Origin of the sequence: Niabella drilacis (genome assembly GCF_900101395.1) — a bacterium.
In the GTDB taxonomy this organism is placed as follows: Bacteria; Bacteroidota; Bacteroidia; order Chitinophagales; family Chitinophagaceae; genus Niabella; species Niabella drilacis.
In genome coordinates, this window is the sequence record NZ_FMZO01000021.1 from 1 (window position 1) to 57,671 (window position 57,671).

Annotated in this window: 35 protein-coding genes (1 of these 35 running past the window's edge); 8 read left to right on the forward strand and 27 right to left on the reverse strand. The window is 49.3% G+C overall.

Annotation, left to right across the window (positions count from 1 at the left end; genetic code table 11):
- A partial coding sequence (locus BLS44_RS23165) for an SdrD B-like domain-containing protein (protein WP_143019899.1) occupies positions 1 to 1,999 on the reverse strand: 1,999 nt, incomplete at its 3' end.
- 469 nt (positions 2,000 to 2,468) lie between these two features.
- Here BLS44_RS23165 and BLS44_RS23170 point away from each other — a divergent pair.
- From BLS44_RS23170 to BLS44_RS23185, 5 genes are all read left to right on the forward strand, one after another.
- The gene (locus tag BLS44_RS23170; RefSeq protein ID WP_143019900.1) at positions 2,469 to 2,855 is read left to right on the forward strand and encodes a hypothetical protein; all 387 of its coding nucleotides are present in this window, start codon (positions 2,469 to 2,471) and stop codon (positions 2,853 to 2,855) included.
- A 23-nt stretch (positions 2,856 to 2,878) separates the two neighbouring features.
- Positions 2,879 to 3,376: a response regulator gene (locus tag BLS44_RS23175; protein WP_090392926.1), complete on the forward strand. Its 498-nt coding sequence runs from the start codon at positions 2,879 to 2,881 to the stop codon at positions 3,374 to 3,376.
- Between the two features lie 381 nt (positions 3,377 to 3,757).
- The gene (locus BLS44_RS23180; protein WP_090392928.1) at positions 3,758 to 4,387 is read left to right on the forward strand and encodes a hypothetical protein; all 630 of its coding nucleotides are present in this window, start codon (positions 3,758 to 3,760) and stop codon (positions 4,385 to 4,387) included.
- 220 nt (positions 4,388 to 4,607) lie between these two features.
- Positions 4,608 to 4,784: a hypothetical protein gene (locus BLS44_RS26710; RefSeq protein ID WP_176954528.1), complete on the forward strand. Its 177-nt coding sequence runs from the start codon at positions 4,608 to 4,610 to the stop codon at positions 4,782 to 4,784.
- A gap of 172 nt (positions 4,785 to 4,956) precedes the next feature.
- Positions 4,957 to 5,592 carry a response regulator transcription factor gene (locus BLS44_RS23185; protein WP_090392931.1) on the forward strand — a complete coding sequence of 212 codons (636 nt, stop codon included), beginning with the start codon at positions 4,957 to 4,959 and terminating at the stop codon, positions 5,590 to 5,592.
- A 178-nt stretch (positions 5,593 to 5,770) separates the two neighbouring features.
- On the opposite strand, the gene BLS44_RS23190 is transcribed toward BLS44_RS23185, so the two are convergent.
- The 16 genes from BLS44_RS23190 to BLS44_RS23265 all read right to left on the reverse strand — a co-directional run bounded on the left by BLS44_RS23190 (position 5,771) and on the right by BLS44_RS23265 (position 35,600).
- Positions 5,771 to 7,759 carry a tetratricopeptide repeat-containing sensor histidine kinase gene (locus tag BLS44_RS23190; RefSeq protein WP_090392933.1) on the reverse strand — a complete coding sequence of 663 codons (1,989 nt, stop codon included), beginning with the start codon at positions 7,757 to 7,759 and terminating at the stop codon, positions 5,771 to 5,773.
- Between the two features lie 420 nt (positions 7,760 to 8,179).
- Positions 8,180 to 8,371, reverse strand: coding sequence for a hypothetical protein (locus BLS44_RS23195; protein ID WP_090392935.1), 192 nt, complete (start codon positions 8,369 to 8,371; stop codon positions 8,180 to 8,182).
- A gap of 11 nt (positions 8,372 to 8,382) precedes the next feature.
- On the reverse strand, positions 8,383 to 10,035 hold the full coding sequence (locus BLS44_RS23200; RefSeq protein ID WP_090392937.1) for a sodium:solute symporter family protein: 1,653 nt from the start codon (positions 10,033 to 10,035) through the stop codon (positions 8,383 to 8,385).
- Between the two features lie 105 nt (positions 10,036 to 10,140).
- On the reverse strand, positions 10,141 to 11,028 hold the full coding sequence (locus BLS44_RS23205) for an SMP-30/gluconolactonase/LRE family protein (protein ID WP_090392939.1): 888 nt from the start codon (positions 11,026 to 11,028) through the stop codon (positions 10,141 to 10,143).
- 26 nt (positions 11,029 to 11,054) lie between these two features.
- Positions 11,055 to 11,828, reverse strand: coding sequence for an SDR family NAD(P)-dependent oxidoreductase (locus BLS44_RS23210; RefSeq protein WP_090392941.1), 774 nt, complete (start codon positions 11,826 to 11,828; stop codon positions 11,055 to 11,057).
- A 148-nt stretch (positions 11,829 to 11,976) separates the two neighbouring features.
- Positions 11,977 to 13,143 (reverse strand): mandelate racemase/muconate lactonizing enzyme family protein, encoded by a 1,167-nt coding sequence (locus BLS44_RS23215; protein WP_090392943.1) that lies wholly within the window; start codon positions 13,141 to 13,143, stop codon positions 11,977 to 11,979.
- 10 nt (positions 13,144 to 13,153) lie between these two features.
- Positions 13,154 to 16,066 (reverse strand): glycoside hydrolase family 2 protein, encoded by a 2,913-nt coding sequence (locus BLS44_RS23220; protein WP_090392946.1) that lies wholly within the window; start codon positions 16,064 to 16,066, stop codon positions 13,154 to 13,156.
- 67 nt (positions 16,067 to 16,133) lie between these two features.
- Positions 16,134 to 19,079 (reverse strand): glycoside hydrolase family 2 TIM barrel-domain containing protein, encoded by a 2,946-nt coding sequence (locus BLS44_RS23225; protein WP_090392948.1) that lies wholly within the window; start codon positions 19,077 to 19,079, stop codon positions 16,134 to 16,136.
- A 54-nt stretch (positions 19,080 to 19,133) separates the two neighbouring features.
- Positions 19,134 to 19,832 carry an RraA family protein gene (locus BLS44_RS23230; protein ID WP_090392950.1) on the reverse strand — a complete coding sequence of 233 codons (699 nt, stop codon included), beginning with the start codon at positions 19,830 to 19,832 and terminating at the stop codon, positions 19,134 to 19,136.
- A 41-nt stretch (positions 19,833 to 19,873) separates the two neighbouring features.
- Positions 19,874 to 22,819, reverse strand: a complete 2,946-nt coding sequence (locus BLS44_RS23235; protein WP_090392951.1) for a glycoside hydrolase family 2 TIM barrel-domain containing protein — start codon at positions 22,817 to 22,819, stop codon at positions 19,874 to 19,876.
- A gap of 135 nt (positions 22,820 to 22,954) precedes the next feature.
- The gene (locus BLS44_RS23240) at positions 22,955 to 24,091 is read right to left on the reverse strand and encodes a DUF4998 domain-containing protein (protein WP_090392953.1); all 1,137 of its coding nucleotides are present in this window, start codon (positions 24,089 to 24,091) and stop codon (positions 22,955 to 22,957) included.
- A 45-nt stretch (positions 24,092 to 24,136) separates the two neighbouring features.
- Positions 24,137 to 25,339 carry a DUF5000 domain-containing lipoprotein gene (locus BLS44_RS23245; protein WP_176954529.1) on the reverse strand — a complete coding sequence of 401 codons (1,203 nt, stop codon included), beginning with the start codon at positions 25,337 to 25,339 and terminating at the stop codon, positions 24,137 to 24,139.
- Positions 25,340 to 25,382: 43 nt separating this feature from the next.
- Entirely contained in the window at positions 25,383 to 27,284 is a 1,902-nt protein-coding gene (locus BLS44_RS23250; protein WP_090392957.1) for a RagB/SusD family nutrient uptake outer membrane protein, read from the reverse strand.
- 28 nt (positions 27,285 to 27,312) lie between these two features.
- A complete protein-coding gene (locus tag BLS44_RS23255) occupies positions 27,313 to 30,516 on the reverse strand; it encodes a SusC/RagA family TonB-linked outer membrane protein (RefSeq protein WP_090392959.1) in 3,204 nt (1,067 codons plus the stop codon).
- A gap of 282 nt (positions 30,517 to 30,798) precedes the next feature.
- Positions 30,799 to 32,487: a RagB/SusD family nutrient uptake outer membrane protein gene (locus tag BLS44_RS23260; protein ID WP_218127807.1), complete on the reverse strand. Its 1,689-nt coding sequence runs from the start codon at positions 32,485 to 32,487 to the stop codon at positions 30,799 to 30,801.
- Between the two features lie 50 nt (positions 32,488 to 32,537).
- Positions 32,538 to 35,600: a SusC/RagA family TonB-linked outer membrane protein gene (locus BLS44_RS23265; RefSeq protein ID WP_090392963.1), complete on the reverse strand. Its 3,063-nt coding sequence runs from the start codon at positions 35,598 to 35,600 to the stop codon at positions 32,538 to 32,540.
- A gap of 227 nt (positions 35,601 to 35,827) precedes the next feature.
- Between BLS44_RS23265 and BLS44_RS23270 the strand changes: the two genes are divergently transcribed.
- Positions 35,828 to 36,706, forward strand: coding sequence for an AraC family transcriptional regulator (locus tag BLS44_RS23270; RefSeq protein WP_090392965.1), 879 nt, complete (start codon positions 35,828 to 35,830; stop codon positions 36,704 to 36,706).
- A 152-nt stretch (positions 36,707 to 36,858) separates the two neighbouring features.
- Here BLS44_RS23270 and BLS44_RS23275 read toward each other — a convergent pair whose 3' ends face one another.
- The 3 genes from BLS44_RS23275 to BLS44_RS23285 all read right to left on the reverse strand — a co-directional run bounded on the left by BLS44_RS23275 (position 36,859) and on the right by BLS44_RS23285 (position 42,727).
- On the reverse strand, positions 36,859 to 38,643 hold the full coding sequence (locus BLS44_RS23275) for a DUF4091 domain-containing protein (RefSeq protein WP_090392966.1): 1,785 nt from the start codon (positions 38,641 to 38,643) through the stop codon (positions 36,859 to 36,861).
- 616 nt (positions 38,644 to 39,259) lie between these two features.
- Entirely contained in the window at positions 39,260 to 41,797 is a 2,538-nt protein-coding gene (mgtA, locus tag BLS44_RS23280) for a magnesium-translocating P-type ATPase (RefSeq protein ID WP_090392968.1), read from the reverse strand.
- 42 nt (positions 41,798 to 41,839) lie between these two features.
- Entirely contained in the window at positions 41,840 to 42,727 is an 888-nt protein-coding gene (locus tag BLS44_RS23285; RefSeq protein WP_176954530.1) for a universal stress protein, read from the reverse strand.
- 215 nt (positions 42,728 to 42,942) lie between these two features.
- Here BLS44_RS23285 and BLS44_RS23290 point away from each other — a divergent pair, with 215 nt between their 5' ends.
- Positions 42,943 to 44,121 carry an acetate/propionate family kinase gene (locus tag BLS44_RS23290; protein ID WP_090392972.1) on the forward strand — a complete coding sequence of 393 codons (1,179 nt, stop codon included), beginning with the start codon at positions 42,943 to 42,945 and terminating at the stop codon, positions 44,119 to 44,121.
- Between the two features lie 35 nt (positions 44,122 to 44,156).
- Positions 44,157 to 46,508 (forward strand): phosphoketolase family protein, encoded by a 2,352-nt coding sequence (locus tag BLS44_RS23295; protein ID WP_090392974.1) that lies wholly within the window; start codon positions 44,157 to 44,159, stop codon positions 46,506 to 46,508.
- Between the two features lie 33 nt (positions 46,509 to 46,541).
- On the opposite strand, the gene BLS44_RS23300 is transcribed toward BLS44_RS23295, so the two are convergent.
- The 7 genes from BLS44_RS23300 to BLS44_RS23340 form a co-directional block, all read right to left on the reverse strand.
- On the reverse strand, positions 46,542 to 47,852 hold the full coding sequence (locus BLS44_RS23300) for a L,D-transpeptidase family protein (RefSeq protein WP_176954531.1): 1,311 nt from the start codon (positions 47,850 to 47,852) through the stop codon (positions 46,542 to 46,544).
- 70 nt (positions 47,853 to 47,922) lie between these two features.
- Positions 47,923 to 48,402, reverse strand: a complete 480-nt coding sequence (locus tag BLS44_RS23305; RefSeq protein ID WP_090392978.1) for a pyridoxamine 5'-phosphate oxidase family protein — start codon at positions 48,400 to 48,402, stop codon at positions 47,923 to 47,925.
- A 175-nt stretch (positions 48,403 to 48,577) separates the two neighbouring features.
- A complete protein-coding gene (locus tag BLS44_RS23310; protein ID WP_143019903.1) occupies positions 48,578 to 48,784 on the reverse strand; it encodes a hypothetical protein in 207 nt (68 codons plus the stop codon).
- Between the two features lie 556 nt (positions 48,785 to 49,340).
- Positions 49,341 to 52,727, reverse strand: coding sequence for an endo-alpha-N-acetylgalactosaminidase family protein (locus tag BLS44_RS23320; RefSeq protein WP_090392984.1), 3,387 nt, complete (start codon positions 52,725 to 52,727; stop codon positions 49,341 to 49,343).
- A 35-nt stretch (positions 52,728 to 52,762) separates the two neighbouring features.
- Complete coding sequence (locus BLS44_RS23325; protein ID WP_090392986.1) at positions 52,763 to 55,084, reverse strand: glycosyl hydrolase family 95 catalytic domain-containing protein; 2,322 nt, start codon at positions 55,082 to 55,084, stop codon at positions 52,763 to 52,765.
- 75 nt (positions 55,085 to 55,159) lie between these two features.
- Entirely contained in the window at positions 55,160 to 56,581 is a 1,422-nt protein-coding gene (locus tag BLS44_RS23330) for an alpha-L-fucosidase (RefSeq protein WP_090392988.1), read from the reverse strand.
- Between the two features lie 390 nt (positions 56,582 to 56,971).
- A protein-coding gene (locus BLS44_RS23340; protein WP_090392992.1) for an alpha-amylase family protein crosses the window boundary here: on the reverse strand, positions 56,972 to 57,671 show its 3' portion. Its footprint extends 2,147 nt past the window's final position; the window shows 700 of its 2,847 coding nt (coding positions 2,148–2,847); its start codon lies beyond the right edge, outside the window — the gene reads right to left on this strand; it ends in the stop codon at positions 56,972 to 56,974.

Consider the following 57,671-nt stretch of genomic DNA (forward strand, 5'->3'; position numbering starts at 1 on the left):
CCGTAGCTGTTCCGCCGGACAGGGCCGTGCCTCCGATGCCGGTGATCGTTGTTGCATTGCCTTCCGGGTCCACATCATTGGCCTTTAAACCGGTGGCGGCAGTACGAACGATGGAAGCTCCCTGAACGGCGGTAGCATAGTCATCGCTGGCCGAAGTACTGTTGGCTGTTCCGGGAGCATTCACCGTTACTACCTGGTAGGAGCTGGTACATTTAGGCGTGGGAACAGACAGATCACATACCTGGTAGGGAATGGTGTCTTTACCCACAAAACCAGGATCGGGTGTATAGGTAATATTACCCAGTGCATCTTTGGTTACCGTACCATGGGCCGGCTGCGTGGGTGTAACACTGGCAGGATTGAGCGCCGGCGAAAGCGAGCCCGGCTGATCATTGGCCAGGGTATTGAGCGTTACTGCTGGTGGCGTACCCGAAGTGTAGCCCGTCATGGTGGCCAGGTCCGGATTGGCCACCGGCGGGTTGGTGGCGGAATTAGGCTCCGCCACGGTAATGGTAAGCCGGTTGGTGGTACAAACGGGCGGTGTACCACTGGTACAAACCGGCACATCAAAAGTGTATACACCAGGGTCGCTCCCTGTAAACGTATATTTGCCCGTGGCAGGATCAATGGTGGGAACTGAATTGCCGGGGTTGTTAACGCCTGATGGAATAGCAGGAGCACCATAAGTGCTGCCTGCAGGTACCTTATCATTGGTGTTTAAGTTACCGCTCATTTGCTGGTTTACATAGCCCGAGTTAAAATCGGGGTTGGCAGTAATATCCAGGCCAAAATCAACATCGTTTACACCCCCTGTTGCACCAAGCGTTATAGGAGTACGCCCATCGTAAGGGCTGACAGCATCGGTGCTGCTTACATTTTGAAAACCGGCAGGAGGAACTATGCCTATAGAATAATTACCGGCAGGTATAGCACTGCCATTGGTAAGGGTGCTAAAGCTATAATTGCCATTGGCATCGGTAGTGGTGGTGGCTATTATGTTTCCGTCATTATCATACAGGTTTACGGTAATACCCGAAAGGCCGGCACCGTTTACACCATCGGTCATGCCGTTTTTATCGTTTACCAGGCTGCCGTTGATGCGGGCCATGCTGATGGCTGCGCAAGGCGCATTTGATAAATCGCTATAGGATCCGGTGGTGCCAACGGCTGTGGCAGCCATAGTGGCCGTATTTAGCTCGTATATAGGATAGGAAGTGCCTGGGCTCCCTGAATTACTTGTGGACACATATACTTTGCCATTGGCAAATACCAAATCGGTAATAGTCACGCCGCCACCAATAGTTACTCCGGTAACCTGCCCCCTGTATATATATTTGGTAGTGCCTTTTTTTACCTGGAACAACCTTCCGGTATTGGCCGTAATAAAGTAATAATCGCCATTGGCATCAATGGTCATATTCATCTGTTCAGTGTGGAAAGTAACCCCACTCGGGAGGGCGGGGCTGCCGGTAGCCGCAGTGATCGTTTGATCCCATACGATGCTAACGGCTCCGGTAGCTGGAACATATTTCGTAAGCCGATAACCATGGTCGGTTATAAAATAGGCATTACCTTGCGGATCGGATGCGCCGCTGATATAATACTCATTGCTGAAATCAGCAAGTGGCAATGTGATTCCGGTATTGGCAGGCTGTGTACCGGCCGGAGCGGTGGTGGATAATCTGTAGATAGTGGCGGAGCCTGTAGTAACGGCTGCGTTCATCGTTGCCATATACACAAAACCATTGCCGGGCTGGGCTATGGAATACCAGCCGTATGCCCCCGTAGGACCGGTATAGGGGCCGCCCAGTTGGGCGAAGGCGTTGTCGGGGTCTAATTTGTACACACTACCTGTTGACGAACTGGAGCCGGTAGCCCAAATGGTCTTATCGCACTGGGCCTGTGCCCATAAGGAAAACAGGGTAAAAACGGGCAACAGGGCTATTTTTATCTGTTTCAGTTGCATTAGCCGTTGCCGGGGAAATGATAGATATTTCATACATAACTATTTATTGATTTCATTTTTTATTATTGGGATCCGGGTCCTGCCCGGGCTCATTACAGTGCTTTGGCTGCTATTCTGAGTGTTCAATTTTCTTTACAAAAATGTACAGCGTCTAAACACGAAAATTTGGATAGCGATTCTTTTTTCCTGTTCTTACTGGTGCAAAGATGACCCGCCCGGGGCTTAGGCCGATTACTACTTTTGTAGTAAATGATTTCTATACGTTGAAGCCTGGAAAGAGGACCCGGCATTGATATTTCAGCGGTCAGCCATCAGCCCTTGTTGTCAGCGTTGAGCCGGCAAATTTTTCGGTTAAACGTCTAAGGGAACGCCATTGATTCACCATTGTCCATTCACTAAAGCCCCGCATTTACTACAAAAGTAGTAAACCCCGCAGCGGAATTAAACAGAGTTTTGTGACCGGAACAACAGTGCAAAACAGCAATACGAATTATCCGGACCTGTGACGCCACTGCATTCCATAGCCTTTTCAAAACAACATAAATCGATCATCTTAAACCAGTGGTTTGTGCACAGAGGTCAGTTTTTAAAAGAAATGGTAAAAGAAAGCGGCCGATCGGTTACCTGGCTGACAAAGAAAATGCGCATCAGCCGCACGACCTATTACAATCATACCCGGGATGAAGACCTGCCGGCTCATCTGCTAACCGGTTACAGCCACGCCCTGGGAGTTGATTTTTCTCAACATATCCCTGAACTGAAAAAGCTGATGTTCTCCGTTAAAGACACTTCACCCCCTAAAGAAACACAAGATGCAATTAGCTACTGGAAACAAAAACATGATGCCCTGCTCGAAAAATGGGATACGCTACAAAAAAACGATCGTTAAACAAATAAGGTATATTATAAAAAATGTCCATCCGAATAGCAATACTGGAAGAGCATCCGATCCTGGTTGATGCATTGTGCAACAGCATTCGCCGGGATCCCGGTCTTCATATTACAGGCAGTTTTCTTGATGCCGGGAGCCTTTCCCGCGGACTCCTGACCGAAACCCCGGATCTGCTGATCCTTGATATCCAGATAAGAACGCTCCATGGTGCAGACTATATTGCCTCCCTGAAAGACGAATACCCTGATATCGGCATCCTCATCTGCTCCAATATGGACAATGAAGCCTATATCAGCACTTTGTTCAAGGCAGGCATAGCCGGTTATGTACTGAAAACAAGTTTACCGCTCGTGCTAACAGACGCGATTCACAAGGTGCATAAAGGGCAGCGCTTCATCGACCCGGAGCTCCCCGAAGCTTCATTAAAAAGGAGGCTCAGACGGCTCAGATCCTCCCCGGGAAGAGGGAGAAAACAGCCGGTGCAGGAGCCCGCCGGTATAGACATTATCCATAAATAAACGGTTACCAATAAACTTTCGGCTATAACCGTTGCATCTTAAATCCTAACAGGAAATTGCCCCCTGGCCATTTTATTCCACGGCGCCGGATCTACTCCGTTCATAGAACGTGGGCACTATCATTTAAAGGCTCCCGTAGAGACGGGAGCCGTATTGCATTTAACCTACCGGGGGCCATGCCTGGGCACCCCTCTTAACTACTAATACTACTTGTATTGCATTTCAAAATTAAGGGGGATTCTGTACGGATTTTTACTACAAAAGTAGTAGCCGGCGAATAAGATATCAGGGTATGTTTGCCGATAACAAAATGCAGCTAACTGTATCCAGGTATGCCGCAGCTATTTTCCCAACCCTATACCCCTTTGAGCCTTTAAGGACATGTATTCTGATTTATTTTTACAAAGCGACCGGTTACCGCAGCACCGTACCCGTCCGGCAATTAGTTGCGGGCGAATTAGCCTGATACCATTTCATTTCCTGTTCAAGCCCGAAAACAGCCGGCCTTCCCCCCATAAAAACACAGCAACTATCCTGGCGCTTTTATTGTCAGTCGGCGCTTTCGCCCAAACCGATATATCTGTTACAGCGTATAGGAAGGCGCAGCATGTCTATATAAAATGGAACAGCTCCTGCGAAAAAAACTGCAGGGAATATAAAATTGAAGGTTTCACAAACAGCAATTCCTGGGAAACGATCGGCACTGTAAACAGCAGAACATCCCATGGCAACTCGGATACCCCGCTCGGCTATGCCTTCAGTATGGCAGACACAGCTGTTGCCCTGGCGGGCATTGCCTTCCTCTTTTTGCTGTTGCTGATCCCGAATGCATCGGGCAGAAACGTCCGCTGGCTGCTTGGCATCGCCCTTACCGCAGGTTTTGCAACCTGCTCCGGAAAAATCGCAGACGCTATCAATACTGGCCGGCGCATTCAATACGTCCGGCTGCTGCAGTACAACACCGATGGTCGCATAACAGCTTCTAAAATGGTTCAGCTAACCCAGGAATAAAGACCATTACCTGTTTCCCAAGCCTCCCGCCCCCTTTTTTACTACAAAAGTAGTACCCGGCAAAATGAAAACAGGTGCACCTTTGTGCAGGAACAGCGCCTGTACTCAACGCCTGTATTGACCGTGCCGTTGCACTCCGTCGAAAGCCACCGTCCTGTCTCCGTTTATTTAGCATGCGGGCATTTTTGCCGGCTACTCATACTTTTTAAAATCTCAATACATGTATCTGTTAAGCATACTTTATGCCCGTCCCGTAGAAAATGGCATTTCTGCCGGCATCTTCCTGCTTTCTGCAGCCATTATAGCAGTTTTGCTTTTCCTGGTCAAAAGCCGCAGGAAAAAAAATAATATCGGGCTGCTTTTGCTAACCCTGCTGGTCCTTTACGCGTTCATTTAAATCCAGGCTTCCTGGTAAAACTATATAGAACATTAAAATAAAACGCGATACATACCGGTTTTAAGCGAAGAAAACGGCTATTTTAGCGAAAAGGTCATCCTGCAATTTGTATCTTCAGTATTTTTATGCAGATTAGGATCGATTATCCGGACTTCGAAATCAGCCTTTAACCATGATACGTGTAGCTATTGTTGAAGATAACAAAGATGTTTTAATATTACTGGAAAGTCTGCTGCAAACGGAACCAGACATCCTTCATATCGGAAGCATTACAACCGGTGATGCGGCATTAAAGTTTATAGCAGAAGAGCAACCCGATGTGGTATTGATGGACATTCATCTGGAAAGCCAGAGCGGCATTGACTGTGTACGGCAGTTAAAACCCATTTGCAAAAAAACTGAGTTTGTCATGTGCACCGCCTTCGATGAAGATGAACTGGTCTATGAATCGTTGCGTGTGGGGGCCAGTTCCTACCTGATGAAAAATAATACCCCCGAATTTATCCTGAATACGATTCGGGAAGTAAACGAAGGCAAAAGTCCTATGAGCAGTGATATCGCGCGGAAGATCGTCCGGCAAATGCAGCAGGTACAGGCACCGCCTGAATTTAATATCACCGCCCGGGAAACCGAAGTGCTGGAACAATTGTCAAAGGGCCGGACCTACCAGGAGATCTCCGATCAGCTCTATATAAGCATTAAAACACTCAAGAGTCATATCTACCGCATTTATGAAAAGCTGCAGGTAGATAACCGTGTGGAAGCCATCAACAAATTTTATAACATCCACAATCTGTACGGCCGGTAGGGTTCAAAGTTTCTGGTTTAAACACTGTCCCAGTTCTCACAGATCGCTGGCAGGTTTAGGGGGATGGGGTGAGCTGGAAGACGAGTAGCTACCCGACATTGCTCTACTCATTCAGCAGGATTCATTAAGGTTCTATGATGTTGACTATTGCCCATCAATGACTGAAAGCTGATCACGTCTAAGTAACCTTCGCTTTCCCCAACCCTTTCAATGGCACCTCGATCACAACTCTTGTATCGATACCCCGCTCCCAGCGTACATCCCCCCCCAACGCCGTTATATTACTGCGGATATTATCCAATCCATTCCCTTTAACCAACAATGCTTCATCGGGCATGCCGCTACCATTATCTTCGATGGTAAGCCTCAGTAACTCCGGAGTTGTTACCGCCGTGCATCTCAGTGCCGTTGCTCCGCTGTGCTTTACCGCATTATTGAAACACTCCTTGATACTCTGAAACAGATAACGCCGTTTATACCCCTCTACAGGCAGTTCCTTCATTGCTACTTGGAAACTGCTCGTATACATTATGCCCGCATCGGATAAAAACTGATCCATATACCGTTGCACATACGCCAGCAGGCTGCCCAGGGTATCGTTCCGATCATTGAGCGACCACACGATCTCATTGACCTGTGTTGTAAGTTTCTGACTATTCCGCTGCAGGATCTCAACCGGCCCGGCAATGGCCTCGATATTGAAGCCCCGAAGCGCCTGAGCTGCCATTCCAATGACAGTAAGAGCGCCACCCAGTTCATCATGAAATTCCCGCGCGATCCGCTTCCGCTCAGCCGTTTCTGCTTCCAGCAGCAACTCTTTTTTTTCAATCACTGAAGCCTGGTATAACCCTTTTAGCTTTTGAGCCTCCAGCCGCTTTTTATTCCGGAAAAAAATCACCAGGCCTACAGCAATGGCCAGCGATAGTAAAAAGATGACCAGGAAAAGGATCAGCCGGCTATTTGCTGCCTTTTTTTCCTGTTCGGCCACGGCCTTATCCATCTTCGTTTTTTCCAGGTTCCGGTCATACTGCAGCAACTTATCGTCATTCTTTTTCCGGTTCACCAGCGCATCAAACCGTTTCTGATCTTCCAGCGCCTTCATGGCCCCGGCATAATCGCCCGTTGCTTTCTTTACCTTGTAAAGCGTTTCATAATACCCGTACACGAACCAGTCGTTGGGCAGCGAACGGGCATCCATATCCATGGTACCGATATAATTTCCATAGGGAATCAGCAGACCATCGGCTTTTTTATATTCTTTTCTCTGCAACGCAATCTCTGCAAAATAAAGATTGGGCAGGAGCCGTGCACCACTGTCCGTATAATTGGCACGAACAATCGCCGCATACTTCCGGATCAGGGGCAGGGCGCTGTCCGGCCTCCCCATTTCGATATAACACTGTCCGAAATTGCTGTAAAAATATTCGATCTCTCCCAGCTTTTCAATCGAATCCGTACATAGCGCCAGCGCTTTTTTCCATTCCTTTATGGCCGCCAGCGTATCCTTAGTGGCCCGGTACCCGATACCCATAACATCATGAATAGCTATTTCCGCTTTAAAATCGCGCGGGGTCTGGTGTTCAGCTATATCCAGCGCGTGGAGGTAATACTTCCGGGCACTTGCATAATTCCCGCGCTGTGAATGAATATTTCCCATAGAACAAAGCGCCATAATTTTATCGGGAGGGAGCAGCTCATTTAACCGGGGCATCACCTTTTCCATATAGTGAGACGCCAGTGAGTCGTCCCGGCCGCTATACAAAACACTGTAATACAGATCCACCAGGGGCCCCATTTTTTTGCTGTCCGATTCCTTTGCCAGCATGCCGGCACTGTCGATCATGCGCTTCCCCTTATTCACATCCATCTGCGTACGCCCGATGAAATACCCCAGGCGGCAGTAAGATCTTATAAGCTCGTCTGTTAATCCGTAGCGTTTTGCCAGAATGCTTACCTGCTGCTGGATCACCAGGCCGCTATCGATGGGCACTTCAAAGGTTCTTTTCTTCAACGCCCCGATCTGGTCGGTAACCGTTACCGGGGCATTTATTTTATGCTGCGTACCCGGATGGCAGGAGTGCAAAACAAACAGGAGCGCAAATACATGGTTACACCGCCATAGACAGCGGGCGTTATGTATGATTTTCTTTATTTTCAGTTTTCTCACAGACTGGATTTCATTCGGCCCTGTTCCGGGATATAAAAATAAAGCTTTTCACCAATTTTCCGCCTGCCGGATCACAGGACCGGCGCATAAAGCGGGCGTTAAGATCGTATAGCAACTTTTCCGTTGGATGATGCAGCAGCAAGGATCTGCTCCGGTATGCATCCATTTATACCGCGGGTTGACAAATATGTTAATCTGCAGTCCTGTAGGTAACCGGGCATCTGCCGAAGGCAAGCTGTTCAGATAATGGATCCTATGTGATAATGGCTGAAGAAGCTGACGGATAAAAAAGCAGCTGCCCCACCGGTATACAATAAAGCCGGTATTCCACTGGTGTTTAATGTATTTCAGAAGTTGGTTAAAAACAGAATGGTGATCATCCTTATAAGCGCCGCGGATCCGGCCCGTTTTGTGGTTTCCTCAGGATCCTCCGCTCTTCCTTTTTACGCTCAGCAAAAAGCTGCTTCCAAAAACGACAAACAGGATGCCGCAATACAAATTGACCTTTCCGTCCAACGCTGTTCCCTTTACAATATAGTACAGTACCAGTAACAGGCCGGTCACCAGGAAAAAAAGGCCAATAACAAACCGCAGGTCAAACAATTTGTTCATATATCCGATTTTTAAAAGAAAATAATATTCAAAACAATAGTGGCCGCCAGCACCAATATGCCCAACCAGAGCGGGTTCTTATACCATACTTTAGACCGGTCGTGCTGCCGGGGTGTAAGGCTATATACCAGCCCCTTCAGTGCTGCTTCCGGTTTGGGTTGCGTTACCAGGCTGACGAGGGCCGTAATCATAAAGCAGGCCACAAAAGAGATCCAGGCGATGGTAAATGCCTGGCTGGTACCGGAGAAAAAATGATGTACCTGTCCCAGCCAGCCGCCTTTGCCTTCGGCCACGGTGAGCCCATGTGTTACCGCGGCAGCCAGTGTTCCCGATATCAATCCCCAAAAGGCGCCATGTCCTGTGGTACGTTTCCAGAACATGCCCAGGGCAAAGGTTGCAAACAGCGGGGCATTTACAAAACTGAACACCAGTTGCAGCAGGTCCATAATACTGTTATATCCCCGTGCTACATAGGCTGTCATTACTGAAATAAGGATGCCCACAACCGTTGTTGCCTTTCCCACATACAGGTAATGTTTTTCCGGCGCATTCTTTTTTATATGTGCCTGGTAGATATCAAAGGTCCAAACCGTATTAAAGGCCGTTACATTTCCCGCCATCCCACTCATAAAGGAAGCAATAAGCGCGGTAATGCCAACCCCTAAAATCCCATTTGGATATAAATTTTTAAGCAACGTGGGCAATACCATATTATAGTTGGGCGAACCATCGGCAGCCGTTGGCAGCTCAAACCCCTGAAACTGTTTTTGCAGCGCCAGTATTACAAGACCCGGCAATATTACAATTACCGGCATCAAAATTTTTGGTACCGCTGCAATAATAGGTGTGCGCCGTGCATCGTTCAGGTTCCGGCTGATCATGGCCCGCTGTACTACCAAAAAATCGGTACACCAGTAACCAAAGGCCAGCACAAATCCCAGACCGAATACCATGCTTACTAGATCCACCCCCATGGGGTTATGCGCCGGATCGTCCAGCCCCTTCCATACATGCAGTTTGGCATCCGCTACATGCTGCACGATCCCCTCCCAGCCACCGGCCTTGTCAAGCCCTATAAACACCAGGGGGGCAATCCCCAGCACGATCAAAAAGAACTGCAATACCTCGTTATACACCGCACTTGTTAAGCCGCCCAGGAAGGTATAGGCCAGTACCACCCCTGCTGCCATCCAGATCGAAACATTAAAATCCCAGCCCAGGATCACCTCCATCAGCATGGCCAGCGCGTACAGGGATACTCCGGAGGAAAACACCGTCATTACAGCAAACGTAAGCGCATTGAAGGTCCGCGTCTTTTCATCAAAACGCAGCTTGAGGTACTCCGGCACACTGCGCGCCTTGCTTCCGTAATAAAACGGCATCATATAAATACCCAGGAAGATCATCGCCAACGCAGCACCCAACCAGTAGAAATGGGTGGTATACAACCCATACTTGGCACCGTTTGCGGCCATACCTAATACCTCCTGCGCACCCAGGTTGGCTGAAATAAAAGCAAGACTGGTGATCCACAACGGTATATTACGGTTGCTCATCAGGAAATCATTGCCGGTCTTTATCTTCTTTTTCAGTAAGAAGCCAATGCCGATCACAAAAAGAAAGTAGATCCCGATGATCGCGTAATCAATGAGTGCAAGCTTCATCTATTTTATTTTTTATAGCTTTGAGATTCGAGAATTGAAATTTGGGACCGTCGTTCAGCCACAACGGTTCTGACCTGGAACCGGAACCTGAAACCCTGAACAAAATCAGGTTCCTTTAAACTCAAATCCCTCCAGGCCCCTTATGCCGGTATCCGCTATAAACAGGCTGCCGCTTAACGGGTACTGCTCCAGCTGTGCTCCTGTTAATCCGTCTCTTGCCGTAGTGATGAAGAGTTGCTGCATATCTTTGCCGCCAAAAGCGCAATTGGTCACATGCGGTGCAGGTACTATTACTTTTCCGGTCAGTGCACCGGTGACAGGGTCATAGCGATGCACGGCGCCCGCGCCCCAGATCGCCACCCAAAGCATGCCTTCGGCATCCACACACATACCATCCGGTACCTGCTCCGGGGCTTCTATATCCACGATCACCCGTTCATTGGCAATGACGCCAGAACCCACATCGAAGTCATAGGCCCTGATATTGTAATCGAAGGAATCGATATAATACATGGTCCGGTTATCCGGCGACCAGCCAAGGCCGTTGGATACGGACCGTTTATCCATCATTTTGCGGAGGCTGCTGCCGTCGAACCGGTACAAAGCCCCCTCTGCAGCCCTGGCATCCCCGTGCATGGTCCCGAACCATAAACGCCCGGCAGCATCGCATTTACCATCGTTGCAGCGGTTAGCAGATCGCTCTTTTTCTATTTCAACCAGCGTTTGCAGGTCACCGGTCTCAAAATCCAGCTGCGATACCGAGCCTTGCAGCGCAACGATATACTTACCGGTATCCCCTACCGGGATGATGGCACTTGCCATCTTATCCAGCAGCCGCTCCTCCACCTGCCGGGTCAGAGGATTCAGGCGCCCCAGTTTTTTGCCTTTGATATCTACATACAGGAACCTCCGGCGGCGCGCATCCCAGCAGGCCCCTTCACCCAGTTGCAGCCCGGCCTCATACAATAAGCCGGCATTCCAATGCGGTATCATTCTCTTTATCCTTATTTTTTTTCAATTCAGCTATCCTGCATCAGCGCGCTTCTGCCTCCGTCTATTAAGTACGTCGTACCTGCTGCAAAAGCGGCATACGCGCTGGCCAGGAATACGCACCAACCGCCAATTTCGTCCACTGTGCCCAGCTTCTTTACGGGATGTAAATTTACCGTACGCTGTCTTTCGGCCCGTGCATCTGCAAATGAATCGAACCATTGCTGGTTACCGGGTGTATCTATAAAACCCGGTGCAATACCCACGGTTCTTATGCGAGGGGCCCATTCAATTGCAAGACTCCGTACCAACCCTGTAAGCGCCGTTTTGGCTACATTATAGGGAAAACACCCCGGTATGGTACCCAGGGAATGATTAGAGGTCATGATGATGATGACACCATTCCTTTTTTCTAAAAAAGGTTTGCACAATTTTGCAAGCCGCCAATGCGAGGCAAGGTTTAAATCCATATTCTGTTGCCAGTCTTCTTCGTTGCTACCTGCTGCACCGGTAAATACATTGCGCCCGGCGTTGGATACTAAAATATCTATACCACCAAATTTTTTTATGGTGGCATCCGTCAGGCTTTTTAAATCATTTTCTTTGGTAACATCGCAGGTTGTGTACAGGGCTTCTGCATTTAACGATTGCATTTCGGCCACAAAACCATTATCATCTTCTGTAGTGGCGCAACCGCTTACCCGCGCACCAGCAAGCGCCATTTGCCGCGCAATGCCCCGTCCAATACCGTTAGTGGCGCCGGTAATGAGAACGGTTTTATTTTTTAAACAGATTTGAAACATTCTATTTTTATTTTTTGCCCTGGTCCGTGAAGACACGAAACAAAGCCACGAAATAATGCCGATAGTTGCACAGCAGCACAAGCGTGCGACGCAAGACTGCTGAGCTTTATTCTTCAGCCGGGACAATAAGAACTGTACTTACTGTCAGCTACACATAAAACCCCGCCCTTGGCTCCAGTACACCGGGATGTGCTTCCATTGCTGCTTCAACAAGATCCACTCCCAACCCGGGCCTTTCACTTAAATGCAGGTACCCGTTCTTTACCATATCCTTTATCGGGTGATCAATCACCGTATCGCGCCAGGGTACATCATTGAACATAAATTCCTGCCGGAAAAAATTAGGAACGGCAGCGCATACATGGGCCGATGCCAGCGTAGAAAGCGGGCCATTGGGATTGTGCGGCGCCAACAATACATTATAGGCTTCCATCATCGTGGCCATACGCTTCATCTCGCCGGGACCGCCGCACCGTGTGATATCCGGCATCATGATATCGCATATATTTTTTTCCAGTACCGGGCGGATGCCATGCCGCGTATAATGCCGTTCCCCTACACAAATTGATACACCGGAAGGAATACGCTCGCGCATCGCCCGCAACGTATCGGCACTTTCCGGCCCGGCCGGTTCTTCATACCAGGTAATGTCCAGTGCAGCCAGGCGTTGCGCCATTTTTACTGCAACCCGGTAGTTGAGCATGGCATGGGTTTCGATCATGATATCAAAGTCGGGGCCCACGGCATCGCGTACCGCCTTGCTTACTTCAAAAGCAAGGTCCTGCTGCGCTGCGGTCAGGGTAAGATTGGAAGAAAGGTCTTCCCCGTACAAATAATTGGTATGGGCAAAGGGGTCAAACTTTAAACCGGTAAACCCGGCCTCCTTTACTTTTTTTGCCTGGGCGGCATAGTCGGCAGCATTGTGCCCGCCCCCGGTAAACCAGTAGTTGGCATACAGCAGGATCTCCTTCCTGAAGGCGCCTCCCAGCAGTTCATAACAGGGCGTGCCCAGCACCTTACCCTTAAGATCCAGCAGCGCCATATCGATGCCGCTTATAGCGCACATGCTGGCACCGTAAGGTCCCACCCAGTTCAGATCCCGGTACAGTTTGGTCCAGATAAAATCTGTCCGCATCGGGTCCAGGCCAATGATCCGCTGCCCCACATGCTTTGCGGCTTCGTATACAAGCGGGCTGCCCGGCCAGTTGGTGGCTTCGCCCACCCCGGTATGACCGGTATCCGTATAGATCTTCAGAAGGGTCCAGTTGTATTTTACGCCCTCTACCAGCCACACTTTTACATCTGTTATTTTCATGATTACAATTTTATTTTCGGACCTGTTTGAGTGTTAAGTTGATGGTTCCGCTGATGACCGTTCCTTTTTTCAGGGGCTTTTCAAACTGTTTGCGGTGATCTTTAAAAAAACCTTCGGAGCCCAGGCCGCTGTATTCCGCCACCAGCCAGTGCACCGCGTTGCCTTCTATCCAGCTCCGGCTATGTTGCCGGCCGTCCGATACCACCTGCAAAGTATTGCTTTTGTCCGACAAAGAGGCGTTAAGGATATTCATTTTAGTAGACCGGAAATCATTACTCCCCCATTCGTTGCGGTCCAGCAGCCAATCGTTTGCAGGCTTCCAAAGCGGGCCGGCCGCCCCGCTGATCCTGTTGGTATTGAGCGCTTCGGCCCTGCCATCGAGCCTGCCGATATGATCTTCGGGATACGCATTCCAAAGCCCGCGGCGTTGCCAGGAGAGCGTATGAAAGGACGGGGCCAGGTGCAGCACAAGGCCCCACTGGCGTGGGTTTACATCCTCCTTTATCTCGTATGCATAGGTTATCTGTGCCGTTCCCCCGGCTTCAAAATGATAAATGGTGTACCCATCTGCTTCATTATATCCATCCCATACCGTTACCGAAAAAACGGTTTCTCCCTCATCGCAGGCATATTGTTGAATGATCCTGTTGGCACATACGGGAGTATAAGCCGGATAATAATAACGCTTACCCAGCATCTGCACACCATCGCCCGCTTCGTTGTAAGGCAGCAGCAGCAGATCGGCCAGGCTATCGAGCACCGGTTTACCCTGCCGGTATACCTGTAGCCGGTTGTTTACACGGTCCAGGCGCAGTTCCCATTCCTTTGAGCGTGCTACCACACCGGTATTACTCTTTTGATAATTCCATTTCAATACCTCTTTTATCTGCTGCGCAGGCGGCACAATCTCTGGAACAATATTTTTAAACCGGTATTCGTCTACCAGCACGTTTCTTGGATCATATACGGTGATCTTCAATGTTGCGCCGGCATCCGGCTGCGGGCACAAGATGGCCACATCGCTGCTTTCGCCCGGTTTTATATCGGGCCGCAGCACCCCTGATGCGCTGCCGGCCTGCCATTGAATGCGGCATTCGCTAAGATTGGAGAAACAATGCCGGTTCCGGATATGCAATATTACCTGGCCATTTTTCCAGTTCGATCGTTGTTCTATCCTTACCGGTGAATATGCTTTCTTCGTATGCCAGTATTCCGGTTTTTGCCTGCGCCAGCCATCTATGATACCCCAAGTACCGTAGCCTACGGCGGTAGTATCGCCCAGCACGAAGGTATCATCAATACCGCCCCATATAGCGCCACCCAGCACGCCTTTAGCATCATACATGCGATCCCACATTTGTGCAAAGCCAATACCCCAGTCATCACGCACACCGGGGTCTGCAGCCAGCTCCAGCCGGTTATAAGCATTGATATGCACATATTCATCAAACACTACCGGGCGTTTTGCATTTGCATACATATCCGGTCCTGCGGGCCCTGGATAGTGATGATTGCCGATCTCCAGCGCACCACCATCGGCATCGGGTGCCCACTGGCTGAAATTGCGCGGCCGCGTAGGATCCAGCACTTTTACCAGTTCTGCCGTTTGACTGAAATATTCTTTGTACTTTAAACTTTCGTTACCTACCGACCAGATGATGACCGATGGCTGCGAGCGAAACTGGTTGATCATATCCAGCGTTTGCGATTGCAGCACGGCCACCGAATCGGCCTTTGTTGCATTATAATCCCTGTGAGCCCAGCAAAACGGTGCTTCGGCCTCTACAAACATACCCAGGCTATCGCAGGCTGCAATCAACTCTTCCGGCGGCGGGTAATGCGATGTGCGGATATAGTTCACGTTGGCATCCCTGAAGATCCTTACATCTTCCTCCCATTGTCCTGCCACCAGTGAGCGCCCCCGCAGCGGCATTATTTCGTGGCGGCATACGCCCCGAAGCTTGATGGGATAATTATTTACGAATACCTGGTTGCCCCTTACCTCAACCTGCCGGAAGCCAATGCGGCGCTGCACCGTTTCGCCCCGGTTACCGGCCTCCATTCTTACGCGCCAGGTGTAAAGGCGGGGATGTTCCGGATCCCATTTCAGCGGCTTTTCTACTTCTACCTCAAATTGATGCTTTATTGTTTTTCCGGCGGTGATGGTTTGTCCGACCGTTATTTTTTTGGTAAGAATAACGGTATTGTTTGAAAGCAATTCAAACAACAGCACAACATCCGTTGCTGCTGCCCGGCCTTCGTTAGACAGCTCAATTTCCGTTTGCAGCCTGGCATTGTTATAATCCTTATCAAACAGCGTGGCCGCATGAAAATTTGAAATATTTAATTCGGGAACGGCCACCACCCTGATCTTGCGGCTGATGCCTCCCAGCGGATGTACCGCATACATACTGGCGCTTGCCGCGGCGTCGGCAGGGCTTTCATTCTTTACTTTTATGGCAATGACCGCTTCTGCTCCGGGCTGCACATAGCTGGTGATATCTATCTCAAATGGTGTAAACCCACCCAGGTGACTGCCCGCCTTTTTGCCATTGATAAAGATATCACATTGGCTGTATACCGCATCGCACCGGAGTTTGAAGCGATTGCCTGCCCAGTTGCCAGGTATGGAAAAAGAACGCCTGTAACCGGCCCATTCATTCTTTTCCACCTTAAAGCCCTGCATCACCCACTCACCGGGCACCTGTATCTTTTTCCAGTTGTTACTTTCCCGGGGCTGCGCTTCAAAACCCGGTTCCGGAGCGGGATTGAACAGCCAGGTACCATCCAGGTCCAATACAAAACGCTGCAGCCCGCTTACCTGCACGGGCATGACAGTCCAGCGATTAACAGTCATGGTACTGTCTGCCGCAAACAAGGTAGTGGCTATAGAAAGCGTGCATAAGAATACGATCCGTTTCATTTTTTTGTTCTATGCAGGCCTGTAAGATTTTCAAAACCTTACAGGCCTGCGTGGTTGGTTGATACGTTTAAAACTCCAGCTCCACGCCTCCCTTCAGCGTTTGGCCCTTGATATTCACTCTTCCATCCGTAAACGGACTTCCATAAAAAGGCTCGGAACCATTATTACAATAATCTGCGATCAGCCACAGGATGGCGCCATCCTGCAACCAGCTTCGGGATGTTTGTTTGCCGCCCCCCCAGGCTTTTACGGCATTGCCCGCGGCATCGCTTAATGTGGCGCTGTATATATTTCGTTTTGAGGAACGGAAATCGTTGCTGCCCAGTTCGGTGGCATCATCTTTCCAATCTCCGGCAGGCACTACGCCCCATTCTTCCACACCCGTTGTACGTTTTGCGTTCAGCCGGGCTTCGCCTTTGGGACGGGCTATATCATCTTCGGGGTAAGCAGTGAACACTGTTTTGCGCAGCCAGCTTAGCCGGTCCATAGTTTTTGGCAGTTGCAGCAGCATCCCGTACTGGTAAGGATACTCCATATTGCCTTTGTATTCGACCTCGTAATGTACTTTGAGGCGGTTGCCTGCAAAGGTATAAACCATACGGCCCCGGCTATTGTCTGAAAAAATGACTGTCATTGTTACCTGCACACTATCGTCCATCTTTTGCACAGCAATATCGTTTGCAAAAATGGTATACAGGGGATACCCTTTCAGGGGGTGGATATCGTTCTGGTAGGTTTCCCCGGCCACATTGGGTTTACCCCCATCCTCGCTGTTGCGCGGGATGATGGCAAATACCGGTCCCTGCGTCATCAGCTCCTTATCATCCTTCCGCACACTGGTGATCATGCCGGTGCTTTTGCTGATCAAAAAGCGGATATTTTTCTGTACGATGGTAATTGAGGCATCGTTTTCCGTTATTGCTAATTTATACGCAGACAGCGGCGGATACACCATCCATTCCCCTGCCCGCAGATCATACAGTTCCTCGTTGGCGATGAAGCCCCGCGGATCGGCAAACTGCACCCGCAGTTCTTTTGTACCCCTTGGAAAAGCGATCTTTAATGCACCTTTGCCATGCGGTGGAATCGCCGCTGTTAAAGGTTGCGGTACACCGCCATCAAATGTTGCCGTTATTTTTATATTGCTTAAATCCGTAAAATCATAGCGGTTTTCAATATGGAGCATTATAAACCCCTTTACCAGACTGCTCCGGTCTGCCCCGGTTACCTTTACCGGCGTATAAGCCTTCTTCATACCAAAATATTCCGGCTTTTTCCGGCGCCAGGCATCCAGCGGTCCCCAGGGTCCATAGCCCACAATGCGGCCACCGGGCAGGTGAAATGCATCGTCAATGCCGCTCCAGATGGCGCCCCCGAGGCATTTGGGGTAATAATACATCGAATCGTACATCATCGCCAGGGGCTCGCCATAAAAAGCGCGCTGGCCGGGATCGGTCAGCAGCTCACGGCGGTTGTAAGTAGCCAGGTGCGCATATTCGCCAAAGAATACCGGGCGCGACATGGTGTCTGTGGCCCGGCCGCCGTTGATGCCCGGGTAATGATAATTAGCTATATCCGCCTTACTGCCAAAATTGTTAAACCCGCCCCAGCACTGGTCGTGCAGCAGCGTTGGGCGTGTAGGATCCAGCGCCTTTACCGCCGCATTTACTTTTTCCCATAATGGGCTCCAGGCGCTTTCATTACCCAGCGACCACATAATGACCGAGGGGTGATTGCGGTGCGCCATCATCTTTTCGATATTGGCATTGAGCATATACGGTAAAAACCGTTCGTCCCTGTAATCCCATTTCTTCCAGATGGGAGACGCCCCATGCTGTATCCAGCAAAGCGATGACTCATCCTCCACAAAAAGCCCCAATGAGTCACAGGCGTTTAAAAAAGCTTCTGTTGGCGGGTAATGCGATGTGCGGATAAAATTGCAATTGGCCTCACGGAATAATACCGCGTCGGTTACATCCAGCGCAGCATCGATGCTTCTGCCGGTTAGCGGATGCACCGAATGCCGGTTAACACCGTGCAGTTTTATGGGTTTGCCATTCACATACACGCGGGCATCTTTTATTGTTACCTGGCGGAAACCGATCTTTTGCCGGATGGTTTCGATGATTTTACCGTCCTGCTGCAATGCCGCCGTCAGCTCGTAAAGGTAGGGAGATTCGGGAGTCCAGTGAAACGGATTGATAATCTGTAATTTGAAATTTGTGATTGGTGACTGATGATCTGAAGTTCCCTGTTTTACGATTTTTCCTTCTTTATTACGCAGGATATAAAGGATAGAGCTATTTGATGCATCTGCCGATACCCCTGTATTTAATGCGAGGATTGCATTTTTATACTGCCGGTCAAAAGTTGTTACTACTGCAAGATTATTGATATGGGCCTCCGGAACGGCCATCAGCGTTACATTACGCAGGATACCGCCTACGGTGTGTACTGCATACTGCGAGGTACAGGCCAGCACATCACTGATGGTACGCGATTGCACTTTTACCTGCAACAGGTTATTTGCCGGCTGCAAGGCGTCTGTAATATCGGCTTCAAAAGGCACAAAGCTTCCTTCGTGCACCGCCACCTGCCTGCCGTTAACCAGTACCACTGCATGGGAGCTGACCCCTTCAAACCTCAGTTTAACCCTTTTCCCCTTCCAGTCCGCAGGAATATCAACAGTACGGCTATACAGGGCCGTTTCGCCTTCATTAACCGTATACCCCTGCATGACCCACTCACCGGGCACATTGATCCCTGACCGCTGCGGGCGGCCTTCCACACCAAAATCCCATTTGCCGTTTAATGACTGAACGGGTTGTGCTATACCCGCTACCAGGGCGGGCTGGGGAGTCAATACCGGCATCGGGGCTCCTGTTTGCGCCGCGGCCATCTGTACCGCCAGTAAAAACGATACCAGTCCCCACATACCAATAAACCGCACCGGCGAAGGTATACCGGGGCAGGGAAATGAACACCTGGCAAACAATGAATGAACTTTATACATTGAAGAAAATTGAAGCATTAAAACACCGGAGATCTTTAAAAACAACTGCGGGCATTACATGATGCCATAGGTTTCAAAAGCCTCTTTGGCACTCATACCCTCCTGTATCTTTTTCTGAACCATTTTTTCACCGCGTGCTTTTTCAATAGCCCGGGCAAATACCTCTTCCTCAATTGCTGCAGGAACCACACAAACCCCATCGCTATCGCCGATGATGATGTCACCCGGGTTTACTTTTACACCCCTGATCTCCAGCGGCACGCGGAAATCGATCACTTTACCACGGGGCGCCTGGTCCTGCGCATAGCGGCCATATGAAAAAGTTGGGAAGCTGAGCTCCAGTATACCGTTGGTATCTCTTGAATACCCATCCACTACGGCGCCGGCGGCGCCCAGCTTCATAGCCCGGGTGCTCATCAGTTCTCCCCAGAGTGCATAAGTGGGTGATGACCCTGAGCATACATATACTTCATTTGTTTTGAGATCATCAAGCGCTTCCAGCATCAGGCCAAAAGGCTTTTTCAGTACGGGGTTACAGTTTCCCTCCTCGCCAAACACATCCGCCTCCAGCACCGTCATGGCGCGGCCCACCACAAACATATCCTGCCGCAGGGGTTTTATCTGCGGGGGCAGGAACTGGTGCAGGTATCCCAGCTTATCCATAATATCGCCGACCACGGCCGTATATAACTCATGCTTTACAATATGGAAGAGTTCATGATCGGTTTTCCAAAGAATATTTGTTGTCTGCATATCTGATAATTAAAGCCTGAAGTTTTCCAGGCCGGTTAATGTTATTCCGTTTTCAGCTGTAAAATAGCATGCCCCTCCATTTTTTTCCCTTTATTACGGGTACCCTGGTAGTTGCCCCAGCTCAGGGTCCAGTAGTCCCATTTATCGCTGACCAGCAATTGCTGGCTGCCATCGGCACCAACGGTCATTTTTGCTGCCTGTGTCCCGTTGCTCCTTACCTCAACAGCGCCGGTTTTGCCGGATATGGTATATTGATAAATGTGCTCTTTTTTAGCCCGGTACATTTCAGTAGCCTGCATCCGCACCAGGTGCAGGGCATCTGTGCCCCTGGTAAGCTCAAAATCCTGCAGGCCCTGTGCCGTTGCAAACTGCGGCCGCACACCGTATTGCCGGATACCGCCTTCGCCTGTTTTTGAGGCACGGCCTTCCGTTGCTGCCAGGTGCCCTTCCGGATAGGTGGTCCAGTAGCCTTTCCGCCGCCAGCGGATCTCATTGAGCGATGCAGCTACCGGTATCCCGATGCCAATATCCCAGGTATACGCCGGGATATTGGCAATGGTATAATCCAGCCTGACCCGTCCATCGGCATACAGCGTTGTGGTCACCGTTACCGGAAAGCTGTCGACCTGGCCCTGGCTGTAAACAACAAACTCGTCCCGGGCTTTCTGCTCAAATTTAAATGTACTGATTTTATACCCCCCTGAGAAAATGGCTTCCGTATTTTTTAATACGCCGGCATCCTTTGGACGGTTGATCACCGGGGTGGGATTTCCTGCAACCAGCATTCCTGCGCCCGCCCCTATGGTTTCTATCGCACCGGTCCTTCCGTTTATAACGGCCTGTGCAAAGCTGCTTCTTAAAAGGATCTGTTCCGTCTTTTTGTCTATCGTCCATACAGCTGCGCGCTTTTGAAATCCGCCGGCCGGAGCGCTTTTTAAAAAGATCCGTTCCTCATCGATCAGCGTTCCATCTTTTGCAACGAGTCGGATCAGCACCGACGAGTCCGCGGCGTGAACGGGAACCGAGACCACTCCGTTCCGATGCGGAGGCAGATCAGGCAGGGAGACCCGAACCGTTCTGCCACCGCCGGTAACCGTTGCTGTAACTGTTTTTAGCGAGGTATGGTCAAACCGGTTATGCACCGGTATCGAAAGGGTATTTGCTTTTACTGTGTAGTTATTCACATCAAGCCGGATGGGGGAATACGCTTTTTTTGTATTCCAGAATTCGGCTTTCTTTCTGCGCCACACGTCCACAATGCCCCAGGGACCATAGCCCACCATCGTATCCTTCATCATAAAGGTTTCGTCGATCATCCCCCAGATCGCCCCGCCGAGGTAACCTTTTACATCAAAACGGTATTGCCAGATAGAATCCAGGCTTTTGCCCCAGGCATCCTTTGCGTTTGGATCATAGGTTGTAAGACTGGTATTGTAGCAGGACACATGGGCCCATTCATCACCGATGATGGGATAATCGGCTTTCATATTCTTTTCGTACCTGCCCAGATCGCTTGTTTGCCCGTTGGTATTGGGATAGCCGTTATACCGGGGATAATGCGATACCAGTATATCAAAACACCTTTTTCCCTGGTTTAGCGCCGTTGTGGGAAATGACCAGGAAACGGGGCGGGTCGGTTCCACCGCTTTTACAAAATCATATTCCTTCTGAAAATTAGTGCCATACCAGCTTTCATTGCCTATGGACCACATAATAACGGCTGCATGGTTCCGGTCGCGGTCGATCATCTCGCTCAGCTGTCCCAGGTAGCGCCCTGTAAAGACCGGGTCGTCCATGGTTTTATAATACTTCAGATATGGTTCCGAACGCCAGTCGAGCACAAAGCAGATGGCCGTTTCTTCCTGTACATAGATGCCATAGCGGTCGCAAAACTCCAGGAAATCTTCGGAAGGCGGATAGTGCGATGTACGGATAAAATTCATATTGGCTTCCTTTGCCAGCAGCACATCCAGGCTATCCTGCACGCGGTTGGTACTGCGCCCCAGCAGCGGGTGCATATCATGCCGGCAGGCGCCCCTTAGTTTTACAGACCTGCCATTTACCAGCATTTCATTGTCTTTGTTTATTTCCACACTACGGAAGCCAAGGGGTTGCACGATCGTTTCATAGGGCTTCCCATTTTGAAAAACCGTTACGGTAAGGGTGTACAGGTATGGGGTTTCGGCCGTCCATGTTTTTATTTTTTCAATACGGATGCTATCGCTCCAAACAGTGCCTGCCATTTTTTTAAACGGTTTTGTAACCCGTTTATTACCGGTGGCATCGGTAAGTGTATAGGTTGCTGTGATATTCTTTGCCTGGGGCAGCTGCATTTTAAGGCTAAGCAGGCCGGCAGCATCGTTACCGGAAAGACCAGCGCTTGCATACAGGTATTGCACGGGATTGCCAGGCAACACGATGTATTGTACCTTGCGCGTGATCCCCCCGATGGGATGCGCCGCATAACCCGAAGCATAGGAAATATCGTCCGCTCTGTCCGTAACGCTTACATGCAGCCAATTATCCTGACCGGGCTTCAGGTACTTTGTAATATCGGCATCCCAGGCGGTAAAGCCGCCAAAATGCTCCCGCACAAAATGGCCATTGCAATAGACCCTTGCATGGTTAAACACCCCGTTAAACCGGATAATATGCCGTTTGCCGCTGGTATCTGTATCCATTTTAATTCTTCTGCGGTATACAAATGCTGTATCGTGCTTTATTTTAAACCCCTGCATCAGGGCCTCCCCGGGCACCTGGATCGTTTGCCAATCGCGGGTAGCGCTGTTGTCGGCTACAGATGTTGCATTGGCGTTAAGATTGATTTCCCAGCTGCCATCCAGGGATTGCACAGGTTTTGCCACACCGGCCACTGCTGCCGGCCTGGGGGGCAGGTGCAGCCGGCCATCGGCCATATATTGCTGGGCCGGAGCTATACCGGTTACGAGAACAAGTAACAATAAAAAACATTCTTTAAGGATGGGCATTATGCGTGTTTAAATAGTTGCCTGCGAAAATAATGATTGCTCCGGCCCCGTATTATAAGTATATTGATGTATGTTTAAAATATTCTACCCGAAGAGAGAAGCGCACTCTATATGCAGCCGCGGACCAGGGCGCTCTTAATACAGATTCAATTCGGCAAGGGCTAAATACGGTCCTGCCGCGTAGTTGCTTAAGAAAATAATTTTTACATACCGCGCCGGAGCGGTTGGCTGCGACAAAGCGATCCTTTGGTAGGCAGTATTATTGTTCTGCACTGTAAACGTGCCTGCCGCCATCCAGCCTATACCATCAGTACTTACTTCTATTTTTCCATCTTTGGGCGTACCGGAGGTGCTATTCTGTCTTGGCCAGATCAGCAGACCATTGATAACATTTGAACTGCCCATATCGACGGTGACCCAGTGTGGATAGGCCGGGGAAGACCCGCTCCATTGCGATTGCCAGAAAGTAGCAGGATTATTATCGAAGGCATATAGCGTACGGCCGTTGGCGGTACCTTCCCCCGTAGCCTCCTGGTCCGAAAAACCGGTTATTACCCAGCCGGCCCGGTTAAAAGGAGGAAACGGATCCAGCTTAATGGTATCAGCGCCGGAAACGGCAAAAGTGTCTATTGCCGCAGGCTCGGGAAGATACCGGGAAATAATCAGCGCATTCGTTCCCGGCCTGATGTCGGTGATCGTGTCTTTGTGCGCACTGATATTCCGGGTCTCAAATGTTTTTGAAGATCCATCCACCGCAGTATAAGCCACCGAGGTTGAAACAACCGTGGTATTGGTCTCCAGCCAGTCGATAATCAGGCGACCAAAAAACGGGTTTTCTGCAGACCGGAAGCCCCGGTTGATAATTCCGCTTTGATAGTTACTGCCGTAAATATTACCACTTGCATTTACGAGCACCGATGGGTTACCTGCGGCATCAAAGGTTCTTACTGCAAAGCTCCCATTTCCTTCCTGGAGGTTATTAATGATCTGCCGCACGGTATCAACGCCCGCCGACCTTGTGATGGATTGGTCCATCGAATCCAGTCCGCCATTCCAGTAGATACGGTATTTTACGATCTTGGGATCTGACATGAACAGCCCGGTAAGCATCACCCGCCCGTTGCCGGGCAATATCTTTAGCGAATCCAGTATCCCGGGATAGGAGATCTCCTTTCCTTTTTGAAATCGGTCTTTGTAGGCGTCCATTTTCTGACAGCCAGCCACTGTTAATATCATCATGGCCATAAAAACAGGCAACCAGTTTTTTTTCATTGTATTTCTTTTAATTGCTCTCTAATATTTTTCTCCAATTCACTATTATTTACTGCCCCATATATCCACCTGCGAGATCCAGATATTGGTGAATCCCTGCCAGTTCCGGATATTGCGTATCCGGAGGTATTTGACCGGAGGCTGTCCGGGCTCAAACTCCACATCCCACCCTGCTTTTGCATAGGCGATATCTTCTGCAGAGGAGGGCTGACCATATGGCAGACCGGAGGGCCGCACGATGGATTTGGCGGCCAGTTTTACCCAGCTGGCATCATAACTGCCATCGAGGGTAGGATTGGCGGAGCCCCATATCTCAAAATCACGCAGATTCCCCTGCTCATAATACCGGTCGTTATTTTCCGACCTTGGATATATTTTCATCCGGCTCAGCGTTTTTGCAACACCAATGCTCCAGGTTATAGTCTGTATATTGGTGTTGCTTACATTGGTGTATAAGCGGGGCCACACCGCATTCAGATTATAGTTATTATCCCAGATGAGCCGGACAGCTACCCCCTCGTTTGCGTAAGCCAGCGGGCCATCCCCGGGTAAGGTAAATTCAGAAAACCTGGTCTTATCCAGTATTACCTCAGCCAGGGGAGTGATTTCCTCGTACAGGGTATCGCTGCTGTTTCCAAAACGGTCGCTTACGCAAAAAGCAAACCGGGTAGGCTTATCCTGCAGTCCGCGTATGGTGTAGTTAATACTATCCGCCTGTGTATAAATTTTATCCAGGCTCTCATAATTGCCGTTCCCCAGAGAATCGATCATCGGTACAATAACAATGGGCTGTTCCGCGGCATTACGTACCTTAATATTAGGTCCGCCAAAACCCGCCTGCGTCTTCAGACTCCGGAAAGCGAGGTTCACGGGCGATTCCAGGGGCGTTACCGTTACAGCAACCGGATCCGACTCCACATGGCTGCGCGTTACCGCATACAGCTGTACTTCGTAAGCACCGGCTTTGGCAAAGCCATCTACCGTCATTGTATTATTATAATAGGAACTTACGACCTCCCTTTTTATGCCCGGCCTTATCTCATATACGGCTTTTATGTAAAGCAGGTCCGGGGCCGCGGGTAACGTGTACGTGAGCGTGGAAGCGCCGTTCGTGTTCTGCACCATTATATTGGATACCGTGCCCGGCCTGGCGCCTCCTTTTTCAACAGGCGTATTCAGGAGCTCCTGTTTACAGGAAGACAGGCCTGCAACAGTAAAAAACAATAATATAAAATATGCTGATCTCATCTTGATTCGTTTTATTCTTTTAACAGGGGTTGATGCCGGGGTACTACCACCCCGGATTTTGTACCAGGTTTTCATTCACCAGCAAATTATTCTCGCTGATGGGCCATAGATAATCCCTGGGAGATACAAAGCGTTGTGCCCAATATGTGGTAAGCCGGTAATACAGGGCAGGGTCACTTTGTGTACCGTCCCATCCCTGGACATTGCCGTTGAGTTCCGTAGCGGCCGTTTTCCAGCGACGCAGGTCCCAGAAGCGGCTTCCTTCCAGTGCCAGTTCGGCACTCCGTTCCTGGCGGATGATACTGCGCATGCCCTCTTTGGTGGTATATTTTGTGGGATTGCTGGAATAATTGCTCCAGCTTTCTTTAACGGTCTTAAGCCCTGCACGCGCCCGGATAAGATCCAGGTAGGCGTGCACTTCATCTACCGGCCCGTCTGATTCATTCAGTGCTTCTGCATATAACAGGTACAGATCAGCCAGGCGCATGGTAGGCCAGGGATATTGTACCACGCTGGTTGTATTGGTTCCCCAGGTGAATTTCAGATTGGTAAACTTTTTTGCAAAATAAGCAGTCATCGGCAGCGGCGTTCCGGTGCTCTTACCACCGGAGCGCGTTTCCAGCCGGAGCGTGGTTTGATCGCTCAGGGAACTAAGCTGGTACCATATACCCCCATCAAATCCAAGCGAAGCATAGTAGCGGGGTTCCCGGTCAAAATTGATACGGGCAGATGTATAGCCCTTTGTAATATAGAACCGGTCCGCGTCGCCGGCTATCTTTAATGAAGAGGGGTTGCTAAAATTCAGTATTTTATCTTCATTGATCGGCACCCCATTGCTGCTGTAAAAAAACTGGGTAACCTTATACGTGGGCCCCTGATCGGCAATCGCTGTTGTATTGCCCCCATTGTTCAGGTCAAAATGCCCCGCCGTAATACGCTGCAGGGTTGTGGTACCGTTTACAGACTGGCCCCATATCAGTTCCTCATTCCAATCATCATCAGTCACCGAGGCCCGAATGCTGAGCTGTCTTTTTATAGAATCCGTCAGCGGGAAGTTTGCACCCGGATAAGTATACAGTTTGATATTATTCTGTTCACAGGCCAGAATTGCTTCTTTACAGGCAGTGGCAGCCCGTTTCCATTTTGCCGCATCAAAAGCCGTACTTACCAGCAGGGCTCCGTCGTTGTTCTTAAAGTTTACATAATCGCTGTTGCCATTGAACAGCGGGCTTGCCCCCAGTACCAGGGCCTTTGCCTTCATGGCCAATGCCGCCGGCCTGGTAACGCGGCCCAGCTCATTGATACGGTCAAAGACCACATTCGGCAATCTTGCCGCAGCAGAGTCGTACAGCGCAGCAATGTAATTTACTACTTCATCCACCGGCCGGCGTTTTACCCGAAACTGGTCGGCAGGGGCGTCCACAGGAATATTTATATCGGTAATGGGGATAGGACCATAAGCTCTTAACAACAGAAAATGATAATAAGCTTTCAGGAACATGGCTTCGCCGATCCACCGGCTACGCTCATCCAGGCCAATATCCGGCACCTTGCCCAGATCGCTCATGTTCTCTATAAATACATTGCAATCCCTTATTGCATTGAACATGGATGGCACCCCTATTCCGTCCCAGTAGTTAAAGTAAGGATTGACCACATTCTGATTGCCGCGTGGCAGGTTCATCGCATAATCATTATAACGGCTGCTCAGCGGTGTGCTCATTTCATCACCACCCAAAAATGCCGGATTGGATACCGTAGAGGACTCCAGAGGAAGGTAGGAATAACAGGTAACCAGGTATTTTTCGGCCTCCTGCCGGATAGTAAACGCATTCTTTATCTGGGGCAGGTTATCCGGTACAATATCCAGAAATTTTTTACAGGAGGAGGTACTAAATCCAATGGCAAGAAGCAACCAAAGATTCCGCTTTATATTGATGTTCATGTGTACTGTTTTATATATTTTTTATATGTTAAAACCCGAGCCTGACGCCAAGACTAAACACCCGTTGCAGAGGGTAGCCCAACCCGTTGCCGGCCATTTCCACATCCCAGAGTTTAAAACGGCTCCAGGTGAAAAGGTTCTGGGCGCTCAGGTAAATACGGGAAAAAGTGAGCCCATATTTTTTCAACATCCTGGCATCCGGGTTATAGCCGATATCAATCTGTTTCAGCCTTAAAAAATCGCCATTCTGCAGCCACCAGGTAGAGGCCAGTGCATTATTGGGGATCACCTTATCGCTTAACCGGGGCCAGAAGGCATAGGGGTTCCGGTTGTCTTCTGACCAGTGGTCCCGGGCAATCACATCCAGCAGACCGGATTGTGCCACAATAATATTATTGCCGCTTATTGTACGCGGATTCACAACAAATGGCGAAACCCCCTCTACATTACCACTACCGTCACCTTTCAGTGCAGAACCAGCATCAATCAGGAAAGAAGAACGGGCGGAGCCCTGGAAAAAAAAGCTAACATCAATCAATCCCTTATACGCCACCGTACCTCCAAAACCGTAAGTAATTTCGGGAACTTTGGGCCAGCCAATAGGAACATAATCCAGGCTGGTGATTTTTCCGTCGCCGTTAATATCCCTGTATTTTATATCGCCTCCCATTACAAGGCCACCAAAGCTCTGTTGCGGCGAATTGGCTACTTCGCGGTCATCTGTAAAGAGGCGCTCGGCGATAAGGCCGTACAGCTGATCGCTGGAGTTACCTGCTTTTTTCAAATACTCCAGCCCCGCCGGGTAGGAAGGCTCTTCTGTCTGTACGACCTTAGTGGTGGCATATGTAAAATTGCCACGGGATATCACTGTAAAATCGGGGCCTACCTGCGAGGTATAATCCACGGCGACCTCCAACCCCTTTACATCCGTACGGCCGGTATTGGCCACTACGTTGGCCTGTAGCCCCATAGACGTAGGCACAGTAGCATTGCGTGCCAACAAGATACCCTTCACCTGCTTCTTATAAACATCTGCAATAATGTTCAGTTTTCTAAACAGTGAAAGGTCCATCCCCAGGTTGATCTGGTTCGTTGTTTCCCAGGTGATATTGGGATTGGCATAGCGGGAAGTTCTGATGGTATTTCTTAGATAATTAAAATTCTCACCAAAATAATACATCGGTCCCGCGAGCGATACATTGGAGAGATAGAAAAAGCGGTCCTCCGGCCGGCCGATGGCATCGTTGCCTGAACGGCCATAGGTACCTCTCAGTTTCAGGTTGGAAATAACATTGGTTAGCGGTTCAAAGAATGTTTCATTTGTCAGCACCCATCCCAGGCCGATGGAAGGAAAAAAGCCCCACCGGTTTTTCGGATCGAACCGTTCAGAAGCATTATATCCAAAACTGAATTCGGTCAGGTAACGCTCGTCATAACCATAAGTAGCACGACCGGAAAAACTGAGATTACGGGCGGGCAATGACTGCTGTAAGTTATCCGCATTACCGCTTAAAGACGATTGGGCATAAGTGATGATACTGGCGCCTACACTATGTTTTTCTGCAAACCTGCCTGCATAATTCAGGGCGGCCTGCCCCCACAACACGGTACTCACCTTTTTTTCGCCGGGGCTATAACTCAGATATTCAGTCGGCACATCTCCTATCTGGATGCTGTTACGTACGTCGTTCAAAAGGGAAAGAACAGGGGTTCCGTTTATGATGGATGCGGAATAATAAAAAGGACTGTATTGCCTGCTTACATCAAAATAGGATTGCCGGGTAGTATAGGCCATGGCACTGGCTGTAAGCCCGGGCAGAATGTCTTTTAAATTCTGATTGATGGTAATCTGTGGAGTAAGCTGTGCCGTATTGGTTTGCTGGTAACCCGAAACAGCTTTTGCGTAGGGGTTAAGGTAGAGCGCTATATTGTTGGTACCCGGTACAAAGGCATTGCCGAACAACGGGTGCTGTATATACGGTAAATAACGTTGCGGGTAAATGGCGGGGTAAGCCACGGGATTGCTGGTAGATGCAGCGGTGAAGACCGCGGCACCACCACCAATGGGTCCATGGTAATCATCAAACCTTGTTTTGATACTAATAAGGGCATCCGTGGTATTGGTCAGTTTCAGATTAACATTTGACATCAAAGAATAGGAGCGTAATTTAATATTGCTCCTGAAGTTGTTCAGATCCTGTTCCCGCATGAGGCCGTTATTTTCATCATAGGTCATGGATACAAAGAAGCGGGCCTTTTCAGTGCCCCCACTCAGATCAAAATTGGCTGACAGGTTGTTGGTATAATTTTTTACCAGCAATTTCATCCAGTCGTTATTGGGGTACAATACCGGATCCCGGCCGGCTGCCGTGTTATCAATCTTGTTGGGATCATATGGGGCTGCCGCCAATGGGTCGCGGGTCGTGGCTGCTTCATTTGCCAGTCGCATATACGTGATATTGTCGGCCAGCTTGTATAATTTGGTGTTACCTGATATCCGGTTCTCTACCCGAAAATTGAACCTGGTCTGCCCGGAAGCTCCCTGTTTAGTGGTGATCAGTATAACCCCATTACCTCCCCGGGCACCATACATGGCAGTGGCAGTAGCATCTTTAAGCAGTGAAAAGTTCTCAATATTATCGGCATTCAGCCGCGCCAGGTCATCGGTCGTACTTTCGATGCCATCAATATAAATCAGGGGATCCCGTTTTCCGGTACCAAAATTGCCCAGGCCCCGGATGAAAAAATTGGCATTATCTTTTCCCGGTTCCCCGCTTTGCTGAAAAGCGATGATACCGGCCAGCCGACCGGCCAACATCGAAGTAAGATTGCTGCTTGGCCCCTTTAGCTCTTTAGGGTTAATGGTGGTAACAGACCCCACCATCGTTGTTTTCTTTTGCTTGCCAAAGGCCACCACCACTACTTCATCCCCCGTTTTTGTTTCCTGGGTCATGAGGATTTGCATCTCCCCGCCCAGGGTTAGTTTTTCCTCCACCGGCCGGTAGCCAACAAAACTAAACTGCAATACATCTTTTTCAGGATTCAGGGATTCTATCACAAAATGACCGGAAGAATCGGTAATAGTGACGATCGGGCTGTTCTTTAGCTGCACTGTTACGCCAGGCAACGGCAACCGGCTGGTATCTTTTACAATACCTGTAGCAATTTTCTTGTTCTGTGCAAAGAGCACCGTGGATCCCATCAGCAGGGCAAGCAATAAAAATTTTCTCATACTAAGTTTTAACCCAACAAAAATAATTGTGGACCATAGCCTGTTGCTACTACTATTTATGCAGGTGTTAGAAAAATTTTAACATATGCCGTTTTATTGAATGCAGCGTTCTGTCTATTAGGCCGGGCCTGCTATCCCAACCCGTTTGCCGTAAAGATGCACCGGCAAGCCGGCTGGTAAAAATCTTATATTAAAACAAAAGGAATGCCCGTTTGAGCATTCCTTTCTTTGCATTTTATTTCACCGGCAACACATCCGGGCGGCGGTTATCAATAAAAAAACTCAATAACCCTTCGCCTGCTGCGCTGCCTTCAGGTTCGCGTTCCGGTCCAGGGCTGTCTGGGGATACGGCATCAATCTGAAGCGATCCTGCCATACCCTGTCCTGAACCGGTGCATTGGAAATATCATAAGTGGTTTTCATTACAGCAGCTGCAATATTCCAACGCCTGATATCATAAAACCGTTGTCCCTCCCCTGCCAGTTCAATGCGCCGTTCGTTTTGTATAAGGGTACGTAATTTGTCTTTTGAGTTATAAGCTGCCTGGTTTACTGCAGGCATCCCCGACCTGTCCCTGATATCATCCAGGGCAGCATATACCGATGCATCCGGCCCGCTCAGTTCATTTTTGGCTTCCGCGTAACTCAACAGTATTTCCGCATAACGGATAATGGGGAAGTCTTCGGCGGCGTCATACTCATAACTACTTTCCAGCGACCTGATATCATAACATTTCCTGAAATTATATCCTGTCATGCTGTTACTACTGCCTCCGCCTTCCCAATTAAAGGTAAAGCCGGCCTTGTACTGGCTCCAGGTTTCCCCGGGAAACAGGATACTTGCATACAAACGGGTATCCCGGTTCTTAAACTCGTTAAAATAACCAGCAGCGGGCGTTCCGCCTTTATTGAACAACGCCGCCCTTGTTGCCGGCGAAGGAGGAATAAAGGCATTACCGTTCCTTTCCCAATACGCATTTACCAGGTCCTGTGTAGGTGTAACAGAGCTCCATCCGCCCATTTCGCCATTCGTAAACAGCAGCCGGAGTCCATTGCCAAAAGGTGCATAGCTGGCATTTTCACTAATGTTCTGGGAAGCCAGGATCACTTCATCATTAGCTTCATTGGCGATCCAGAACTGTTGCTGGTAGCTTGCCAGCCCTTTGTAAAATCTTTGCTTTTCGGCATCGCTGGCGAAGGTTACAAAAGCGCTGTAGTCATCTGTCATATCCGGGGCGTCCAGCGTGGTTTTTCTAAAGAGCTTATAGCCCGCACCCATTACTTTTTGTGCACTCGCCGCTGCATCAGCCCAAAGTTTGTAATGCAGCTGTATCCTTGTGAGTATGGCATATGCGGCCCCGCTTGTAATGCGGCCGGTCTGGCTGGCTACGCCCCCGGTATACCGGGCCGGCAACTTATCGGCTACCTCTTTAATTTCTGCTATTGCAAAATTTACCACATCCATTTCCGGCGCCGGGGCCTCGGCGGTAGATAACGGGTCCGTATTATAGTAGGCCTTCAATAAAGGTACCGGTCCAAAAGTACGGGCCAGTTCAAAATACGTAAATGCGCGTAATACCCGGCACTCTGCAATAAACCGGCTTTTCAGATCGGCGTCCATAACAGCTTTATCAATATTCTCCAGGAAATAATTATACCGCCGTATAAACTGGTATCTACCGGCATAACCGGCATCCATATCGGCCTTGATGTCGCCGCTGGCTATACGGGTTGCATTACTTTCCCAGGGATACTGGGCATATGCGTTGTCTGCCGAAGCATCATCGTATGAATAATTGAACGCATTGCTGAGATATGCATAGCAGCCATTTAAAGCAAGCTCCACATCTTTTGCCGATTTCCAGAACGTGGTACTGGCAAGCTGATCCTGCGGGGTATAGTCCAGCGCGCTTTTGGAGCAGCCGGAAAAGATCACAAGCGCTGCCAGGATTATAGATATCTTTTTTTTCATCAGACTTCTTTTAATTCGTTTTTAAATGATTTACCTTTTCTGACCTGTAGCTATAGCGTGAGATTTAATCCAAATGAGTAGGTCTTTAAGGCGGGGTATGTAGATCGTTGGGATGCCGACTCAGGATCAAAGTCCTTAAGCCGTTTATCGCCCCTGATCGTGAAAGGATTATTGGACGCCACATAGATACGCAGGTTCTTCATATTCCAGCGATCTAACAGTTTTCCGGGAATCGTGTATCCGACCGATAAGGAACGGAAGCGGAAATAGTCAGCGTTGAACAGCCAGAACGTGGAGGTCGCGAAATTCACAGTGCCGGTCCTGGACAGGCGCGGATAAGAAGCGTCCTGCCTTGGGTCATTAATGGTCCACCGGTCCATTACATATTTTTTTACGCCCGCTCCATTAAAAAAAGCCTGGGAGGCTTCGGACTCCAGGTATACCTTTACGTTACTGACGCCGCTTCCCAGCAAAGCAAGATCAAAATTTTTGTAGTTAACGCCCAGGTTAAGTCCATAAGTAAAATAAGGCACATCATTACCCGCAATCACCCGGTCGTCGCCATTAATTTCATTATCCTTATTCTGATCTACATACCGTATATCCCCTGCTTTTGCCGCCGGGTTATACGTTTGTGCTTCTGCATCTGTTTCATAAAATCCATTGGCCTCATACATATAAAAAGAGCCGATCGCCTCTCCTACCCGGTTGATATAATACCCACTGGGAGCCTGCTCCTTTAGTCCCCCCAGCTCTGTTATCTTATTCCATATCTTGCTGATATTGCCGCCAAGGGTATAGCTGAAGTCATTGATGCGGCCATTATAGCCGGCCGAGAATTCGAAACCCCGGTTGCGTACTTTACCCACATTTATGGAGGGGATCTGTGTTTTAGAGGGATCGCTGTCAGGTATCAATCCCGCTTCTATAGGAATATTGGGGTCCTGCAGCAGGATATCCCGGGCCTGCTTATCAAAAACATCCAGCTGAAGATTCAGCTTCCGCAATAAAGTTGCATCGACCCCCAGGTTATACATATCCACTTTTTCCCAGCTAAGCAAGGGGTTAAATATCTTTGCCGGGTACACGCCATCCTGTTTTTGCTGATCGAGGATCACCACGGTTCCGGTCCCCAGCCCGTCATAGAAGTCGTAGTTGCCCACGTTGTTGGTATTACCCAGCCTTCCTGCAGAAAGCCTCAGCTTCAACTCCGTAATGGCATCGTTATTTTTGAGAAAGCCTTCCTGGGAAATACGCCAGGCAAAGGATGCCCCCGGGAACCAACCGGCCCTGTGTCCCGGTGCAAACTGGGAGGAAGCATCGTTCCGGAGACTCATTTCCAACAGGTATTTGTTGTCATACGCATAATTAAGTCTTCCAAAATAGGAGCGAAAACCACGCTGCTGTATATTTCCTGTTGCGGTGGTATTTAACGGGTTGGCGGATCCCCCGTTGATCGCGTTGAGGTCGTTGTTGACGAATCCTTTCCTGATCACCCGGACAAACTGGTCCTTAAAATTCTCGTATGAGCTTCCCGCCAGTATCTTAAACTCATGAAGCGCTGCTTTATGGGAATATCCTGCTGTAACCTGGGCAAGCAGGTTGGTCGTATTTTGCCACTGCTCATCCAATTGATTCGTCGTTACTGCCGTTGATGTCAAAGGGGCTTTGGTAACAAAGCTGATCAGCGGGTCCATGGTATTTGTAAACGTACCGGTAAGGTAGTTCAGGAAATTATAAGAGAACAATCCATTTATATCAAGTCCTTTTACCGGTGTATAGGTTCCGTTAAGCGTTCCTATAAAGCGATTGGTAGCATAAGAACTACGGCCACCTTCCGCCAGTTTACGCAGTGTATTACCGCTGGCCAGTGCTGCATCTACAGCGCCGGCGTTGATACTGCCCCAATTGCCATCGCTCTGACGGGCCACCACCAACGGTGTCAGGCGCGATAAGGTGGTAAAATCGATATTCCCTTTGTCATTATCGAAGCCATCCCTGATAAATGAAATATTACTGGACAACTTTAATTTTTCAGTCACCTGTGATTCTGTGTTGGCCCGCACCGAATAACGGCGGAGGTCTTTGCCAGGTATCAGTGAATTCTGTAAAAAATAAGCGCCGCTTAAAAAGTACTTCACCTTTTCGCCACCGGCAATACTGACCTGGTGTTCCATCATGGGTGCTCTTTTACGCAGCGTAAGATCGAACCAGTTGTTATTGGGATACAGATCCGGGTTAAGCTGCTTGCGGATCGTGTCTAAAATACCGGTACTGAATCTTGGACTTCTGCCCGCGTTTGTTTCCGCTTCATTGTACAAAACGGCATAATCATAGGCATCCGTAAAGCCGGGCAGATAGGCGGCGGACTGGGTACCGTAATAAGCATTGTAATTTACGCGGAACGCACCGCTTCCTTTTTTTGTTGTTACCAGTATCACACCATATGCAGCCCGGGAACCGTAGATGGCTGCGGCAGACGCATCTTTCAGAACCGACATGCTTTCGACGTCGTTGGGATTGATGCGGGCGAAATCGCCGCCGGACACCACAACCCCGTCAACGACATACAACGGTGCGGAAGTGCCCAGGTTGCCCCGCCCCCGTATATTAATACTTCCCAGGTCATTGCCCACATCGCCCGGCCTTGAAATGACCGCCATGCCCGGAACAGTGCCCTGCAATGCATTGGTGAGCGATGTGACCGGGCGGTTTATCAGCATTTTTTTATCCACCGTATTTACCGCCCCTGACAGGTTTTCCTTTCTTTGTGTGCCGTACCCTACCACTACTACCTCATCCAGGTTGGCTGTTGATTTGCTGAGGTAGATCAGCAGCTCCGGATCACTGCCAACTGTTATCTGTTTTTTTAAATATCCCACATAGCTGGCTTCAAGCACCGCGCCGCCGGCCGGAACAGGAATGGAAAAGCCGCCTGCTTCATCCGTGACCACAGCGGCACCGGTTCCTTTCAGTGCCACCGTTACTCCGGGCAACGGAGTACCGCCCGTCTCATCAAGAACCTTTCCGTTAACGGTCCTTGTTTGTGAAAACGCGGTATTTGCACCAACAAACGTGCACAACACCAATAGCAATCGGATTATACTTCTCATATATAAAAATTATTCAGTGCAAGATACCGCCACCGCCCTCCGGTTCTTTTTAGCTATTTTAACCGGTTTTAGAAATATTCTATCATTACAGGGTGTCCCCAGTTTTGCAAGCCTCCCGCTTATGAACCGGGAAAAGAGCCAACATCTGCAACAAACCCTCTTTTTAACTTTTTTATCCGCTTTACCGGAATTTCATAAATTTATGGTCAAAATAATTTCAACAGTGTATGAAACCACAATTCATAGAGGTAGCCCTTGCCGGTACCAAAACCATACAAATAAAGCAGATCGATCAATACCATCTTGATTCGCCGTTTCATTTTCACCAGCTCTGTGAACTTGTGTGGATCGAAAAAAGCTATGGCAAACGTATTGTCGGTGACAATGTTGGTAACTTTGAAGCAGGTGACCTGGTGCTGATGGGACCCAATCTTCCGCATATCTGGCAGAACGACCGGGCATTTGCAGAAGAAGCAGATAACCGGGTAAAGTCTACAGTTATTTATTTTCCCCCGGACTTCCTGCTGAATCTTACCGATGAACAAAACATGATACAGCCTATTACAGAATTGATACAACGCTCCCAGCGCGGCATTCTTTTTTTTGGACGGACCAAACAACAGGTAGCCGCACTGCTGAGCCTTATTTCAGGGGAAAAAAGCATCAAAAAAATTATCTTTTTCCTTGAACTGGTACATATCCTTTCCTCATCTTCGGAATACGAATACCTGGCAAGCATGTCGTATAAAAGCAACTACGATGAAAAGGATACCGGGCGCATTAACAAAGTGTACCAGTTCCTCATACAAAATTTTCACCGGGATATATCCCTGAACGAAATTGCGGACATCTGCCATATGACCCCCAATGCATTTTGCCGTTATTTTAAAAGCCGTACACGAAAATCCTTTACACAGTTCTTAAATGAGCTGCGCATCGGACATGCAGCCAAGCTGCTGCAAAATGAGCAAAATTCCATTACGGATGTTTGTTATGCCTGCGGATATAACAATCTCTCTTATTTCAATAAGATATTCCGCGGCATCCATGATATTGCTCCATCCGAATACCGGAAAAACCTGTTAAGGATCACCCGGACGCAGTAGTATGACAGGCGAAGCGGGGCCCTTTGCCCCATTCCTGAAAGCGCACACACTCTTTAGATGAAACCCGCTGAGAACAAGCCGTTCCGATACCTTTTTAAGCGTCCTTTATTTCTTAAAAACAGAAAATATCTTTGTTCCTTCTTCTATATCCTTTATTTTACCAGTGATGCGGAAATTTCGTTCAGCAGTCTTTTTGCAGCATTCAGATCACTGTTCCAGCCATCGTGACGTTTGTTATTATCCAGTTTTGTAATTGCGGCATTCAGCGCATCAAGCCGGGCCTGATCCTTTTTTTGCACCAATAGCCTTTTTACAATCCGTATCTTTTCGTAATCCTGGATGCCCTCCAGCAGCCGTTCGTAACGGATCGAACTGCGGGCCTGGGGGTACACGATATAGGTATCACCGGCGGGCCATGTTCTGAAACGCGAATCAACCAGCGGATTTTCTACCCATGAATTAAAGGCCCAGCGAAGCACGCCGTTATAGCCGGCCGCCATTGCATACCAGCCCATGTATGCAGATTCTGCCGGATCCGAAAAAGTGAACTGATTGGGAAAGTTGTTACCGCAATACACATAAAAGGTTGTATTGAGTCCCCGGGCGGTACGGTCTGCCAGATCTTTGGAATCGATAGGATGCTGCACCGCCGTGCTTACGTCACGGCTGTTTGGATAACGCTGGTAGGTTTTCTGATTATCGGCGTAAGATACACTGAGTGCGGGCGATGCTTTTTCGATCAGATCGAAAGCCAGTCCCATTTCCTCTTTATTCCGCTCATCCAGTGCTATATTAGTGATCTCCAGCCAGCCTTTTTGTTGAAGATGGCGCACGAAGTCCTTTAGAAAGGGCTCCCACATTTGGGTGAATGCCGGTGTTCCCGGTTTAGCCACTACATCCACAAACTTGCCGGTGGCGGCATCTTTGTAGTGAATTTCATTGTTCCAGGGTACGATGGAATAACAGTTGATCATTTTTTTAATTCCCAGCCCCATCATAAAAGAAACCCACTTATCAAATACCCGGTAATCATACGACCAGCGGCCGTTCTTTTCCTTTGTCCAGATGATCATGTCTTCGTAAGGGTCCAGCGTTTGCACATGCCAGGGATCCTTATTGAGGGTTGCAGTGATCACTTTCTGACCCAGGTTTGCCAGCATGCGCATTTGTGGTTCCATCGCCTTGAAATGTTCCACACTCCAGGCAGCCACTTTGTTGACGCGGGCTATCGCTGACGGATGCTGCCACTGATCGAGGTGAAAGGTCCAGGCCTGGGGTTCCGGGAGCACGAGATCGATTACATTAAGGGTTACGTCCAGTTCCTGCTTTTTACCTATCGCCGGGATCACCGCTACCTTTGCAGTATAAATTCCTTTCCCGGCCGTACGCGGTATTTCAATAGTAATCCAGACGGGCCGCACTTTTTTGCGCTCAAGGTTAAAAGCAGAAAGGTCGTCGAGCATATCGGGCGAGAGCGAGGCAGGAAAGTCGCCGGGTTTACGCCAGCCGCACCCGGGCCCGTACGTGTCGGTAATGACGTAGCGCTCAAAGCGGGCATAACCTACAGATCCGAGCTTTTTACCACCCGGTGCAACGGCATCCGTCACCTGAACTTTTACACCGGGCATGCTATCGGTTGTCCAGAGCAACACCTGGGCAGACACACGCTCACCTCTCCACCCCACCAGGCGCACCTCCTTTTCTACAGGTATATCAGGTGCCACCGATTTAGGGAATCGTTTGTCGACCGAAACAAACGAAGCATGCAGGCCTGGCTTTACCGAAAGCCAGCGCTGCCCATCGGATACTACAGGATCGGGGGCCTCGATAAAGCTTTGTCCCTTGTTCCATTGAGGTTGCTGGGAGAACATGGTCAAAGAAATACAGGAATAAAAACCAGCACAAATGAACCGATAGATCTGTCTTTTTGTAATCATGCGCATAAAAAATGTAAGGCCGGAAGATACAAAAGTTTCGAAAACTTTTGCCTACCCAATGGAAGCATACGGCATGTTTCACAAACTTCCTCCGGCAAGGCACCAATAGGCTGCCCTGAAAGTCCGGAAAAATTTTCTCCGGGCCGCTCTTTTTCCCAAACCTGGAAATCTTCGCCCGGGAAAGGCGTCTGATGATGATTATTGGTAATCAGGCACCCAGGTTGCAAGCGACGAATCAATTCATACCATTCACCTGTTTTCCGGTTACCCCCGGCGCCTTTATCCCACCAGCCATCAAATCAAACCAAACCCAACCGATCTCTCCATGATTAGTGAGAAGTTCTGTTAACTAACTCTTCATAAGTCTTAGGTAATTATTCCAATTGCCATCTCCTTTCCCGCCGAAACTTTTCCCGGTATTACCCGTTTGATAATAATCTTCATGATACCGGTCCAACCCGCTATAATAAGGCTGGAGTTTTATGCCCTGCTTATGACATTCCTTAGCTGATTCTTAAACGGGTGCAGATCACCTTCAAAAACTAACAGCAGAAAAGTTACTGTGCAGGTTCATTATACAAAAAGCCCGTTAAAAGGGAAAATGCATACCAGCCGTTCATTCATGCCGGGTGATTTTATGATAGAATCTTCTTTTTGCAAATTCTGCACACGCTGCATAACAAAGAACAATGCCGGCCATCCATACATAAAAGGGAAAAGGAAGCGCCACGAAACCAAAAAAGAAACCAACGGGCGTAAAGGGCAATAACAGGGTAATCAAAACAATTGCTATAGCCGCCCAGGCAAGCAGCTTACCCGGCCTGCTTTTAAAAACAGACAGTCTGGTACGCACGATCAGCAATACAAGTACAGCGGAAATAACCGATTCGGTAAACCATCCGGACTGGAAGGCTTTTTCATCCGCATGCAGCAAAAACAACAAAACGCCAAAAGTAAGGTAATCAAATACAGAGCTGAGCAATCCAAACACGATCATAAATTTCCTAATGAACGTCAGGTCCCAGTGCTGGGGGCCTTTGATAAACCGCCCGTCAACATTGTCTTTTGAGATCGCCGTTTCCGGAAAATCCGTCAGCAGGTTTGTCAGCAATATTTGCTTGGGCAGTAAGGGCAAAAATGATAAAAATAAGGAAGCTCCTGCCATGCTAAACATATTGCCAAAGTTGGCGCTTGTGGCAATAAAGATATACTTCATCGTATTGGCAAAAGTTTTACGACCTTCAATAATCCCGTCCAGTAAAACACCCAGGTCCCTTTTTAACAATACAATGTCGGCCGCCTGTTTGGCAACATCTGCTGCGGAGTCCACCGAAATCCCAACATCTGCTACATGCAGTGCAGACGCATCATTAATACCGTCCCCCATATATCCCACAATACAGCCTGCTTTTTTCAGGGCCCTGATGATCCGTTCCTTCTGGTTCGGTTCCATTTCTGCAAATACCTCCACCTGACGCACCCGCTGCACCAGGGCCGGATCACTTATATTACGCAGCTCCGGCCCGGTAAGGATGGCAGCCCCTTTCAACCCTATATTCTCTGCCATACGGGCGCTTACAAATGCATTATCACCGGTAATCACTTTCAGGACCACCCCGGATTCATGGAGTTGTTTGATGGTTGCTACAATATCAGCTTTAAGCGGATCAAAAAAAGTAATATACCCCAGGAAGATCATATCTTTTTCATCTTCCCTGCTGATCACCGATGCGGAAACCGGTTTGCGGTAGGCAATGCCCAGCGTGCGTACGCCCTCGTTACTTAATATCCGGAACCGCTCCTCTAACCCCGCAATGGATGCACTTAAGGGTTCAACACCGGTACCCGTTTCTACAAAACTGCAGCAGCCCAGCACCTCTTTAAACGCTCCCTTGGTAATCATCAGGCTCCCGGCCCCATCTGCAACCTGGATCGTAAGTCTTTTCCGGATAAAATCATATGGGATTTCCCCAAGCACGGTATCGTTTCCCCTGCACCCGGCAAAGGCAGTCGTTATAGCCTGGTCTATCGGATTATGAAATCCTTGCTGCAGCGCCGCATTGATCCTGGCATATTCCGCCACTTTCCGGCTGGCATTGCCCGCCGCATCCAGCGCCTCTTTTAATACCACCCTGCCCTCCGTAAGCGTACCGGTTTTATCAGAACAAAGAACGTTCACACTGCCAAGGTTTTCTATAGAAGACAACCGCTTTACCACTACATTTTTGGCAGCCATCCTTGCTGCGCCCGTGGATAAATTAATGCTGACGATAGCCGGGAGCAGCTGTGGGGTAAGCCCTACCGCAAGCGCCAGTGAAAACAGGAAGGCATCCAATGGCGGCTTATGCAGCAATACGTTAATGGCAAAAATAGAAAGCACCAGCAGTAAGGTTAACTCCATCAGCAAATAACCGAATCTGCGGATGCCTCTTTCAAAACCCGTTTCCACGGCTGCCAGTTGAAGGCTGGCAGCAATTTTACCAAATTCCGTAAACTCCCCGGTATGCACCACCAGCGCTGTACCTTTTCCGCTAACAATGCTTGACCCCATTAAAAGACTGTTAGAACGCTTCATTAAAGGGGCATCGGCGGCAACCACTCCCGTCCTTTTTTCAACAGGAAAGGTTTCACCGGTAAATGTAGCCTCATCTACAAACAACCCGTTTGCATCCAGTAACAGGCAATCTGCGGGTATGATATCCCCGGCCGAAAGATAAATGATATCTCCCGGCACTGCCGTTTCAAAAGGCACTTCCTGTTTACAGCCGTCGCGGATAACTGAAAAACGCAGTTGTACCAGCTTCAGTAACTGCTGTACGGCCTTATTAGCCCCCTTCTCCTGCCAGAAACTCAGGCTGCTGCTGATGAGTACAATGGTAAGGATAATGACCATATCCGACGCATCACCCAAAAAGGCCGACAAGATCGCCGTTGCAATAAGCATGATGGTTATCGGGCTTTTAAATTGCCGGAGAAACAGCAGCAGGAGCGAGCTACGGCTTTTGTCTTTCACCTGGTTGGGGCCATACTGCTTTAACCGGCGGGCTGCTTCCTCACTGCTTAGCCCATCCGGCGTGCAGGAAAGCAGCGCCAGGAGCCGGCCGGCAGTACAGGTCCAAAAATTTTCCGTGTTTGACTGTAGCTGATACTTCATAAAAGGAATATCGTTCTCTCGGTGAATCAATCACTCTGTAAACTAATAGCCAGGGTATCCTGTTAGCACAGAAGGAGGGGTTGCAGATCTGCCGGCAGCCAACGGCCGGCCATCCTCTTTCAGTTTTGAAGACAAAAACAGTACCGGAACAGGAGGTCTCTCAATAAAAGGCTTTGTAATGCTTTTGTGAAAGAGCCCATGCTTTTGAACGGACATAACCAATAACTCCGGTTTCTTTTCAACGATGTAGTCCTTTATCCCCTCTGCCACGTTGTTATTCTTTAAAAAATAATACTCCAGGTTATCATTGCCTAATTGTTCTCCAAAATCAATTGCGGCAGGAGGTTCTTTGCCGGTCCCTTCCGTTTGGGCAGATATATAAACAATATCAACCTGCGGATCAAAAGGAGCCAGCCAGTGTTTTAAAAATTGCCATTGTATCGTATTTTCTGCATCCAGGTCAACAGCTATCGCCACTTTTTTAAACCCGTTCATCGTTGCCGATGGCGGCACCACAAGCACCGGGAAAGCGCTGTACTTTGCAATAGAAACCGAATAAGTACCCAATATCAGCCGCTCGAACGCTGTAACGAACCGGGATGCAATAACAAGGGCAAAAGGTGCCTCCCGCTGACACAACGCATCCAGCTCTTTGATGACAGACCCTACCTTATAGAGCGTTTTCACCTCTATTTCATTATTGGCTCCCGTTTTGGCTCTCAGGGCAAGATCTTCCAGCAGTTTGTCCGTTTCCTCAATGGTAACATCACAAACATTTAACGGAAGTTGCACATCAGACATCGCCGGCACGAGGCCGATCACATTAAAAATAACCAGCTGCGCCTTTAACGCCCTTGCCATACCTGTTGCAAACGCAACCGCATGATTTGAACCTTCAGAAAAATTGGTAGCAGCAATAATAGTATTCATTGTTATCGTATTTTTACTGCAGTATATTTTACAATCAAAACAAATACTGCCGGTCATAAAGATCGGGTTGTTCCAGAGCGGCATTCAATGACAGGCCACACCCTATCCGATGATATTGATCATTATAAAATAATATTTTTCTGATTTTATTTGCAATAAGGATCATCCGTTAATCCTTAAGCGTCAATCATCCTTATTATAAACCGGGCCGAGGTATGAATATGATCGGACACCCCTATTTATTAACCGTAAACCCAGGATCTTCCAGCCTGAAGATCAATGTGTTTAAAACCGGTGGTATGGATTTAATACCGGTAATAGAAGGCAGTATACTGAACATTGGAAGCAGGGAATGCACCTTCCGGGTAACCACAGGTGAACATCAGGTTTTAAAGAACAGCAAAGTGCCCTGCACCGGTCTTGCAGCAGCAGCCCGTTTGGTTGCACAATGGCTCCTTTATGAAGAGATGCCCATAGCCGCTGTTGGCTACCGGATCGTTCAGGGAGGCCCTGCCCATCGCCGGCCGCAGGTCATCGATACGGCCTTCCTGCAATACCTGGGATCCATACAACCCCTTGCTCCAACGCATATCCCGGACGAAATTGACGTCATCCGCACATTTATGGATATTTTTCCGGGCACCGGGCACATCGCCTGCTTTGATACTTTTTTTCACATCGCCCTTCCATTGCATGCCAAACAGTATCCCCTGCCGGAATGGCTCCGTAAAGAAGGCATACATAAATATGGGTTTCATGGCCTGTCCTATGAGTTTGTAATGCAGCATCTTCAAAAATCAGTTCCGGAGGAAGCTGACGGGAAAATAATCATTGCCCACCTGGGCAATGGCTCCAGCCTGGCCGCCGTGCACAATGGAAGAGCCATTGATACCACCATGGGCATGACCCCCATTGGAGGATTGATGATGGGTACCCGGTGCGGCGACCTGGATCCCGGTGTGTTGCTCTATCTTTTAACGCAAAGAAAAATGACACCCGCAGCACTGGACCAGGTACTGACCCATGAATCCGGGCTAAAAGGCGTATCCGGCATAAGCGCCGATATGAAAACCCTGCTTGCTTTGGAAGCGGAAAACGGCCAGGTGGCGGAGGCGCTGGACCTGTTCTGCTATCATGCAAGAAAAATGATCGGCGCCATGGCTGCCGCTTTAAATGGCGCAGATACCCTGGTTTTTACCGGGGGCGTGGGAGAACACGCCCCTGCCATCCGGAGCCGGATCTGCGATGGATTGCAATACCTCGGCATCCGGACAGGCCCCGGAAATGAAAACAACAGCGCACTTATTTCCACAAAAGAATCGTTGGTAAGCGTACGGGTAGTAAAGACCAATGAAGCATATATAATAGCACAGCACATGCTTCAGTTTGCTTAACACGTACCGTTTATTTAATTATAAATAATGGCATCATGATTACCGAACAACAATTACAAGACATGCACCGGTACTGGCAGGCTGCCAATTACCTGTCTGCAGGGCAAATATATTTACAGGACAACCCGCTGCTTCGCGAGCCCTTAAAGCCGGATCATATAAAGCCCCGGTTGCTGGGCCACTGGGGCACATCGCCGGGATTGAGCTTCATTTATGTGCACCTGAACCGGCTAATAAAAGAAACAGGCTCCGACGTGCTTTATATATGCGGACCCGGGCACGGAGCCCCGGCCATTGTGGCGAATGCCTATCTTGAGGGCAGCTATTCCGAAATATATCCGCATGTGCCGATGGATGAAAAGGGCATAAAACAATTATTCAGACAATTTTCAACACCCGGTGGCATCCCCAGCCATGTAAGCGCCCATACACCGGGCTCCATCCATGAGGGAGGAGAGCTGGGATACTCGCTGGTACATGCGTTTGGCGCCGCTTTCGATAACCCGGATCTTATTGTAGCCTGCGTTGTTGGCGATGGCGAGGCAGAAACTGCGCCCCTGGAAGGCAGCTGGAAATCGCTGAGTTTTTTAAACCCGGTGCGTGACGGGGCTGTACTACCCATCCTGCATTTAAACGGTTATAAGATAGCGGGGCCAACTGTACTTGCCCGGAAAACAAACGCTGAGCTCACCGCATTATTCAGCGGGTACGGATACGAGGTATTTTTTGTTGAAGGCAGTAACCCAATGGTTATGCACCGCAATATGATCGAAATACTGGACAATGTATATGCCCGGATCAGGTCCTTACAGCAACGTTCCAGAACCGGGAACGAGCCGGTTGTGAACGGCTGGCCGATGATCATCATGCGCACACCCAAAGGCTGGACAGGCCCGAAGGAATGGGAGCACCAGCCGATTGAAAACTCCTTCAGGTCGCACCAGGTACCCTTAACCGCCGTAAAGACCAACCCGGAGCAGCTCCGCCTGGTGGAAGACTGGATGCGCAGTTATGCCCCGGAAAAATTATTTGATAAAAACGGGAGACTGATGCCCGAACTTCAAAGCCTGGCCCCTTCAGGAAATAAAAGAATGGGCATGCTTGCTGTTGCCAATGGGGGCACGGTGCTTAAGGAATTGCAATTGCCGGATTTTAAACAATATGCAGTAAATGTTCCCCATCCGGGAACCAGGGAAGCGGAAAGCACAAGAAATTTCGGGAACTATCTGCGCGATATTTTTGAACTGAATAAGGACCACCATAACTTCCGGCTGTTTTGTCCTGATGAAACAGCCTCCAACCGGCTGCAGGCCGTATTTGAAAAAACAGCACGTTGTTTTCTTGAAGCAAGAATGACTACGGATGATCACCTTTCCCCGGAAGGTCGGGTAATGGAAGTATTGAGCGAGCATCTTTGTGAAGGCTGGCTGGAAGGGTATCTTTTAACGGGGCGGCATGGCCTCTTTTCCTGTTACGAAGCGTTTATTACCATTATCGATTCCATGTTCAGTCAATACGCAAAATGGATAAAAACCAGCCGGGAATTGCCCTGGCGCAAACCCGTGGCTTCATTAAACTACCTGCTTACCTCCCATTCCTGGCGCCAGGATCATAATGGCTACAGCCACCAGGGGCCCGGGTTTATTGATACGGTAATTAATAAAAAAAGCAGCGTTACCCGCATCTACTTTCCTCCGGATGCCAATACCCTGCTATCTGTAATGCATCATTGTTTTTCCAGTAAAGACTATGCAAACCTGGTAGTGGCCGGTAAACAACCGGAACTGCAGTGGCTTACCTTGGAAGAGGCCATTACGCATTGTGCGCGTGGTGCTTCTGTATGGAAATGGGCAGGGAACGATGAGGGCGCACAGCCGGATGTGGTCATTGCCTGTGCCGGGGATGTGCCTACACTGGAAGCAGTAGCAGCCGTGGCAGTTTTACGGGAACAGCTGCCGGATCTGAAAGTAAGGCTGGTAAATATTGTGGATCTTATGGCCCTGTCCCCCATCCTGTATCACCCGCACGGGCTGGGCGAGGATGCTTTTACCGAATTGTTTACCAATGAGGCTCCTGTGATCTTTGCTTTTCATGGCTATGTCCGTATTATTCATGACCTGGTTCACGGGCGTCCCAACCCGGAACGGTTTCATGTGCGCGGCTACATGGAAGAAGGCACGACCACTACCCCCTTCGACATGACGGTACTAAATAATATGAGCCGGTACCAGCTGGCAATGGAGGCCGTAAAGCGTGTGCCGCGCATGGTACAGATGAGGGATCGGTTAAATACCTACTGTGAAGAAAAACTGAAGGAGCATAGGAGCTATATCTGTACTTATTTTGATGACCTGCCTGAAATAAAAAACTGGAAATGGACGTATTAGAAAAAGGCGGTACGGTTTCATTTTTTGAAAAGATTATTGATCCAGGGTATATACATCTTCAAAATACTGAACCATCGAGCCTTCTTTTATATCCGCCGTCATATACAGGATAAAAACCGGTACCGGACCATGTACTGTTTTTATAACCGGTTTTTGTCCTTTACTATTTGCATTTAAAAAAGATGCATCTAATTTCTCCTCCAGCAAATAATCAGCAAGCTCAACCGGCTTTTCAACCCTTACACATCCGTGGCTCAAATACCTTTTTTCCGATTTGAATGCCGCCTTCAGGTTGGTGTCATGCAGGTATACACTATAGGGGCTTGTTAAATTAAACTTTATTACCCCTAAGGCGTTATCACGGCCTGTAGCCTGCCGGAACTGGTAAGAAAAATTTTGCTTTGTAATTTTGCTCCAGTTGATGCTCCGCGGATTAACAACCTGTCCCCTGCTGTTCAACACCTGCATCCTCAGCAAATCCAGCACGGCCGTGTTTTTTTTACAAAAAGGAAGAATTTCATTTACTGCAATACTCTTTGGCACATTCCAATACGGATACAGAATCACCTGGTCGCAGTAAGCAGCAAAACGCGGTGTCTTTGTGGAGGGTTTGCCGGCAACCACCCGCATATTTAATTTTAATGAGTCCTGTTCATAATAGTTCAGCTCCGCAGCAGCAATATTTACCACAATAAACTTCGGGAAATGAAAATGATACATCCACCGGTAATTATTCAATGTTTCAGACAACCGGCGGATCCGGACAACATTTCCTGAATCAAGTTGAGCTTTCAATGCATTTTTAAGCAGCAGGTACTGGCTGGTGGCGGGTTCCAGCCGGTTCACAAGATCGTCGAGGTCCTTTGGTTTACTAACTTCAGCAAGCAAATTTATAAGATAATGCTGATCTGCCTCCTTTACCGTTCGGGAAAGCGCATCGTCTCCTGTTTTGCGTGTGGCCGGGTCGCCCTGGAACAGGTCATTGAGATACTCCAATGCCGCATGGGTATACCGGTAATCGTTCACCCGGGAGCTATCTTCACCGGATGAGCCGGCAGCCATGCCAAACGCATCCCTGGGCAGCAGTTTCAGATATTTGCTTTTGTCCAGTCCCTGAAATGCACATCGCTCATTCAGTAATTGAATGAGCCGCATCCGCAGGCCGGCCCGCTGGGTATCGGCGCCCATCCATATATATCCGTCCTTCCGGTTTTTGTAAAACACTTCAACCAGAACGGGCAAAACCGGTTCCGGGGATATATGTTGAGCAGGAACCGGCATATAGCCGCCCCAGGATAAAAGCAAAACAACCAGGAAGAGCCGTTTTGTTGTTTTTCCAAACAAACAACCGCAGCCATATTTTTTCCGGCAATGCAGCATTCCGTCATTTTTGCATAAAGCGCCTGTATACTTTTCAGCCAAACAGATCTTCAGGCAGCTCCAGGTTTTTATAATGATAACGTCCCGTTTTTGAATTGATAGTAATATGAAAAAGTATTCCTTTTACCTCATCCATTTCCTTTAATGAGAAGGGCCAGTACTGGGAAAGACGCAGCGCTTCACTGCTCACCATGGCTGTTACGCGCTGCTGCAAAACCAAAAGGGCCCTGTTCCGCTCTTCTGCGCCCGTAAGTTCTTTAAAAACACCCTGGCAGATCACACTTTTCCATGTGATCATATCCTTTATTTCCTCTACCTGGAAACAGACATTGGGATTACTACGCAGGATACGCAGCTTCAATCCTTCATAAGTACGACCGTAGATAGCGGTGCCATCATAAGCATAACATAACGGTACAATGTACGGTACACCGTCCGAGCAGCAGCCAAGGTGCCCGGTTATGTTGTGCTGTAAAACAGCATCTGCCTCGCTTTCAGTTAAATTATTGTTCATGACTTTTGTTTTGTAATGCGCGTTCTGTTGCACTGTTATCCGGAGAGCCGCTGCATTAAAAGGCCACAGTCATTCTTTTTGCAACCCTTCTTTCTGGCAGGATCCGGCAGCTCGCGGAGTACACTTTTTTCCAGCTGCTTAAAAAGGCCGATCTTCCCGCCACGTAAATATGCTATTATTTTTGCGACAGGTTCCCGATACGGTGCGGCGCTTCCGGTTCGTTTAACCCGGCACATATGGGGCTATATCCTCCCTCATCCACTGCAACATTTTTGCTGCATTCGTATAAGCGGTGTTTTGCCCCGGGTAACGGCAACACGATGCTATAGGCCGGAATGCTCAGTTGCTTGCGGAACCCTATCATCGGGTAATGCTCCTTCATACATTCTGAACATTTGCCCAAAGGGCCCGCACAAACGGCAAATATGCTTGTCATATTCTGTAACTTCTGCAGGTCAAATATATACACCCCGGTAAGGGAACAGCAATGATGAACATCATGTACGCTACTGACGGTTGTTGATAACTTGGTTAGCCGCGCTGCGGCGCCACCGGCCTTTTAACCCTACGGCTCCTTTGAGTGGATGAACGATATTCCCAACCTCTCCACCGGTATGAGGCCGATGCAAATCAGGCAGGATGCTAATGCCCTTCATTGAAAACGGTTATATCTTACGGTTAGCTTAGCGCTTCAATACAGCAAACCGGGTGCCGTGATTGACGACCACGTGCAATGAAGGTTCAATGAGCCTGTTGAAGGACCGGATAACAGCGAAACAACTGCTGCTGAAGGATGTATTTAATCCCTGTAAAGAAAACAAAATTCAATACCTGAACAATAACAACAGCCGTCCTTCCCGGAGCAAACGATTCAGGAAGGGCTTTCCTGTGTTTCAGAAAATAACGCTACGATCAGCCGCCCGCCTGATCGCAGCAACTTAATACCCGGTGATTCCAAAATCATCCAATATCAATATGCCATCCCCTTTTTTGGTAACACAGAGATAAGTATCATCTGCATCCGCGTTCTCAAAATCCAGCGCTGTTTCTTTTACATTCCGCTCATCCAACGGAATACTTTGAAGGGTTTTCCCGGCTTTTTTTGACTTCAGTTCCAGGCGGTACACCGACGGAGCGCTCACTTTATATTTCAGGCTGACCCGGTATTTCTTCCCGGCTTCAAACCGGATCAGCGCCGGTGAGGTACGCATAACTTCCCCGTTGCCCTCCCGCCAGGTTTTTAAAGAGAACCGGCCATCGATCGTATCATCGGTATAGGGTGCATGCGTTTCCGATAAATGCGTTGTATAAGCGCTGGGTTTGCTGGCGATAAAAGGACCCCAGCCTTCATCCACCTGCTCAAAATCTTCATAAACCAGGTAGCCTGGCTTACCGGTGAGGGGGTGTCCGATCAGCCGTACATCATCAAAGGACGCGTTTGCATCGGCTGTTCCCGGCTCAAATCCCAATTGCACCAGGGCCGCCCCACCTTCGTACCGGAACGGGATCTTCAGGCACTGGAACCGGGTCCCGTAGCGGTCAGAGTTATCCGTAAAGTTCTGCACCGTGCTTTCATTGATGGAAACAGTGCGGCTCCCTATCGTTAAAGAAGCCTTGCCCCGGCCGCTGACCTCTACCCATACAGACAACACATAGTCCTTTCCTTTTTTTAATGCTACCGGCTGGCTCAGGCTCCCGTTTCCCTCCAGCCTTGCAACCGTTTGCCCGTAGGCGGTGGTTACCGCCTGTACCGCCCCGCCCTTCCGGCTCCAGCCTTCCAGCCGGTTATCAAAACCGGGATTCTTTACAAGGCCATATTCGCCCCAGGTTACGCTTTTTAACGGCGTTGGTTCACTTTTATAAATAACATAGCCCTGTTTGGGCCCGGCATCGATCACTACCTCTCCCGAGCGGCTTACCGGCAGGTTTGCCAGGAATATACGCCCCTGGTCCGTTAGCTTATACAGCCGGACCTTTGCCGTGCCCCGCCACTCGCGGGGAAGCTGCCAGGACGATCTTCCCCCATCGGGATTATAATGATATATTTTTTCCACCCCGTTGTAAAACCAGGGTATAAAGACAAGATCACCCGATTTAACCAGGTGTCCATCCCGTTTTATATAGTTTACCCCGCCAGCGGATGAAGATACAAGCGCACCTTCAAACACGGCTTCTGTATCGCTTAACTTCAGCAACGGGTGCTGCATCAGGAAGCGGTAAGGCAATTGCTGTGTAAAGAAAAGCTGAAGTACCTTATTAAAATCACGTCCCTTCTGCCAGCCCATGAAACCGATGCTGGCGCCCCGGTCATAACCTCCCAATAACAACGGGTGCCGGGCATAACCATCCCTGTACCGGTGCTGGATAAACCGGGAGATCATGCTTTTGGCATCGGAGGGGTGGTGCGTCCAGGAAGCTTCTTTATAAAACACATCCTGGTCCTCCGTCCATATGGCCAGGTCCAGCCCCGATAATAAACCAGCGGTATATTTTGCAATAGAGCTATGTTCGCGGTATGTATCCAGGTACAGGAACGCCAGATCAGGCAGATCGCGGCGCAGCTCCCGGATGCGTTGCGCAAAGCTGCCCCTTTCGATATCTCTTTTCTTATTGATCAGGTAGGCCTGGTCCAGCCAGCTCCAGCCGGGCAGATCACTTATAATATCGTTATCGTAAGCCCTTGCTTCGGGGTAGGCTTCGCTGTGGTTGATGTGCAGGCCGATATAGGCGCCATAGTCCTTTGCCCGTTTTGTCAGCAGCTGAAGTTCTTTAAGCCCTCCTGCACGCTCATTATAATGCCCGGCATAATCCGGGTGCCCGCTGTCATGCCCTTCCGACTGGTATCCTTTCAATTCCACCATCTGGCCAAAGCCATCTGTGGCGAGATAGAACTTTTTGATATTGTCCAGCTGCCGGAGAAATGGATACTGGGCCCCGCTGGCAAAATTCATGGTAATGGTGGCATAGGATTGACGCAGCTGCGCTGCACCCCGCGGGGCGGGAAATACTTTTGCGTGCGCTATCGCTGCATCCTGCCAGTCTGTTTTCTCATCCCGGTTCAGATCCCCGGCAAAAACGATCTTCATCTCCGGCAGGGGCAGGCGGGCCCCGCTTACATCGCGGATGATCCACTCATTGCTGTACACAGCCGTAAACCGCTCCCCATTGTCTTCAAAGGTCCGGAAGGCTACCTGTTTTCCATTGTAGGGCACATTATTCTCTATAGAAACCGCAAACCGATTGTTATTGAGGATGGCCACGGCCCCATAATCTTCGGCAGGGCCGGGTTCCCGTTCTGCCAGCGGCAGGAACAGATCTTTGATCACATTCCGGGCTACAGACAATGTAGCGCCCGGTTCATCGTTTTTAAGCGTCACCACATCCTGATAGGGAAAGGCCAGTGTCTTCACCTTTTCCGTTCCCCGCTCGCTGATCTGCAATACCTTCATCAGCACCACATTGTCCTGTACGCTAAAGGCCGTGGTGATATCCGTTTTAAGATCAGGGATCACGGAAGTGTAAATGACCTGGCCGGCCTTTTTACTTACGCGGGTATGGGCGGTGTAAAAACGGCCATTGACCAGGAACCCATTGGGGATGGTGCGCGCCCCGCTTACCTGTGCGCCGGTAGCCTTTAGCCGGTACTGAAAGGGCACCGGGTAGCTTTGGGAAAACAGCACGTCCATAAACCCCGATCCCAGGCGCATCCCTGAAGCCCTGTTTAAGGACCTGGCGGCCGGCGCAACCGGTCCCAGTTTAAAATTCTTTACCAGCACCGCGCCGCCGTCAAAAACCCGGAAGCCCAGCTTCCCTTTATGCTCATGCAGAAAAGGCACTTCCTGCCGGGCGATCTTTTCTCCATCCAGGTAAACGGTAACCACGCGTCCTTCCTGCTGTATCATGACATGCCTGCTGTAACCCGCAAAAAATTTCCCGATGTCCACAGCGATCTCCTTCTGTTCTTTACCGCTTTTTGCAAACCAATGCGCATATCCCAGGATGTCCGCCGTTTGGTTGCACCCAATGTAATTCCATTGTCCCGGGCTGTTGTAGCCTGTGATCAATCCGAACTTTGAGCCGGAGTTTTCCGGTACCACATCAAATTCCGCCATCAAACGGCCGGCCGGTTCCTCCAAACCCTCTATGATAAAAAGCACATCCTCTCCTTTGGCCGCCTTTAATGTTTCCCCGGCGGAGGAACGGACCGCCTGCCCTGCCAGCTTTTGCTGCAGGGGCATTTTATCCTGAGCCATCCCCCGGTTATTCAAAACCAGGATGCCCGCCAGCAGTCCGATCAGCAAAAAAACTTGTCTCCCTTTAGCCATTGTATGATGTTGTTTTTTCAAAATAGTGCATTTGCTTACGAGCCTGTAATTTCATAAGTACTTCCTTTCTTTGCAGTGAATGAATAAACATCCCCTTCCCTTTTTACCGGTACTGTTCTGCCGTTTTCTGTCACCTGCATTTTTCGCCCCTTCCAGGGGTTATCCAGCCTGCAGGAGCCTCCTTTTTCGCTGAATATTTTCAAACCGGAAACGGTGGCCCCGTCATAGGCAGCAGAAACAAGGAAGGCGCCCTTTGCCCTGAGCCGGGTAAACGAAGCCGGCGTTTTTGTCCAGCAGGGAAAAAGATACAGGATATCCCCGGCTGTTTGAAGCATCATCGAATTGACGGTTTCTATAACTGTGGTCTTCTCGGTACAGTGATGCCCGTCGGCAATCAGGAAATTCGGCCCGGCCGTTTTGATCAGGGTCTTCATATTTTCCTTCAAAATACCCGGGTCCAGTCCTGCACGCGCCCACATCACAAAGGCGCTCAGGCCCAGCGCGTTCATCGAAGTGGTGAATCCTTTTTGCGAAACCTCATAATAATACAGGGTATTACGGGCAATCTGCAGGGCAGCGCTATCGGAACGGAGGTGCAGCACTTCGCAGGGATATACGGAATGCATTTGTATCACGTGGTTCGGCAGATCCCACCCTGCTTCATTCTTGGCATACACCGGCAGTCCCTGGTTGGGCGTTTTTGTCGGCATGATCACCTTATACTTTGATAAGTGCGTTAAAATATCATTCCATTTTTTCCGGCGCTGTTTGTCAACGCCCAGCAGCCGGCTGTACTTCATCAGCAGGCTGAACGTTTGCTCCACGAAGGCCAGGTCCGAAGGGGGGTTCAGATCCCATGAGCTTTCATGTCCGCCCGTTGTGATGGTATACCGGTAGGATCCGCCATAGGCTTCCTTCTGCAGGTAATCTTCATAAAAATCGCCGCAGAAGCGGATATAGGGATAAGCCCTGCTGCGCAAAAAATCCAGGTCCCCGGTATATTCATAATACCAGCTGAACAACGGCACATTGAACGGGGCATTCATCGTTTGCTGCCAGTAATAATTATAAAATACGCCGATGCCCAATGCGCCTACGGGAAACAGCAATCCCCGGCAGGATCTTCCCTTCCAGGAGGGATGCATGATGCCCATTTCTTCTTTAGCCCGCCGTTTCCCCTCGGGGATCAGCAATTCGATCGTTTTATAAAAAGGCAATGCGATCTCCGGCCGGTTGGCGGAGAAAGCACTGTAGAACCCCGCCTGGCTGTTGTAGTTGAGATGAATGTCTCCATGATACATCATCCGGTCGTCCATATTCCACACGCCGTACATTCCCCCCGACACCGGTGAATGGGCATTATAGGCGGAGGCCAGCAAATAAACGGACGAGAGGTAGTGGCGGTTCAGTAATGAATCATTCGTTTCTACATAAGAGCGGGTCCACATATCTTTCCACCAGGCTGTTCTTGCTGCTTTCAGCTGCAATACGCCGGCTTCATTCAATCCCGAGAGCCGTTTGCGGGCTGCGGCCAGCTGCGGGTCATTTTCTTTTCCACCCCCCGAAACATATACGGCCACGAGGACCGTATCCGTAGCTCCCAGCTGGAAGACCGACCGGACCATTGCCGCTGAAAGGCGTTCCTGCCGGGAGGCTGCTCCTATTATTTTTGTTGAGATGCCGGCATGGGAAATCCAGCGCACGTTACCGGTCTTTGTCTGGCGGGTAACCTGTGCAACAGGGCCCTGCACCGCCGCCGTAACCGCATAAGCAGCCGGCTGGCTGTCAGCATAGCTGTCTACCGAAATACGGACCGGTGTCTGGGAGGCGGTTGTGAGCTCTGTTATGATCACATTCTCTTCCATGCTCATCCAGCTTTTCATTTTAACCTGCGGGGCCGTGGCGGTGGTCATCCGCAGCTCACTGTTCAATTGGTCCATCTGGTAGCTGAACGCAGCAGCATCGGGCCGGTTCACGGTAATAAAACCGGAACGTACCGGGGCATTTACGGTGATGCTTACCCCCCCAACCGGAAGCGCCGCGGGTCCGCTGCCGGCCCAGTCGGTCCAGCCATCAGTAACAAAATCCACTTTGGAGATCTTTAATGTCTGGCTGTTATCCGATGTAAACGCCACCACCCCTATATCGCCGTTGCCCATATAGGGGCCTAAGGGAGCACTATTGCTTTTGATACTGCTGTAGCTGAAGGGCTGGTGCCAGGTTGCTGTAAGCAGGGCTTTCTTCTGTTCAAAAAAAAGCGCATCTTTTGATGCATCTGCCTGTAATAGATTTTTCTGCGCCTGCAGCAACAAGCCCTGTCCCAGAAAAAGCAGGCCGAAGAGGTATTTACGGTTCATTTATTTTCTCATTTTTAACCGGTGGTTTCAAAAGGCCGGCAATTCTTTTGATACGGCCCGGGTCCCGGCCGCTTCTTACAAACTGATCACCTGGAAATTATTGATCAGCGGGCAGGCCAGCGCGTTATTTATTTTTAACCGTACGGCATCCGCATCCGGGAAACGGATATCCTTTGCATTGGCCCTGCCGGAAAGAATGATCCGCTTGTAGCCGATCTTTTTCCCGGAGAATACTTCCACCCATTTGCCACCGGAACGGCATTCGATGGTATAATCCTCTACCCGTTGTCCTAAAGGAATATATTCCTGGAGTATAAATCCATCGATCTTTGTTTGTTTTCCCAGGTCTATTTCAATGCGGGCAGTGGTTACGCCGTCGTCCGTTGCAAAATAGGTATCGTATTTACCATCGTTCACCCTGCCGGCTGCATACACAGCGCTGCGCCCCCTGTAGCCGGAAGCGGTGGCCCGGCCCCTTTTTGCGGGATCACTGTTATGCAATTGATCCACCCAGGCTTTGAATCTTTTGAGCGTGTCGATCGTAGCTTCGTCGATCCGTCCATCCGCGTTCGGGCTGATATTCATTAAAGGGGTTGACCCATAGCCCACCGATGTAAGGTAATAATCCTGCATCTGCTTTAAACTTACGGAAGGCTTCCCGTTGTGAAACCAATTGCCCTGTAATATAATGGAAGCTTCATTGGGATACCAGCGCATCACCCCGCCGATCATCTGCCGGTAGTTCTGGTCGGGGCGGATGCCGCCATGATTGCCCGGCCAGGCAATACAGCGGTCCGGGATCGTTTCCACCAGCATCTTTGAATCGTAAACAACGGCAGCTGGCTGGGTTTGGGCGATCATCTTCCCGATCCGGGGGTAATCCATCTTCAGGTTATCAGCATTAAAACCATCAAACCAGTATTCATCTACCCGCCCATATTTTGTACTCAGCTCTTTGATCTGGTCAAAATAGAAATCGCCATAGCTTTTATGATTGGGAGAACCGTATTTTTCAAAATGTTTATCAATAATGGACACATACAACCCAAAATATACGTTCCCTTTCCTGCAGGCACTGGCCAGGTCGCGCACCACATCGCCCTTTCCACCGCGCCATTTGCTGGCAGCCACACTGTGACCGGTGGTTGCGGTTGGCCAGTTACAAAAGCCATCGTGATGTTTGGTTGTGAGCACGATCCCTTTAAAGCCCCCGGCCCTGGCTGCCTTTACCCATTGGGTTGCATCAAAATGAACGGGGTTAAACCGGTCCGGATCCTCGTCGCCATACCCCATATGATCATCACTCGGGTAAAACGTTTTCATGCCGAAATGCGCAAACATGATATACTCTGCCTTATGCCACCGGAGCTGGGCCGGGTTGGGAACCGGCAGGAAAGGCGCCGGCGGTTTTACAGTTTTTTTTACCGCCGGAGAACCAGTCTGAGCGGCAAGGCCCATCGGGAAAAGGAATAAGACCAGGAATTTAATATAATACATCTGTTTTGTTTTAAAATGAAGCGGCCAGTCCTCAGTTATCAGCGCCCCTTAAATGATATTAAACCACATTCAACAATGTTCCACCACGTTAAACCAGGAACCCATCCGTGATCTTTGAGGGGTAGAACACGAATCTGACCTGAAACTTTGAACGGATTCTAACCGGCAGTAAAATTATCTTATCCCGGTTCATTATACATGCCCCGGATTGATAAAAACCGATGTTTTCTTACCTGTTCACGGCTGGCTGTTCCTGTTTCAAAAACGGGACCAGGCGTTTTTGCGCCAGCTCCCCCTGCCACATCATCGCAGCCATTGCCCGGCAGCTCCTGTCTTATTGCAAACAGCCTTTCATGCAAAAAGAAACGGGTCCGCACAGGAGCGCCCTCTTTATTTGATAACAAACCAGGTTTGACTTTTTGCCGGGATGCGGACTTCAAAGACCGCCTCCGAGGCCGCATTTAAAAAGAGCGTTTTACGCGTCCTGTCCTGCTCCACTACCTGTACCTTTCCCTTCAGCCCCGTATAATATAAATTGACCCTGATTTTTCGTGTTATGGCCTCATCGAGGGGGTTATAAACCATCAGCAATCCCTTTTCGGTCCCGGAGGGATTAACGTGCAGGATGGCATCGTAATCCATCCCGTCCGGCCGCCTGATATGGATAATATCCCCATCCAGTACTTCGCGGTGCTTCTTGTAAAAGTTCACCCATTTTGCCACCATGCTTTTTGTTTCCGGTGCATCGTAAAGCTGCGGACCACGGTAACAGGCCTGCACGCCCGCTCCAAATAAGTTAGCCAGGCGTTGCTCATAATGCGGCAGATGATCCTTCAGGGGTTCTATGGTTGCTTCTTTACCTCCACCCTGGTATTCTACCAGGGGCACAAACATCCAGCCCATGGAAGGGGCTTTTGTCCAGGTTCCGTCAAAAATATTTTGCCTTTCGATGATCTCCTGCTGTGCTCTCGGCAGGGACCAGTTGGCTTCACGGTAACCCATACCTACTTTATTTCCGCCATTTAAGAAATACATATCCGGAATATTCAGGTAGATCCCTTTTTCACGGCACCATTTGTAAAAATCCGTC

What these genes read in the sequence shown, in the direction of transcription:
- BLS44_RS23175 (WP_090392926.1), top strand. Translation starts at nt 2,879, where the DNA reads ATGTCCATCCGAATAGCAATACTGGAAGAGCATCCGATCCTGGTTGAT.
- BLS44_RS23180 (WP_090392928.1), top strand. Translation starts at nt 3,758, where the DNA reads ATGTATTCTGATTTATTTTTACAAAGCGACCGGTTACCGCAGCACCGT.
- BLS44_RS26710 (WP_176954528.1), top strand. Translation starts at nt 4,608, where the DNA reads ATGTATCTGTTAAGCATACTTTATGCCCGTCCCGTAGAAAATGGCATT.
- BLS44_RS23185 (WP_090392931.1), top strand. Translation starts at nt 4,957, where the DNA reads ATGATACGTGTAGCTATTGTTGAAGATAACAAAGATGTTTTAATATTA.
- BLS44_RS23195 (WP_090392935.1), bottom strand. Translation starts at nt 8,371, where the DNA reads ATGAACAAATTGTTTGACCTGCGGTTTGTTATTGGCCTTTTTTTCCTG.
- BLS44_RS23200 (WP_090392937.1), bottom strand. Translation starts at nt 10,035, where the DNA reads ATGAAGCTTGCACTCATTGATTACGCGATCATCGGGATCTACTTTCTT.
- BLS44_RS23205 (WP_090392939.1), bottom strand. Translation starts at nt 11,028, where the DNA reads ATGATACCGCATTGGAATGCCGGCTTATTGTATGAGGCCGGGCTGCAA.
- BLS44_RS23210 (WP_090392941.1), bottom strand. Translation starts at nt 11,828, where the DNA reads ATGTTTCAAATCTGTTTAAAAAATAAAACCGTTCTCATTACCGGCGCC.
- BLS44_RS23215 (WP_090392943.1), bottom strand. Translation starts at nt 13,143, where the DNA reads ATGAAAATAACAGATGTAAAAGTGTGGCTGGTAGAGGGCGTAAAATAC.
- BLS44_RS23220 (WP_090392946.1), bottom strand. Translation starts at nt 16,066, where the DNA reads ATGAAACGGATCGTATTCTTATGCACGCTTTCTATAGCCACTACCTTG.
- BLS44_RS23225 (WP_090392948.1), bottom strand. Translation starts at nt 19,079, where the DNA reads ATGTATAAAGTTCATTCATTGTTTGCCAGGTGTTCATTTCCCTGCCCC.
- BLS44_RS23230 (WP_090392950.1), bottom strand. Translation starts at nt 19,832, where the DNA reads ATGCAGACAACAAATATTCTTTGGAAAACCGATCATGAACTCTTCCAT.
- BLS44_RS23235 (WP_090392951.1), bottom strand. Translation starts at nt 22,819, where the DNA reads ATGCCCATCCTTAAAGAATGTTTTTTATTGTTACTTGTTCTCGTAACC.
- BLS44_RS23240 (WP_090392953.1), bottom strand. Translation starts at nt 24,091, where the DNA reads ATGAAAAAAAACTGGTTGCCTGTTTTTATGGCCATGATGATATTAACA.
- BLS44_RS23245 (WP_176954529.1), bottom strand. Translation starts at nt 25,339, where the DNA reads ATGAGATCAGCATATTTTATATTATTGTTTTTTACTGTTGCAGGCCTG.
- BLS44_RS23250 (WP_090392957.1), bottom strand. Translation starts at nt 27,284, where the DNA reads ATGAACATCAATATAAAGCGGAATCTTTGGTTGCTTCTTGCCATTGGA.
- BLS44_RS23255 (WP_090392959.1), bottom strand. Translation starts at nt 30,516, where the DNA reads ATGAGAAAATTTTTATTGCTTGCCCTGCTGATGGGATCCACGGTGCTC.
- BLS44_RS23260 (WP_218127807.1), bottom strand. Translation starts at nt 32,487, where the DNA reads ATGAAAAAAAAGATATCTATAATCCTGGCAGCGCTTGTGATCTTTTCC.
- BLS44_RS23265 (WP_090392963.1), bottom strand. Translation starts at nt 35,600, where the DNA reads ATGAGAAGTATAATCCGATTGCTATTGGTGTTGTGCACGTTTGTTGGT.
- BLS44_RS23270 (WP_090392965.1), top strand. Translation starts at nt 35,828, where the DNA reads ATGAAACCACAATTCATAGAGGTAGCCCTTGCCGGTACCAAAACCATA.
- BLS44_RS23275 (WP_090392966.1), bottom strand. Translation starts at nt 38,643, where the DNA reads ATGATTACAAAAAGACAGATCTATCGGTTCATTTGTGCTGGTTTTTAT.
- mgtA (WP_090392968.1), bottom strand. Translation starts at nt 41,797, where the DNA reads ATGAAGTATCAGCTACAGTCAAACACGGAAAATTTTTGGACCTGTACT.
- BLS44_RS23285 (WP_176954530.1), bottom strand. Translation starts at nt 42,727, where the DNA reads ATGAATACTATTATTGCTGCTACCAATTTTTCTGAAGGTTCAAATCAT.
- BLS44_RS23290 (WP_090392972.1), top strand. Translation starts at nt 42,943, where the DNA reads ATGAATATGATCGGACACCCCTATTTATTAACCGTAAACCCAGGATCT.
- BLS44_RS23295 (WP_090392974.1), top strand. Translation starts at nt 44,157, where the DNA reads ATGATTACCGAACAACAATTACAAGACATGCACCGGTACTGGCAGGCT.
- BLS44_RS23305 (WP_090392978.1), bottom strand. Translation starts at nt 48,402, where the DNA reads ATGAACAATAATTTAACTGAAAGCGAGGCAGATGCTGTTTTACAGCAC.
- BLS44_RS23310 (WP_143019903.1), bottom strand. Translation starts at nt 48,784, where the DNA reads ATGAAGGAGCATTACCCGATGATAGGGTTCCGCAAGCAACTGAGCATT.
- BLS44_RS23320 (WP_090392984.1), bottom strand. Translation starts at nt 52,727, where the DNA reads ATGGCTAAAGGGAGACAAGTTTTTTTGCTGATCGGACTGCTGGCGGGC.
- BLS44_RS23325 (WP_090392986.1), bottom strand. Translation starts at nt 55,084, where the DNA reads ATGAACCGTAAATACCTCTTCGGCCTGCTTTTTCTGGGACAGGGCTTG.
- BLS44_RS23330 (WP_090392988.1), bottom strand. Translation starts at nt 56,581, where the DNA reads ATGTATTATATTAAATTCCTGGTCTTATTCCTTTTCCCGATGGGCCTT.